Raw genomic sequence first — 49,031 nt, 5'->3', positions numbered from 1 at the left:
AAAATGATTCCGTCAAACTTTAATAAAAATTGCTTGTTAAACCCCTCTTTTTTTAGTGCGGCAATTAAATTATTTGAGCAGTAAACCTCATTTCCTAGTTGTTTTAATTGGGTTTCGAAGGCTTCCTCATAAGAAGGAACCTTGGTTAAAATCAATAACTGCATCATTTTCTCCTTTCTTCATGCTATATTTATGATTGATTCTCTTTAAAAATCATTCGACAAAATAAGCATTTTTATGCTAATTAGATTAACAATTACAAAATATAAAAATATTTTTATAAAATAATTATATTATATAGTTAATTTAAGGTCAAATTATCATTTTAAGTCATTTTTAAATTAATTATTTTTCACCCTTACTTATTATTCTGAGTTATATCTATATAAACCTCATAAGAAAAACAATCTATATCAACGGTAAATGATCGGCAGATTACAAAAAAATAACAGAAAAGCCCTCCTGCTTAACAAGGAAATTGGCGAATAGAAGCTTGCTGGCAAGAAAAAAAGAATTTTAACTGATAGAAATATCCCTGTTTCTCCTAAATCACCCAACATATCTAGCTAGCTAAAGGATTAAAATCATTCGATTACTTTTTTTCACAAAAAAAGACACTCTCCTTCTGAGAATGCCTCGTTCTTACTATGTATTTTTACTTTATACACAGTACACGTACAATATTTTCAACTAGCTGCTCTAAATTTTCTTCGCCCTTTTTTAAGGCGTCCTCCAATGAACTAGGCTTGGATAAGATACTAAAAATCGCGGTCATTCCTTCTTCGTATAGTGTCTCGACATGTTCACCCATGTGACCAGCGCAAGCAAAAACCGGCTTTTGATGTTTTTCCGCCAGCTTCGCAACTCCATAAGGTGCTTTGCCAAATTTCGTTTGATAGTCTATACTGCCCTCGCCTGTAAAAACATAGTCGGCTTTAGTAATCATTTCCTCCAAATGTGTCAACTCGATTACTAACTCAATCCCCGATCGCATCTTTGCCCCAGTAAAGACCAAAAGACCTACTCCTAATCCACCAGCTGCCCCAGCACCAGGATGATTCTTGATATCTATGCCTAACTCCTTTTTTATAACCTGCGCATAATGGACAAGATTTTCCTCCAGTTTCTCGACAAGGCCAGCTGTTGCTCCTTTCTGCGGAGCGAAAACTACAGATGCTCCATTCGGTCCAGTCAACGGATTCGTTACGTCACTAGCAATAATAATTTCAGTATCCGCGATGCGCGGATCGATCGTCGTTACATCAATTTTTGCTAATTTCGACAATGCGCCGCCGCCAACAGGAAGTTCGTTATTTTCCTTATCCAGTAAACGAATACCTAATGCCTGTGCCATACCAGCACCGCCATCATTGGTGGCACTCCCGCCGATGCCAATAATAATTTTTTTAGCACCTTGATCCAAAGCCGCTTTGATCATTTCTCCTGTTCCATAAGTGGATGTAATCAGCGGATTGCGTTTGTCTTCCGGCAACAATTCGAGCCCATTGGCTTTGGCCATCTCAATTACAGCAGTCTGATTATCTGGCAACAGACCAAAATAGGCTGTTACCTTCTCTGTTGCAATTGGTCCAGAAACCGAGACTGCTATCCTTGTTCCTCCACTGCCGTCAACTAATGCATCAACCGTCCCTTCCCCTCCATCCGCCATTGGGACATGATGTATTTCTGCCTTAGGCAATACTTTTCGAATCCCGCGTTCCATTGCCTCGCAAGCTTTTTTTGCACTCATACTTTCTTTAAAGGAATCTGGTGCTAGTACAAAGACTTTTTCCATCAAGTGCTTTCACCTCCAGTGATCTTGATTCGTTTAGTTAAAGTATCACTTAAAACAGGTCTGCTAAGCAAGCCAAATGAGCTGTCTCTGATGAAGTTTTCCTTAATTATTAGGCAGATAAATTGCTTTCATTTTTTTCCCCTGTATACTATGAAGCTAAAATAAAAAAAGCAGGTGATCTTATGTATGTTGTCAAAGTCCTACATGGTTACATTGGTAAAGAAGGTCAGCGCACCCGTGAAAAAGACCCTGAGAAGCTTTGGTTATTCCAAAATAAACAAGAGTCGGACCAGTTCGCAGCGAAAATAGGTGGCCGCAGTAAGCATGTGTCAAAAATAAGAAAAGATTGAACGATCAAAGTGTAGTCAGGACTGACTGCACTTTTTTTAGGAAATCCTTCACCAAAATCGACAATTTAAACTGAAGCTTTGTGATCTAGTATTGAAGTTGAACAAATTACTAAACATTAAGATAACATCGCAGCTAAAGCTTAACTAAGAATAGTTCAAACAAATTCTTAATGATTGCACAGATACATTTATTTTCTATATAAAGCAAGCAGCAATCAAAACTAGTCTGATTGCTGCTTTTAGGACTTTCTTTTATAAACAAAAATCAAAACGCTTAATTCATAGGATTCTTTTCAGTCTCGTTTAAAGTCAAAAATGCTTTTAACTCTCCTCCAAGCTTGCTTAAATGATCATCACTAAAGGTTTGCGACAGGCGGTAGCCCACAAAGTAAGGCGAATCGACAAATCTTGGTACTACCTTTGCGATCAGCTTTCCCTCTCTTTCAAAGAAAAAGAGATTAAAGCTATCGCAGCGTCCTTGAAAATAGCGTTGTAAAACGTAACAAACAAGCTGCTGCAAATAATCTGCGAATAGCTCCGTATTTTCATCCCGTTCGGCAAGCAGATTGATCTCTAAAAAGCCCATTGTTGGATACTTAGATAGAGTAACTGAAATATTTTTATACTCTAGCACGAGAACGCCCTCAAACGTTTCCTTCTGAATCTGGCTCTCTCCATCCAGATTTTCTAATCCCACGATCTGCATATGCGGGTGCTTTAAAGAGCCTCCTGATAATGGTCCATGATTTTTATAAAACAAGACAGATTGATAACGCGAATCGTTTTTCATCTGCTTCCAGCATTTTAACGCAAACTGAATCAGATGGCGATTTTCTTCTTTTGTATAGGTAGAAATATCGCTGTTATGAGCCTTGCTTTCAATAATCAAGGTTTGCGAAGTATCGTTTAAGGTGGGATATTTGTTTTTGATCCAGAGAAACTCTCCCTCTTTAGCCAGAATATTCTCTTTTTCCGCGTAATCACAAAATGGACAGCCTGCTACCTCAGCTTTCATATGTCGCGGTTTTCCTTGTGCTGCCACATGAGAAAAAATTAGCGGCATTTCATTTTTTTCTATCATTAATAAAAACTCCTTCGTCTAAAGTATAATTCTTTGAACGAGTTGAAGCTACTTTTTTATCATAGAAAAGAACCAAATGAATCGCAGAAAAAATTCATATTAGAATAAACATTCCTTGTTTGTCAAAATGATAAGTAAAAAGGAGTCTGCGGCACCAGTTGTATGCCGCAGACTCCTTTTATTTATTTCTTGGTTATTTCGAAATTAGCGTCTTTGTTTCCTATCTTTTTGTCTATAGAATAGGTAGCTAGCAGAAAACAATAAACCTATACCAGCCATCATTATTAGAGGTTCAGGCTCTTCATTTGTTTTAGGATAGGCTGTTTTGCTGTGAATCTTAGATTTAGATTCATTGCCTCTTTTATTAGCATAGCCTTGATTTCTATCCTTATTGTTTGATACCTGAGTACCTGAGCTCTTCTTATTTACCATATTCAACATCAAAAGCTGTGAGTGATTCTCCTTATTGATCGTAAATACGACTGGTGTTCGGTCTAATTCATAGCCATTTAGACTCTTCTTTTCAACAATTTGATACGTACCAAACGCTAGATCCTTTACAAAGATCCGTCCAAATTTATCTGTTTTATAGGTATCCACTACTGTTCCATCTCTTTTTTCTAGAGTAAAGACTACTCCAGCCAAAACTTTCCCAGTATCCTTGTCTCGCTTTTCTAGAGAAACTTGGCCCAAATCACTCTTCTTTTTATAATTCTTTATCGTGAGACTATTCTTATCCGTTTGATCATTGGTTACAAATACATGATGAATAGCTCCGTCAAGCTGATAACCAGCTGGGGCCTTGATTTCAATCACCTCATATTTTCCTAATGGCAAGTTATTGAAATAGGCTTCACCGCTTTCATTTGTTCCAGCTTTTTGTCTGAATTCTCGTTCGTGATCATTACGAATAGCAAACTCAGCTCCGGCCAGAGGCGTCCCATCCTCGTCAACCTTAATAATTTTTGCGCTGCCTAATTGTTCCTCTGTCTTTTTGTTTTCCCATTTCGAAATCACTATGGGGGCTTGTTCATTATAGCCAACGTTGATTTTTTTCACTAAATTTGTGGTGCTGTATCCGTCTGGAGCTTTCAGCTCTCTGACTTCATAAATCCCTTGAGCCAGATCATCAAAACGAATTTCCCCCTGATTATTTGTGATCTTTTCTAAATACTCCTTTTGGCCTAGCGCTCGAATACCGAATGTCGCTCCGCTCAAAGGCAATCCTGTATTTTTGTCAGTCTTTTCAATTTTCAGGCTTCCCTTTTTCGTGATCTCCGTTTTTTGATTCGTCCAATTGCCAATATTTAAGTCTTGACCACCCTCACTGATTTTCACTACCAGTGGCCGCGGCGTCAATTCATAGCCAGCTAAAGTCGTTAGTTCCGCTACGGTATAATAAGCGCCCGGCTTCAAATCAGTAAATGTAACGATCCCCTGCTCATCCGTTTTCTTCTTTATAAATTCTCGCTGACCAAATTCTCTGACACCAAACTCTACACCTGTTAACGGCTCGCCTGTTGATGCATCAATTTTTGTTAACTGGATACTGCCGCTTTTTTCTTTCTTTGGCTCATTGGTTAGTTCAATTGACTCTTTCTTTTCATGATTTCCAACATAGATGATGTGCGGCTGTCCATCAATTTGATAGCCATCAGGGGAAGTCAATTCAACAAGCTCATAATAGCCGGGGGTTAATTTATTGAAATCAGCTCTGCCATCTTCGTCTGTAGTTTCTTTAATAAATTCATGCTGCCGCAAGCCTCTAAGTCCAAAGACTGCTCCCGATAACTCTTCATGGTTTGTTCCATCCGTTTTATGAACTTCAATCCCAGCCGCAGCAACTTCACTTTTTGTATCCTCGGCTTCTAGGGTGACTTCAGGAGTATTTTCATCAATCGTAACCTTATGAACTGTTGGAGATAGTTCGTATCCTGCTGGTGCCTTTGTCTCGACGATCTCATATTCCCCATAATCCAACCCGCTGAACGAAAGATTCCCATCTGCTCCAGTTAATTGAACATCAATGAACTTTGATGCAGCTTTTTTTCTGATACCAAACTCAGCTCCCGCAAGCGGCCCGTTCGTTTCACTGTCTCGCTTATGTAAACTGACTGCGCCTTCTTTCTCCTGCTCGATTTCCGGCAGCCAAGGATTGTAAAAGTTATGAATTTCCATTCCATCTCGTTGATGAAGATTCTTAACAAATACATACCCATTGATACTGCCGGAATGATACACCACTGTAGCATTCGGCGCGATGATACTCCCTATCGTAAAGCTGTGGTAATAATTTTTTCCATTGTCTTTTCCATAGTTGTCTGCTCCGCTGTCGCTTATCCCGGACTTCGTTGTATCAGGATACGTACCATCATCCTCTAGATAATTTGTAATACTTTTAGCATTGGGAAAGTAAAAAGATACCTTGCTGGCTAACTGACTATAGGTTCCTGCGTCCTGCTGACTCGCTCCTGCCAAACTAGTACCGTTCATTACGACTTTTTCTGCCGCAGAGTCCACAATGATTTGTTTGTACTGTTCCCCCTTTAAGTATTCCTCCGGAATGGACAAGGTCTTGAGCTCTAATGGGGTCTTCTCATCGGTCAGCTTCAAAATAAGAACCTGCGGATCTAAAGCTGAGGCGATCAGATTGATTCCAGAGCCTTCGTAAACAGTCTTGCCAAGATGTGTGGTAAGCTCCTCTAACTTAGTTACCATTTGATTTTCCTGCGACTGCAATCGAGCGAAAGTGCTATCAATCACACTGTCGTCTGCTTTATACGCAACAGCAGAAAACCACTCTCCTAAGTTCTTATAAATCCAATCAGTCATATTGGATCGGCCCACTAGCCAACCTTGTGTCTTACCATTCGTTGTTCGGTTTTCAACAACCGGTTTCACCCATTCACTGGTGGCACGATTATCGATCTTTCCTCCAATCAAAACATTCACATATTGGTCCTCTCTGATTGGCTCCCCGATGGTTGTATTGTTTTCCCGAAAAGAAGCACCATAGGTAAATGTTTGCAGGTCATCTGGAAAGAGACTATCCCCTTTAACTGCTATAGCTCCTTCAGTATCAGCCATATTGGCAGAATGCTGTCCTGTTAAATAGGCATTATAGTCCCAAAGATTTCCAAGCTTAGCTGCATCGCTTTCAGAGAGTTGATGTAACGTTGCCCCTCTAACTGCATCGATCTTTTCATTTCCACTAGGTGCTTGCTTTGAGAAACCTTCAGCGCTCGATGAATCACTAGTTCTTTTTTGAGTTTGGCTATCCCTCGTACTCGAAGCTTGTATATCTGCAGAATCTGCTGCTCCAGAAATAGTTGAACTTACGATCGGCTGCGTGCTGCTAGTTGCGGTCGCCTCCAAAATATTCACAGTCATCGATTTACTTTCTAAAATTTGATTCTCAAAAGTTCTATTAGCGGTTATCGTATATTTTCCCGCTTTGTTTGCTTTATATTTATAGACTGCAATATCCTCAGTTGATTTTTCTTTTGTCAAACTTAGACCAGTGTTAGGTGTGATTTCGACTGTAACCTGTTCAGGATTGCTGGCTGAAATCGTCAAATCACCCTGATCGCCGACTCTGGCGGGTTGTGGTTTAAAGGTCAGGTCCATTGTTTCATCCGCCGCCGCTTGATTCTCCGAAAAAGCAGAAAAAATGAAGGGCAGCAATAGCATCCCGACAAAAAATAATTTCCCTAGTCTTTTTATCATTTTGAACATGTCTATTCCTCCTTTGGTGGGAGTATATAGCCAGGCTAATAATCTTTCAAGAGATTGATACTGCTGCAAAAATACGTTCAAAAAGAACACTTTTTTTCCTTTCTATTGCTCTTTTTTTACTTTATTTTTACTGCTATAAAAGCCAAGACAAACTACATTCAGATTTTCAAAAAATAAAAATAACAAAAAGCCAACAGAGTTTCCCGCTGTTGACTTTTTGGATCTATCCATTTAAAAAAAGGAATAAAGTCCTCTGGTATTCTTTTGATACAACAAACACCTGCTTCTTTCTTATCAGCTTATATAATGGCCAATATCCAAGCTTATTTAATAGTCATTATCACCGATTCTCCAGCAATCAGCTCCTTTGCTTCCGTACCAACTTCTAATGAAAAGCTTTTTGTATTCGTCACGATTACCATGACAGTATCCTTAAGTCCTGCCTCTTTTATTATTTGTGGATCAAACTTCAGTAACTCCGTGCCCTTCTTCACCTGGTCTCCCTCACTCACTAAAGTAGAAAAGCCCTGATTTTTCAATGAAACCGTATCGATTCCCACATGAATCAATAGCTCGCAGCCATTCTTTAAACGCAAACCCATGGCATGTCGCATGTTTGGACTTGCACTGATGATCTCTGCATCGACGGGAGCTACAATCGTTCCTCCTGTCGGTATGATCCCACAGCCCTGTCCCATCATGCCACTTGAGAATACTTCATCCTCTACCTCTGTTAAATCAACGAATCTTCCTTCAACCGGTGCAAAAATCTCCCTTTTTTTATTCCAAAACATCTTGTTTCTCCCTTCCCTTTTACTGCTGTAAATGTAAATGCTTTCAGCCTTAAAAGCAATATGATCACCAAGTTATGGACCTGAGTCCATAAAGTGGAACAGCATTTACGCAGGTTTAAGTGGTCAAAAAATAGTTGCTTTACAAGCAAAACAAACGGGACGCAATCAACTTGCATCTCGTTTGTTCACCCGCAGGCTCAGTAAATATAGTTTCGCATATCCTTCGAATAAAAAGAGCGGTCCATGGCAAAAATAAATTAGTCTAATTTTTCACCATTACATGCGATAACCTTTTTATACCAAAAGAATGAATCTTTCTTATATCGATCGTAAGTCCCATTCCCCAAATCATCCGCATCTACATAGATCAGGCCATATCGCTTTTTAAATTCTCCAGTCCCAGCTGATACAATATCAATTGCACTCCAGCAGGCATAGCCTATCAAATCAACGCCATCTTCAATCGCTTGAGCCATAGCCTTGAAGTGTTCTCTCATGTACTCAATTCGATGTGTATCATGAATCGCCCCATCCTCTTCCATAGTCTCATAAGCACCTATTCCATTTTCAACAATCATCAAAGGCTTTTCATAGCGAGCATAATACTCATTGAGCAACCATCTCAACCCTTGCGGATCAATTGTCCATCCCCATTCTGTCGCTTCCAATAATGGATTTTGCATGCCAAAATCAGTTGATCCTTCATGCTTCTCCAACTCATCGGTTGAACAATCTGTGCGATAGTAACTAAAGCTGATGAAATCAACCGTTCCATTTTCTAAGACTCTGTAGTCCTCTTCAGGAATAGAAAGATTGATGTCATTTTCTTTCCAATATCGATTCGCCCAATAGGGATACTTGCCTTTACACATGACATCCATACAGTAATAATTCCAAATTTCCATATCTCGTTGAGCAGCCGCTACATCTCCAGGCTTACATGACAATGGATAAAAGGCAAAGCCGCACATCATGCAACCTACTTCATTATTCGAATCAATTTCATGGGCTAGTTGAACAACCTTCGCACTAGCAACAAATTCATGATGAAGTGCTTGAAAACGCTTGTTGATATCTTTTGCAGTTGCATCGGCATCATGCATAACGATTTGTCTATGTTTCGGTAAGATTCCGGAGGTAATTAATTCTCCGTATGAAATAGTTCCAAAGTTGATTTCATTATGTGTCAACCAGCGAGTAACCAATCCCTTGTATTCCGTCAAAATTGTTTCAGCGTATCTTAAAAATAAGTCGATGACTTCTCGATTCGCCCAGCCGCCATATTTAACACAGATATTCCATGGAATATCATAGTGAGTCATTGTGACAGTAGGTTCAATATTATGTGAACGGCATTTTTCAAATAATCTTCTATAGTAATCCAATCCCGCTTGATTTGGTTTTTCATCATCCCCATTCGGGAAAATGCGTGACCAGTTAATTGATAAGCGATAGGTTTTAAAGCCCATTTCCGCGAATAATTCAATATCTTCTTCAAAACGATCATACTGCATACAGCCTTTATGACTTGGATAAAAATGCTGTTCTGGATCGATCGAATCAGTTACTTTACGGGGATGTTCACGATCGCCATTAGTACAATGATCAAGTACTGAGGCACCCTTTCCATCTTTATCCCAAGCACCTTCACACTGCGTCGCAGCGGTAGCTCCTCCCCATAAGAACCCTTTTGGAAATACATAGTTATTTGTCTTCATATTATTCCTCCACTCTTTCTTTGATTCCTATAATTCTCGTTGCAATAAAGGCACTGACAAAAGCTAGCAGCATGGTTCCAACAGCCATAATCAGATTTGTGTTAGTCCCATCCGGATTAATAAAAGCAACAATGCTTGCTACACCGGGCGAAACAAAAGCATATTCCGCGACATGGGTAAATCCAGCAAATAGACCGCCAATACCGCCACCAATAGCAGCACTTATAAACGGCTTTTGGTAAGGGATCAACACCCCAAAAATAGCCGGCTCTGTGATTCCAAAAACCGCTGTTAATCCCGATGAAAAGGCCATTGCTCTTGTATCCTTCTCCTTCAGCAAAGTCATCGCAGCTATCGCAGCACCTCCAATTGCCAAGTTTCCGGCCAACATTCCCGGCATAATAAAATTCTCAAAGCCATTTTCGGAAAAGGCAAGAAAGATCGCCGCATACAATCCTGTCCCGGTTCCTGTAAACACTAAAAGGGCACATACTGCTCCAATCACTCCTACAGAAAGCCAACCAAGATTGACATTCAGCCAAACCAGCCCTGCACCAATCCACTGCCCTAGCCAGGTTCCGATCGGGGCTAAGCAGATTAACGTTACTGGAACAGTGATAATCATAGTCAACAATGGAACAAAGAAAAATTTTATTTCCTTAGGAATATATTTATCTAAAGGCTTGTAAATCACGGCCATAAATAAAACACCAAAAATGACAGGTAAAATAGTACTGCCGTAATTTGCAGTAGTTATTGGCACTCCGAGAAAATCTAATTTTTCTACTCCGTTAAGATCGGGGGAAACCAATATTGCTCCCAATAAAGAACCCAGCATTGGATTGATAGTAAGTTTTTTCGCCGCATTGTAGCCAATAAATATTGGTAGGAAAGTAAAGGCAGCAGAATAAATCGCATTAAAAACTGTATAAGTCCCAGTGTCCGTCGATAGATTAAAAAAGGTCTTACACATCACCAGAACGGCACTCATCATTCCTCCTGCTACTATAATTGGCAGCGTTGGCAAGACTGTTCCGGCAATAAAATCAGTAGCAATCAAATAGTAATTTTTTTTCTCTTTTTTCTGCTGCTCAGTATTTTTACCAGCTTGCTCTTCCTTGTTATCGCTTCCAAAATCTCCCAACTTACTAAACTCTAAGTACACAGAGCTTACATTGGTACCAATAATCACTTGGTACTCGTTTTCATTTTTAACTAATCCCAAAACACCTTTTATTTTCTTTACGTCAGCTTCATTGACCTTTTCTTCATTTTTGATAGTTAGACGCAGCCTGGTAGCACAATGAGTTGCAACTGAGATGTTCGTTTCGCCGCCAAAGCTTGACAAAATTTCTCTACTTAATTCTTTATCCGACATAAAAATCCCTCCTTATTGTGGCTTCTATCTGCAGATAGTAATTTCGAATTCATTTATAGTCTAACAAATGTGGTCAAAAAAAAAGGGGCAGATTATGTCCCCTTTTTTACTTGCCTTTGATATTCATGATATACGACATCCAAATAATACTCGATAGCTAGGGTGTGATAAACCGTTTTTGAGGAAGGCGAGCCAACCTCTCCCATTGGAAGGATCAAATCAAAATTACTCAACATGTTCGAATCTTCGATAGAGGTCATGATGGCTTTTCTACACTCTAATTGATTGATCAAATCATTCATTTGATAAATGAAGCTGCCTAATACTGAGATAACGATAACTAAATCGTCGGGATCGATCCTCTTGAGTACCTTGCTGTCAGAAAAGTTATAGGAAACGATCCGAACCATCTTACCGGAAAAAATCATCTCCTTTTGAAACTCTAAACACCTTGCTCCATAAATATCCGAAACCAGAAAAACAATCTCTCTAGACCCAATAATAGCTTCGACAACCTCCTCAACTTCTCCGCCAATTCTATTTCTAAGATTGGTTGCCATTTGAGTGATCTGATTGGCTAAATACTCTGGGTAATTGCTCTTTTCTTCAAATTGAAGATAGTAATCGTATTGCTCATGATCTTTTTTAAGATGACGAAAATTATCAAAACCAATAAACTTAGCAAATCTGCGGATAGAGGTTCTAGTCACAAAGCATTCATCCGCCGCATCAAAAATATTGATTTCATCTAATCTGTCAAAGTGTTTTAAAAAATACTTCGCTATAATCACCTTTGAATCATCTTCATCGTAATTATTAATAATCCCTAAAAGAGAATTCAACAGTCCATATTTATTTAAATCATTCATATTTTTCACCCTATCTTCAACTGTCGATATAGTAAAGCTGTCTGCAAGGACACTATCCTAGGATATTCATGTCAACTATTCTGGTGAACTGCATCCATTCAATTGTTCTTCATATGACCATTTCCCCTTGCTGTCCTAATGATAATTATATAGGCAAAGTTGAAAAATAATAAGACATTAGAGTAAATTTGTCTTTTCAGCTATTAACTCGCATGGAACTATCACTACTCTGCTATCCTCCGAATAAATGCCTAAAAATTCACACAATTAAGTGATCTTTCAGAGAACCTAAAAATAAGAGACCAAAACTAGATAAGTTTCTGACTCTTTGCGGTATGCTTTTCTCGATAAGTAAAAAACACAAGGCTCAACTTTAAAAACAGTTGAGCCTTATGTTTCTTTTATCTGGTTAAAGTTCATTGTTCTTGAAAAATCAAGATTTAGCCAAATCCAATCTAATGATATCTCTTCAGCAAAAGGGATAGAGCTATTTTGGTGAATGTCATTCAATCCGTTTGTCTTATATTCGTTAATTGAATTTTCAATGTATTTTTGATACTAGTTATGATCTCTACAAAAAAGGAGACGAATACTTTCGTCTCCTGAATCTTTCATAAAATGTCTTGCTTTTTTTAGCTATGATTCAAACTATATCAGAAGAAGGTACTGATCATTTCTCCTTTAAGAACTCTCTTACTTTGGTAATTCTTCTAACTCTTTTTCCAATCTCTTAATTTCGTCGTTCACTAGATCTATGGATTTTTGAGTTTCAGAGGCTGCCTTTGCTAACTCTGATTGTATTTCAGGCGAGTCGTCTTGTTCAACCAAATTTTTTGTATCATTCGCCAATTTTTCCATGTCGACTATTGTTTCTCGACACCGCTGAATGTCTGCAATAATCTTTTCTCTTTTTTCGGCTATTTCCTCACGAGACATAGAACTAGATGACTGAGTAGTCGTCTCTGTCTTATTTCCGACAGACTTTGTCTGATTAGTACATCCTGTCAAAAATACTCCCCAAACCAATAATCCCAAAAGCACTAATTTTTTCATTTTATTCTCCCTTTTAACTTTATATCAAAGTCCATCATACCAATAACTATCCCCTAATTAAATAATTTTGTGAAACCAATCGACTAATTGCGGAGCAACGTCAATACCCGTATTGGTTCGAATTTTCTATTTTTTCTCGTCATGATTAAGCACTTCTTTCGATCATTTTTTGATTTTTCCTACTTATCATCTAATTATTTATCGTTAGTATTCCGCTGGTAACATAATCTGATGCGTTTAATCGTCAATCATCCATAGCTTCTGAACTTGGAACATCGTTAAGTCAGTTGTGATTCGTCATTCGTGGTGATCGGTAATGAATGGCTCTTTCTGTCGATGAATAATCGTGATTGTCCCTCTCTGGTCATCTCGACTGAATTCAAAAATTTGAAGGTAATCCATTTGAATTTCTGATTGTTCTACTTTTTCATCAATCAATTGCCAGTGGTACTTGTTCATTCACTCCTCTCGTAATGTAACGATCTCCTTTGGTATTGAACATTGTTTATTTCCTCCTCTAAACACAAAAATGACCCAATCCTCCAGTTAGATGATTGGGTCTCATAGGAATAATATATATTTGTAATCCGAGTTAATTCAAAAATAATTATTAATTTTTTTACCTTTCTAATTAATACTGTATTGATAGATTTCTAATAATTCTGATTTGATAATATCAAAGCGTATCTCAAATTTCCCGGGTATACAATTAATTTCTGTATTAAGTTGTTTTCCTTCTTGAATTCGGATAGTTCCGGCCTCAATATCATTAAAATATACCTTAATTAAACCACTCCCAGAAGCTTCAATTTCGATTTTCTCGAATGTATCACTACTTTCAATATATCTGAAATATAGCTGATCATTTTCTGATATATTCGTTATTTTTTCTTCGTTGCAATGTGAAGTTCCTATATACGATGCTCCATGTAATTCACAGGCATTATAGCCCATGATAGGTTCGCCTTTTTTAAAAGGTGCTCCCACTCCTTGAGAAGTCATCTTTACTTCATCAATCGTGCCGTCGTTATTAATTGTTATAGGTTCAATACATAGTCTCCTATATTGCTGAACACCTCTGCTGCATCTATGGTAAAACACGTACCATTGATTGTTAAATTTTTCGATGGAGCCATGATTATTCCAACTTGAAGGATCGCAGTTAGCGTTATCAATAATTATCCCTTTGTATTCAAAAGGTCCCAACGGCGATTTACTTACAGCGTAACCCAAAGATGTTGGCTTGCCTCTTTGCATATTAGAATATATGAGATAGTATTGGTCTCCAATTTTTCGCATTGAAGATCCTTCATGAAAGAAATGCTCTTCCTCTGTAACCAAGTCATCAACAATTTTTTCTCTATCAAATGAGATCATATCATCGTTCAATTTTACTCCGTGGGAAAAAAGCTGTCCCCAATAGTAATATGCTGTTCCATCTTCATCAATAAAAACGGCTGGATCAATCCCACCACATGGTAATTGAACTGGATTTTCAAATGGGCCTGTCGGTTTATCAGAAACAGCAACTCCCTCACTATCATCTGACATGCAAAAGTATAGATAATATCTACCATTTTTGTATATCGCATCTGGAGCAAACAGTAACGGCTTTAGGTCTTCTCCATCCTTATTTTCAAACTTTTCTTTCTCAGAGACGTTATCCATGTTTGATAGCATCTTTCTTATAAACGGTGTTGGCTTTTCCCAGTCAATACCAGGATATTTAGGAAAATCTGGATTGTTGAACCACTTAATATCTTGTCCTCTTAAAGCAACATCGTGTACTTTCCATAAATGCAAATTCTCCGTAGAAACTATATGATATTTATCACTACAGAAAACATCATTTTGATCATCATAACTCCCATAGATATATAGATTCCCATCTGGCATTACATGTGCTTCTCCATCAGGAATATGAATAGATAGAGGTAAAATTGGGTTTCTGGTATTTTCAAATTCTATCATGTTAAGTCCTCTTTCAAATTGATTGTATGAAGTCCTTCCTCTAGTACTTTATCAGTGTTCCACAGATAAGCTTTTGTACTTTTTGGAACATTGATTTTTAAAACATCCAGTGATCGACTTATTCTTATTGTTCCATACTTGCTACGAAAACTGATTTCAAATTTTTCGACATTTTCATGTAATAATGGATCAACCCGAAACTCCTTATATCCTGGCTTGATAAGTTTAAGTCCTCCAATTCTTCTAACTATCCAATCTCCTACGCAGCCAAACGCATAATGATTGAATGAGCTTTTAGTCACTTCACCATCTGGTTGGATGGCTGTCCACGATTCCCAAATAGTTGTTGCACCATTATCAACTTCATAAAGCCAAGATGGACAATTTCTTTGATAAAGAAGTTTCAATGCTATTGGTTCCTGACCATTATCACACAATACATCTAACAAATAGTTAATAGAGAGAAAACCAGTATCCAATCGATAATTATTTTCTTTGATTAACTCAACCAACTGATTGATCATAGTTCTTTTATCGTCTACTAAGTCAAAAGCTACTGTGAGCACATAACACCCTTGATATGAGCATGTCAATTTTCCATCATTATTAACAAATTCAATATTAAAAGCGTTTCTCACTTCTTCATAATAATCTTTGAACACAGATGAATCTTTTCCTAAAATGTCGCTTATCTTTGCAAGTAAGAAACTAGAATTTGCAAGATATGCGGTAGCTACCAAGTCCTTGGTAGCTTTCGCTGTTGCCATTGCTCCAGGAGGATCTTCTCCCATCATATAACTTGGAAACATCCAATCCCCATAATGAAATTTGGTATCCCAAATAAATTTTTTATAGCCCGACTTGTTCCCCGCAGCACTTTTCTTAGAGTATTCATGCCATTTAACCATAGATTTGTAATAGGTCCTTAAAATGTTAATGTCATCGTACTTCAAATACAATTCCCATGGGACCAAAATGATTGCGTCTCCCCAACCAGCTGATGATAAACTTCCTGTAAACTCTATTCCTTTATAGAAATCTTTAGGAGCAGGAGTATAATCTAATATTTCCCCATCCGACCTTTGCTCACATGCGACATTGTCCAACCATCGAAGTAAAAAGTCCTTCATGTCATAAAAGAACGTAGCAGTTGACACAAAAACTTGAGTATCTCCGGTCCACCCCACTCTTTCTCTTTGCGGACAATCAGTAGGAATCGAGATCATATTACCTTTCTGACTCCATTGAATATTTTGCATAAGCTTGTTTAAGTCTTCGTTTGAACTCCAAAATCTTCCTGTTTCTTTTAGTTCTGAATAAATTACTTTTGCTTGAAATTGCTCTTTTTTTATCTCTGATTCTAGTCCAGTCAATCGAATATAACGAAATCCATGGAAGGTAAAATCTGGTGATAAAGATTCATTATGACCTCGACCAATATACTTATCGGTTTGGTCCTTATTTCTACCAATAATATTATTGATAAATTGGCCACTGCTATTTAGTACTTCGCTGTGTTCAACAGTTATTTCTTGACCATAATCAAGAAATAACTCCATTTCAACATATCCTGCAACTACCTGACCAAAATCTACAATCCAAGACCCATTTTCTTGCCAAATTTTTTGAGCTGGTAATGTTTCCCTTTCATTTACCTGTGGACCAGTTTGATACAAAAGATTATGGTTATCATACGATTGTATTCGAACTGACTTCACACCTTTCTTAGGTATTGAATCTAAAGGAATGTCTTGTCTCAAATCCTGCTTTTCGCCAATGAAAATATCGCTATAGACATACTTTCCAGTGAAGGCACAGAAACTTTCATCTGTCCCAACCAATGATTTAGTTTCATCAGCATAAGTTATTTCTAATTCGGCAATAACACCTAGTTCCTCACCAAACTGACCGCTTCCTCCTTGAACACTAACTCTTCCTGCATACCAACCATCTGCTAAAACAATTGTCCATGTATTCTCTTCAGCTAAAAGTTTAGTTACATCATACTGTTGAACCATTAAATACTTATCATATGAAGTATAGTCAGGAGTAAAAATCGAATTCGTTACTTTTTTTCCATTAATAAACGCTTTATACAATCCATGGGCAGTAATCTTCAATTTCGCTGTTTTTACTGATTTTGATGTATTAAATTTTTTAAACAGATACTTGGGTGGAAGCAGCCTTTCTTCTGGACTACTTTGTTCTATATCTGCTTCCCCCGTAAACATTTCTTTCAGAGAAAATTGACGTTCAATGCTTACTTTACTATCTTCAGGGATAATCCACTCTGCTTTTTTAAAAAACGACAACTTTGTATCTCCTTTTTATATTGCTATTTTTTTATTTTCCAAAAGAAAAAATTGGTTGCGAAATATTCACCTCATCGCTATCTTTCAAAGCAATACTTTTTTAATTACATGTCTTTTCCGTTGGAATCAATTACTTTTTTATACCAGTAAAAGCTATCCTTTTTGTACCGGTTTAGACTTCCTTTTCCAAAGTCATCTTGATCAACATAAATGAATCCATATCTTTTCGACATTTCTGAAGTTGAAGCACTAATTAAGTCAATGCAACCCCAACTCGTATATCCCATTATTTCAACCCCATCACAAATTGCTTCATGCATCTGATGAAGATGTTTTTTTGTATAGTCGATTCTGTAATCATCGTGAATTTCTAGATTCTCTTCAAGTTCATCGTGAGCACCAAGACCATTTTCCACAATAAAAAGAGGTTTTTGATAGCGATCATATAGTTTATTTAGTGAAATTCTCAATCCAATAGGGTCAATTTGCCACCCCCAATCAGTATTTTGAAGATACGGATTTTTGATCCCAACAAAAATATTTCCATTTACTTTTTTTTCATCGTCTATTTTCTTACTAGATAACATCGTCATATAGTAACTATAAGAAATAAAATCTACGGTATTATTGGCCAATAGCTCATTATCCTCTGGAGTAATAACAATACTGATGTCGTTTTCTTTGAAATAGCGCTTGATAAATCCTGGATAATACCCTCTACTTTGCACATCTGAAAAGAATAAATTGTATTGATCATCTTTTAGAGCAACCATGACATCTTCTGGATCACAGGTTTCAGGATAATTTTCCAAACGTGCCAACATACAACCAATTTGGGCTTCACTATTGATTTCATGACAGATCTTGACTGCTGTGGCACTTGCAACGAACTGATGGTGCAAAGCTTGATAAACAATATTCTTATCTTTCGCTTCATCCGCGAGAATACCAGCGCCAATATAAGGATTGATTGTTGTTAAGTTGATTTCATTAAACGTGAGCCAATATTTAACAACATTCTTATAGCGGTCAAAAACTACTTCAACGTATTTTGAGAAAAAATCAATTAGTCTTCGATTGCCCCATCCCCCATATTTTAGAACTAGGTTCAAAGGCATTTCATAGTGACAGAGCGTTACTAAAGGTTCAATGTTATATTTTGCCAATTCGGAAAAAACATTATCATAAAACTTTAAGCCTTCTTCATTAGGCTCAAAGTCATCACCATTTGGGAAAATACGAGGCCATGAAATAGAAAGGCGTAATACTTTAAAACCCATTTCAGCAAATAGTTTAATATCTTCTTTGTATCTGTGATAAAAGTCAATCCCTCTTCTCTTAGGAAAGTTTCCATCGTTCAGATCATTTTCTAAAATTTTTTCTATCTCTTTTCTTGAAAGTAAATCCAGAATTTTTCCTTTACTTCTTTTTTCGCGTGGGAAAAATTCAACCATATCCATAGTGGAAAGTCCTTTCCCACCTTTATCAAATCCACCTTCGATTTGATTAGCAGCAGTAGCACCACCCCATAGAAAATCCTTTGGAAAACCTTTTTTGCAATGATTCATATTTACACTCCCAATTCTTCTGCATTACCAGTGATATTCTCTTGCTCCTCTGAAGCAGCTTCTTTATCTGCTTGCTTAAAGAACGGCAAGTACATGAAGTAGGAAATTACAGTAGCAACGACTTGATAAAGTGCTATTTTCCAACCGCCAATCATAAATCCTTGAATTATTATTGGTGTCCCTAACGGTGCACCAATACCCGTTAACCTTGGTAAAATCCCTACCAAAGTAAGCAAATATCCGAGGAAGAATGTTATTGTTGGAGTAACAATAAGAGGAATTACGAAATGAGGATTCAACACTACAGGGACTCCAAACATAATTGGTTCGTTTATTCCACATAAACTGGGAATAATCCCTAACTTTCCTATTGTTTTATATTGTTTTATATTGTTTTGATTTAGCATTAAATAGCATGGCGATTACTAAACCTAGTGTTGCTCCTGACCCTCCGATTAATGCAAAGCCGATACTATCAAAGGTCAAAACATTGGGTAGTGCTGCGCCTGCTTTATAAGCTTCTAAATTTTGTAATCCTAACGGTGTTAAAACTGGAAACATCACTGCAAAAAAAATGCTCATTCCGTGGATGCCAAAAGCCCAAAGAATATGACAAAATAAAATCATAAAAATGAAAGCAACTGGACTCCCTCCCAATTTTGTTAGCGGCGTTTGAATCAATCCAAAAATAAAACCATGAATGCTTCCAAAACTAGTTCGTTCAAATAGAGCGGTAATAATTAGCATTATTGGTGCGATAATAAAACCTGGTACGATCGAAGCGAATGATTTTTCTAAGGTAGAAGGAACACCCGCTGGCATCTTTATATAGAGGCCTTTTTTTAAAACAATGGTATACACTTTTGCAGAAACCAAGCCCGCTATCATTGCTACAAAAAGACCGCTCCCCCCTAACCATTCGAAAGGTAAATATAAGGTATTATCTTTTAATGATCCCAATGGAGTAAGTATTAGAAAGCTCATCAACCCAAACATTCCTGCTGAAAAACCATCAAGCTTATTTTCCGATGAAAACTTATAAGCAATAGCAAAGGCTGCATAAACAGCAATAATATCTGTAGTCAATTTGGTTACTATAGTTAATAGATGAGCCAAGCCAATATTTTCAATCAGCTCTTGGTAAGGTGGGTAAGGTAATCCAACAAATAACGATGCAATTGCTCCGACTATCATAATTGGCATTAACGACATTAGCCCTCCAGAGATGGCCTGCATATACTGATTTCTTTGTATTGCTGATGCAAATTTAGAAATCCAGCTTTCAAATCCTTCTTTGAACTTCATTTTTGTTTCCCTCCACTTTAAATTTTCGAAATGGTTTAGCTAAATCATTCTTAACTCTATTGTAAACGCATTCTCGAATAATTCATTAGTCTTAAAGGACAAAGTATCATTGCTTATTAGGACATACTTCGATATATTATTTTGAAAAGGGGAGAGATATTATATGGAATTAACGGAGATTGAGCAGTATTTTAAAGATGAATATTCTAAATTGGGAACTAACTATGATTTGAACAACCTAAAAAAAGACTTTACTCAGAATGGGAGAATGTTCAAGTACGAAAAATTATACAATCGTCTATTAACAAACTCGATTCATTCAGAAAAATTCTTTGAAAGTAATCAACCTATTGAGATTTTCAGACATTTACGCTATTTGCCAAAGATTAAACATTCTCACGACCATTTTGAGCTTATTTATGTTTTTTCTGGAACAGTAGAAAATGAAGTTAATAAAGATCCCCTAAAAATGAAAGCTGGTGATGTATGTATACTTTCCCCAAGTACTATCCATTCAATCAGTTCATTTACTGACGACGCAATTATTTACAATGTTTTGATTCGAAATGAAATATTTGAAACTCAATTTATTGACTTTGCAGCAAACAAGGATAATAGTCTTTCAAATTTTTTCTCCCTTTCATTATTTAAGAACATTCAATCATACATTTTTTTTGATACAAGAAATGACACAAATTTAAAAAATTTCATGAGTTATATCGTTAAGGAAAGCGAGAGTGACAGGAAATATCGTTATGAAATGATTAATAATTTAGTATCTGCATTCTTTATTTTACTTTTGAGAAGACATGAAGAATGCTCTTTATATTCGCGTCTTTTTACTAATGTAAAAAGTGAAAAAGAATTGGAAATTATTAAGTACATTCAAAATAATTTTGTGGATATTAGTTTATCGAAGGTATCGGAAGAATTTTCATATAGCGAACGTCAGATATCCAGAATTATAAAATCCTTTACTAATTATTCTTTTACAGAATTTCTAGCAAACATCAAGTTATCTAAAGCGAAAAGATTAATTCAAAAAACTAATATGTCAATTGAATCTATCGCTTTTTCAGTAGGTTATATTGATCAGAGTAATTTTTATCGCCAATTCAAGAAAAAATTCGGAACATCCCCCGCCTCTTGTCGAGAACTATATAATAAAAAAACGTCGCAATAATTTAAAGAAGTTGTTAGAAAAAATTTCCAACAACTTCCTTTTTGTGAGCATCTCATTGAATGCGGAACATCACTAGCTCTTCTATATTTCCGAACTACACAATTCTTTCAATTTCCGTTCTCCCAAACAATTTCATTCTCTACCCCTAAATTTCTTTGCGGATCAACGATAACACCCGTATCATTTAGTCCTGCATTTTCTACCGAAAAACCTATGATATCAATACAAATCAGTAATTTGGTCACTTATGATACGGTTCATTTTGATTGATCCGAAATGCTCGATAGATTTGTTCCACTAAAATCAGGCGCATCAATTGATGTGGATAAGTCATTTTGCCGAAGGAGATTTGTGCGTTGCTGCGGTTTAGAACCTGATCGCTAAGACCGAGTGAGCCGCCAATGACGAAAACAAACTGGCTTTTCCCGCTGGTTTGCAGCTTCTCTAATGTAGCGGCGAAGTCTTCGCTGCTGGGATTTTTTCCATTGATTGCAAGAGCAAAGACGTATTCGCCATCCTTGATCTTGGCGAGGATGCGGTCGCCTTCTTTCTCTTTGACTTGGATCATTTCAGCATCGCTTAGTTTTTCGGGTGCCTTCTCGTCGGGTACCTCGACTAATGTGATCTTGCAATATTTTGATAAACGCTTCGTATATTCACTGATTCCTTGGACAAGATACTTTTCTTTTAGTTTTCCTACAGAAATAATTTTGATATTCATGTTTTTCCACCTTTTTTATTTTTAAGAGTTACTTTTCTTCTTTAAATAGTCGTCATCTTATTTTTAACTAAAGGTTTTCCACTGGTTAAAAATGGAAGAAATCGATATGCGGGCTTTTTTCCACGAAGTTATGCACACTAATCACAGGTTTATCCACAGATCAAGGAGGCATTATTCCCTTTTTGCAGGTATTCTTACATACAAACATATGTTTTCCACCGAGTTATCCACTTTATCCACATTTGTGTGGATAAAAAACTTCAAACAATTAACAAACTTTTTCCTTAGTTTTCCACTAGCGATGTGGAAAACCAGCTTTTTTATCATTTATCTACATTTTCCTCCGAAACTTTTTCATAAAAAAGTCAAATCGCTGTAGTAGACTTAGCTTATACAAAAATACTATACTCAATATAACTTAATTTATAGTAGAGGTGGAGGAAAATATGATAAGAAAAGATATTACCCCAACACCCAAAAAGTCACCTGGTTTTTTTAGACGGTTTGGGATTAGTTTATTAGGCGGTGTGCTCGGTGCCGTTTTAACATTTGGAATTTTTTATGTAGCGAATGGTTCGCTGCTTTCCCCAAATAACCAAAATGCGAGTGGTTCGCCAAGTGCCGGCAATACAAAAGTCAGCAATATGAAGGTTGATGTGAATTCTGATATTACCGAAGCGGCCAGCAAAGTACAAGATGCAGTCGTTTCTGTTATCAACTTGCAGAAACAGCAATCACAAAGCGGCTTAGGCGGCTTCTCTGATATTTTCGGCAATGGAAATGACGACCAGCAATCGCAGGATGATAATGGTCAGCTTGAGGAAGCTTCAGAAGGCTCGGGGGTTATTTACAAGCTTGAAGGTAAAACAGCCTATATCGTAACAAATAATCACGTTGTGGAAAAACAAGATGGGCTCGAAGTACTATTAAAAGACGGCTCGAAAGTTAAAGCAACCTTGGTTGGGACAGATCCTTATACTGACTTGGCTGTTTTAAAAGTAGAATCTGATAAAGTGGCTAACATCAAACCGGCTACCTTTGGTGATTCCAGCAGCTTGAAGGTTGGTGAACCAGCGATTGCATTAGGTTCTCCGCTAGGTTCTCAATATGCAAACTCTGTTACTTCTGGAATCATCTCTTCCTTGAACCGCCAAGTAGTCAACCAAAATGATGAAGGCCAAACGGTCAACATCAATGCGATTCAAACAGATGCTGCGATTAACCCAGGTAACTCTGGCGGTCCGCTAGTTAATATGGCTGGACAGGTAGTTGGAATCAACTCAAGTAAGATTGTTCAAACAGAATCAAATGTCAGCGTTGAAGGTATTGGTTTTGCTATTCCAAGTAACGATGTTGTAAATGTTATCAATCAACTAGAAAAAGATGGAAAAGTCATTCGTCCAGCGCTAGGTATCACGATGGCTAATCTTTCTGATCTGTCAACGGAACAAGTTAGTGAGATTGTTAAGGTGCCAAGCTCTGTTACTCAAGGTGTCGTTATCGGCAGTGTTCAATCGTCTACCCCAGCTGATCAAGCGGGCTTGAAAAAATATGATGTAATTACAAAAATTGATGATACAGACGTTTCGTCAGGTGTCGAATTGCAATCTGAATTGTATAAACACAAAGTGGGCGATACTGTAAAAATTACTTACTATCGTCAAGACAAGAAAAATACTGTTTCAGTTAAATTGAGCATTGATGCAAATTCATTGAAATCAAACTCACAACAGAAAAGTAACCAATAGGAACAATGGGAAGAGCTGCTGAAGAATCACTTCAGCAGCTCTTCTACTTACCTGTCTATAAATAAAAAAAGCGCCACTTTAAAAATCCATCTGGATGTTAAAGTGGTGCTTCTTTCTATTTGCCAACTTGAAATTTTTCGCCAACCTTAGCGTCTTCATCTAAAACTAAGATGCCTTTTTTCTCAGGTGCATTAGGCAAGTGCAGCTCTTTCGCTGAACAAATCATCCCAAAGCTTTCTACACCACGCAAGCTACCCGGCCAAATCATCATACCGTCCGGCATCATAGCACCTGGTTTGGCTACAACGACCTTTTGTCCAGCCTCAATATTCGGCGCGCCGCAAACGATTTGCAATGTTTCACCGCCATCAATCTCTGTTTCTGTGATATGCAGGTGGTCTGAATCCGGGTGATCTACACACGTCTTTACATAGCCCACTACAAATTTTGGTGAGAGATCCGCAACTAAGCGTTCTTCAAATCCAGCCAACTTTAATTGCTCATTCAATACTTCAATCTCTGTTTCTGTCAGCTCTACTTGACCATTGCCATGAAGCGCTAGATAGTCAGAAACATTGAAAAAGTTCCAGGCTACTGTTGTACCATCAGTCGTTTGGATACGTGCAACGGCACCTTTTCTTTCAGTTTTGTTTTCTTTGTTTTCATCGTTTTTGACGATTACCATTAATGTATCGCCAACATTTTGTTTATTATACGCAAAAATCACGTTTTTACCTCCAGTCGTCGTCCTCTCGTATCTTAACAAATCTAATGGGACTTTTGCATGAGATTTTTTTCATCTTTTTTCTCAAATAAAAAGCTGGTCAAGCCAGCTTTTATTCGGCACTTGGATGAACGATCAATACATCACACAACGCTTCCTTGATCACATAGCTGGCAACACTGCCAGTCATAAAGCGTTCAACCGCGTTTAATCCAGATTGTCCGACCATCACTAAATCAATGTCGTATTTTTCAGGCAAGGTTTTTGCCATAGCTTCTTTCGCTGAGCCATAAGCGATGATTCCTTCGATCTTTGTATAACCAAAATCTTTTCCAATTGCCTTGCACTGATTGATCAGCTCTTTGGCGTCTGCGGCTAGCTGATCCATGATGTTTTCGTTCAATGGTGAATAACTCATGAACGTATAGATTTGATGATCGATCACATTTGCGACATAAACGGTACCTTGATTTCGTTTAGCGACGGCTAATGCTTTTTTGAATGCTTCCATCGCTTGATCGCTGCCATCGATTCCCACTAAGATATTTTGATATGATTGTGTGAACATAAGGATCTCCTACCCTTCCACTCGTTGTAAAAAGCCAGCGATTTCGTCCTTGGTTTTACGATTTTTATTGACCAATCGGCCTAATTCTTCCCCATCATTTACTACGACAAAACTAGGGATTCCAAAGATATTCCACTCTGCTGCCACATCGATATACTCATCCCGATCCACTTGAATAAATTTAAACTGCGGAAATTCTGCTTCGATCTCCGGCATCTGAGGCTTGATGAAATGGCAATCACCACACCAGTCCGCAGTAAAGAAAAACACATTCTTCCCTTTTTGTGCATAATCGGCTAACTCTTCAATACTTTTTGGAATAATCATTCCGTCACGACCTTTTCATTTACTACCTTGATTATACACTTTTCGTTCTTTTTGAGAAAGAAGGTCACTCAGTCAGAAACAAATCTGATAATCTCGTCAGACTTTCCATTTTTATGAGAAATAATGACATATCCTTTTCAAATTTGATTGTAACAATGGTAGAATAAGGCGTAGACTAAATCGATTCGTTGTCTGTTTTACTTGTAGTTTAGCGGAAAACGGACTACCGTATTAAAAATAAGACTAACAAGGAGGAGGGTACTATGGAGAAGACTAAAAAATTCGCACAAGGCCTTGCCGTCGGCTCATCAATCGGCTTAGCTGCAGGTATCGCTGCGAACCATTATTATCGAAAAAAACAAAAAATGTCCCCAGATAAAGTTTTAGATCAAATCAAAGAAGCTTTTTTGAAGGAAGGTCCCATCGAAGGGTCTTGGATTTCCTTTGATACGGAGCACAAGCAAAAATTTGCGATCACGATGGATGTTCTTTCGGGCGGAATCACTCGAACAGAAGACAATCAGTTGGTGGCCTATGAATTTACAGCAGATGCCAAGACTGGTGCTGTTTTAAGTATTGATCGCATCATCAGTGAATAGAAATAGCGTATGCCAATAAATCGGCATACGCTATTTTAATACCCAAAGGGAAAGTATCAAAACAGGTCTTCTTATTTTGCAGTCCTTGCCAGAGTATCAATAAACCATTGTTCAAACAGCTGTGCTTCGACGTTGACGGCTACTTCTGCATTTGCCGGCAGGCTTAGATAATTGTTAAGGTCGATCAACGAGGCGCCATAAGTGTAGGTAGCGGCTGTCTCGATCTCAACTCTCGTTTCAGCCAGCTCAAATATCTCCGGCTTCAAAATTAAAGCGATCGCCAGCGCATCATACATATTTAAACCAGCTTCAAAGCTGCCGCTGCGATATTTCGTAAACAATTGATAAATCATTTCTCCAATTTCCCCGTAGCTTTTGATTTTGGCCGCAACCTTAGGCATGATCTTTGCTTGATCACCTACTTCTAGTGGTGCTACTCGAATAGGCACGCCGCTATTGAAAACAATCTTGGCCGCTTCAGGATCGGCCGCAAAATTAAACTCAGACAACACTCCGTAATTTCCTCGTCCTAAGCTGCCGCCCATCACAACGATTTGCTCGATCTTCGCTAGATCTTGCGGATAGAGATGAATAAACAGAGCTAGGTCCGTTAATGGCCCAATTCCGACCAGCGTAGTCTTCTCTTCCTGCTCCACCACCTCATGCATAGCCTCGACTGCTGTCTGGGTATTATCTGTAAAAATGGTCGGATCAGGAAACTTGTAGCCGTCCATTCCTGACTCTCCATGAATCTCGCTCGCATTGATCGGTTCTCTTAAAAGCGGCCGCGAGCTTCCCATTACGATTTTAGGCTTCTTTTGGTAGAGAGTTAACAGCTTTTCGGTATTGGCTTTTGTGTTTTCTATACTGACATTTCCAAAAATCGGACAAATCAGCTTTACCTCCAGCTCCTCGCTAAAAAGGGCTAGCGCGATTGCTACTGCATCATCAATTCCTGGATCTGTACTTAAAATAATTGGTCTCTTCTTCATTTAATCCCTCTCCCTATTATCTACTGCTTTCTCAAAAAGCATACAACAGGAATCTCATTTATGCCAATCCTGATCAGCGCTTCTTTTTTACAAGAAACGCCCCCCACAATCACAAATTGTGGGGGGCGTTTCATCGTCTGCTTACTTAACTAAACGATAAATTGCATCTGCATAAATCACTGCAGAATTCAAAATGTCTTCAACTGACATGTATTCGTTGGCTTGGTGCATGGTATCTTCAAAGCCAGGGAATTGTGCACCGTAAGCAACACCGCGTTCTAATAGACGTCCAAATGTTCCGCCGCCGATGACCATTTCTTCCCCTTTGATACCTGTATGTTCTTCAAAAGTATCCAACAATGTAGATACCAATGGATCATCTACTGGTACATAGTGAGGGGTCATATGATGTCCGCCTTGAGTCACTTTCACGGCTGAGCCAAATAATTCTTCTAATTTTGCCTTGATTTCTTCTGCTGTCGTGCCTTTAGGATAACGGAAGTTCAAGGTAATACGGTTGTCGTTGTCTTGACCATCCTTGAAGCTGAAGATTCCAGCATTCATGGTCAATTCGCCCATTTTTTCATTGTTGAAATCAACGCCTAATTTCTTTCCGTAAACATCTTCATGGATGTAGTTTGCGCTGTTTTCAATAAAGGCCTTCGCACCTTTGTCGAAGTCATAATTGTTTAAGAACACTGCCAAGAATGTACCAGCATTCGTACCTAGCTGAGGACTAGCACCATGAGCAGCTTTTCCATCTAGATGCAGTGTAACTGTTGAACCAGATACGTCTGCTTTTCCGCTGACTGGATTGTTTTCTACATAGTCTGCGAAGTCTTTTGCTAATTTTTCAGCAGCGTCTGTGTCTGCAACCTTTACTTCAGCAACAGCATTGCCGGGAACCATGTTTTCACGTAAACCAGCTTCGAAGCTTACTAATACGTAAGAAGTTCCGTTAGTACCGTCAAAATGAGGAATCATAGTTACATTCCCTTTTTCACCGTTGATGATTGGGAAGTAGGCATCTGGTGAGAAACCAAAGTCCGGTTTTTCTTCATGTTCAAAGTAATAATCCATATCTCCCCAGCCGCTTTCTTCGTCAGTACCGAAGACGAAACGGATTTTTTTAGAGATTGGCAGGCCTAATTCTTTAATGATTTTTACCGCATAGTAAGCCGCAACTGATGGGCCTTTGTCATCGCTTGAACCACGGGCATACAATTTGCCGTCGCGAATTTCTGGTTCGTAAGGATCTGAATCCCAACCGTCACCAGCAGGTACCACATCTAAGTGACCGAAGATTCCTAAGGTTTCGTCCCCGTCACCGTAATCAAAATGGCCGGCATAGTTGTCGACATTTTTGGTTGTAAAGCCATCACGTTCTGCGATCTCAAGCATTTTTTCTAATGCTTCGACCGGACCAGGTCCGAATGGTGCTTCCTTGGTTGCTTTGTCGTCTTCACGTTCACTTTTAATGCGCAATAAAGTGAATAGATCCGCTAATAGATCATCTTTACGTGCTTCGACTTCTTTTTTAAAATCGATTGTCATTGAAAGATTCCTCCCTATTCGTTTTAAAGAATGAATTATCCTGTCCTTCTCTTCTTAGTAACCTGCGAAAAGTTGAACTGACATTCTTTAATTAAACCACTATAATGATAGCACTCTATTCCATAGAATAAAAATGAAAACTCTTTAAGAAATACTGGTACAGTCTCTTCATTTTCCCTTATAATGTTACTCATAACGACTTCTATCTTCTTTTTTTATAAAAATGTAGGGAAGGAAAGCAGGTGCCTAGATGGTTCAGTTAAATGAAGAAATATTACATAAAGTGATTACAAAACGACCGGAGATTTCCCATAAAGGAACCTTTGGGCGAGTCGTTTTGATCGGCGGCAATCAGCAATATGGCGGCGCGATTATCATGAGTGCCGAAGCCTGCATTAAAAGCGGCGCGGGGCTTACCACCGTCATCACTGCGAAGGAAAACCACAGTGCTCTCCACGCACGATTACCTGAAGCAATGGTAGTCGATTTTTCTGAGACAAAATTAATCTATCAGGTGCTGGATAAGGCTGATGTGATCTTAATCGGACCCGGTCTTGGCTTAGCAAAGGAAATGGCGTTGCTGCTGAAGGGAATCTTGAATAATCAGCAGGCTGAACAATGGTTGGTGATCGATGGATCGGCCATCACTTTGTTCAGTGATTACAAGCTATCCCTGAAATTCCCTGCTCAAACGACCTTCACTCCTCATTTAGCAGAGTGGGCCCATTTGAGCGGACTGAGTTTTGTCCAGCAGACCAATGAAAACAATCGCGCCAAACAAGCACTTTTAGGCGCTAAGATCGTTTTGAAGAGTCATCGTACCACGATCTATGATGACGCCGTCGCCTATTATCAAAATCCGCTTGGCAATCCAGGTATGGCGACTGGTGGCATGGGAGATACCTTAGCAGGCATGATTACCGGTTTTTTGGCTCAGTTTGAAAAAAACACCGATACAATCGCTGCCGCAGTCTATCTTCATAGTCTGATCGGTGATGCTCTAGCAAAGGATAATTATGTTGTCCTGCCCACCTCTATTAGCGAGTCACTGCCTCGCTACATGAAAAAATTTGCAACGGAAAGGAACTAATCATGGAAAAATATCCCGGCTATCTTCGCAAGCCTTTTTATTATGAAACAGACAAGATGGGAATCATCCACCATTCGAATTACATTCGGTGGTTTGAGGAAGCTCGCGTTGACGCATTGGCCTTTATGAATTGTCCATTTGAAAAAGTTGAAGCAGACGGCATCATGATCCCAGTCTTAGGGGTCAGCTGCGAATACAAAGAAATGGTTCGCTTCGGCGATGAGGTCTTGATTCAGCCGATCGTCACTAAATATACCGGTACACGCTTGGATTTTGAATACCAGGTTTATAATGGGGAGCGCCTAGTCACGACAGGTACCAGTCAGCACTGCTTCATGTCCTATGAGACCAATCGTTTGGTGCAACTGCGTAAGTCACACCCCGCCCTGCACGAATTATTTTTGGATTACTACGAATCAACAAAAGAAGAATGATAAAAAGCACGTCCATGATGTTTGGACGTGCTTTTTAGATACTGATTAGTTATATTTCTTCTTCAAATAGATGTAGAAAGGAATCCCTAAAGCGGTGATGGCGATACCGATCATCGCTAATTGGAATTGATTAATCAATGTCATGACTAGAATGAACACTCCGCCAATGATCGCAACGATTGGGATGATTGGATAAAGCGGTACTTTGTAAGGTCGAACCAAATCTGGCTCTGTTTTTCTTAATTTGATAACCGCGATAAATACTAAAGTGTAGAAGATCCAGATAACAAATACCAGCATATCTGTCAGCATATCGAAGCCGCCGACCATCATCATACCGATAGCGATTACTAATTCTAAAATACCAGCAATGTAAGGGACGTGATTTTTGTTTAGCTTCACTAATTTGTCAGAGAATGGCAATTGTTTTTCAAGTCCCATTGTGTAAGGAAGACGCATCCCTGTCATCGTGTAGCCATTGATCGTTCCATATACTGAGATCAAGATACCGATCGTTACTAATTTTCCGCCCATGCCGCCGAAAATTCTGCCAGCAACCATACTAGCCGCATTTTCGTTACCTGCAAGAGCAGAGATGTCCAATGTACGCAGGAAGGCAAATTGAACCAATAGATAAACAGCCATGATTCCTAAGATTCCGCCAGCGATGGCACGAGGCAAATCACGAGCTGGTTTTTTCAATTCGCCAGCGATGTTTCCGACGTGGATCCAACCATCATAAGCGAACATGGTTGCTAAAAGTCCGGCACCTAATGCTGGAGCGAATCCGCCAACTGCTGGACCTGCTTGCACTGGGAACAAGCTGACAGATACATCTCCTTGTCGCATCAGACCGAAGATAACGATTAATGCTAGAGGAACCAGCTTACAGACTAGAGTAATTGATTGGAACATTCCGCCAGCCTTTGAACCTAGGAAGTTGATCAACATGATCGACGCTGCTGCGACAATTGCGATTGGAATGATTGTTGCATCACTCATGCCGAATAGGTTCTTAAATTGAGTGGCAAAAATAATTGCTAAAGCTGCTACGTTCGCCGGGAAGTAGATCACTACTTGTGCCCAGCCAAGTAAAAAGCTCCAAAATTCTCCATACGCACGTTCAATGTAGCGCAGCATCCCGCCAGTTTCGGGAATCGCTGCAGCTAATTCCGCGCCAGTTAATCCCGCACAGACACTAATTAATCCGCCTAAGAACCAAGACAGCATGTGTAAGCTGGTTGACCCTGTTACTGCAGCTACGCTGGCTGCTTTAAAGAATACCCCTGCACCAATTACAGTACCCATTACTGTTGAAAGGGCCGGGAAGAACGTCATCGTTCGTTTTAGTTCACCTTTTTGTGAACCCACGAGTTCTTGTTGGTCGACTGCCATAATTTTTCCTCCTGAATTCTATTAATGAATTTATTTTTTAGAAAAATAAATTTGCTATTCATACTCACGTACCGTTCTGCTATCTTTTCCTCCTTCATAAATAGGATAACGGCTTACTATCATAATCACGGCGAAAACAGAACGCCTATCCTTGCTGCGAAGTGACTGTTCATTTACTTCATAACTTGATTTTTAAGACAAACAATTGAAGTTATTACATAAGAGAAATAGAACAAAAAATTGCGGTATACCAGGTATTTAATAACTTCTCTCATTTGTTCGGACATTATTTTAACATGGAGAAAGAAAAAGGGAAACGTTATTTTAAACATTTCCTTTTTTCTTATTTCCTCCTCATGTTCTACTAAGAAATCCCTGCTATTTTATGAATTCACTTTATCAAAGGACACTTTAGTTTCGATGCCCTCAGTCTTAAATTTCGCTGATAATTTTTCTAACATTTCATCGGTCATTTTATCTAAATCAAAGCTTGGACTGAAGTCCCACTCTTTACGAGCATCACTGTCGTCGATAGAATTTGGCCAAGTATTAGCGATTCCTTGACGAACTGGATCTACGTCATAGTTCAACTCAAAGTCAGGTATACGACGGCGAATCGATGCGGCGATTTGTTCTGGTTCAAAGGACATCGCTGTGATGTTAAATGAGTTGCGGTGCTCTAAACGATCCGCATCTGCGTTCATTAATTTCACGATTCCTTCGATCGCATCATCCATATACATCATGTCCATGTAAGTGCCTTTGTCGATAAATGAAGTGTAGGATTTGTTTTTTAATGCTTCATAATAAATATCTACTGCGTAATCGGTTGTGCCGCCGCCTGGCTCAACCTTGTATGAGATCAAGCCTGGGAAGCGCACGGAACGAGTATCGACACCATATTTTGAATGGTAGTAATTCTCTAATAATTCGCCTGCTACTTTTGTCACGCCATACATGGTCGTAGGATGCATCACAGTATCCTGAGGAGTATTATCCGGCTCTGCATCTGGTCCATAAGCCGCAATCGATGACGGTGCAAAGAATTTGGTTTCTGGTCCGATTTCACGAGCAACTTCTAATGCGTTCATTAAACCAGTCATGTTCAAATTCCAAGCAAACGCTGGACGTTTTTCAGCTGTAGCAGAAAGCAAAGCTGCTAAATGGATGATCGTATCTACTTCATACCGTTTGGCAACATCTAAAAAGCTTTCGTAATCGGTTACATCTAATTCTTCAAATTGACCATTTTCAACGACCGGGCTGCCTTCTATTGTACGAATATCTGTTGAGATGACATTGTTAACACCTAGATCATTGCGAAGTCTTTCTGTTAATTCTGAACCAATTTGTCCTAATGCGCCTGTAATCAATACTTTTTTCATGGATGTGACTTCCTCTCTATCTCTTAATTTGATTTTTTATTTGATGATTCCTAGCTCTTTACCTACTTTTTCGTACACCTTGATTGCATCATCCAGCATTTCTTTAGTGTGACCTGCGTTTGGCATGTTCCGAACGCGGCCTGTTCCTAATGGCACTGTTGGGTAAACGATTGGTTTCACGTAAACACCGTTTTCCAACAATTTCTTAGAAAATTCTTGGGCTAATTTTTCATCACCGACAATAACGGGAGTGATCGGTGTTTCTGATTTTCCAATATCGTAACCAATCCGTTTTAATTCTGATTTGAAGTAATTAGCATTGTCCCAAAGCGTATCGACATATTCAGGATGCTCTTCAATCAAATCGATTGCTTTGATACATGCGCCTGCTGCTCCTGGTGTTAAGGATGTCGAAAATAGGAACGGACGAGCTTGTGATTTCAACCAAGTGATCAATTGTTTTGTTCCGGCTACGTAGCCGCCCACAACGCCGATTCCTTTAGATAAGGTCCCCATTTGAAAATCGATATGGTCCTGCATGTTAAAATGTTTGACTGTGCCGTGCCCTTGACCCATAACGCCAGTTCCGTGAGCATCATCCACATAAGTGATAACATTGTATTTTTCACAAATTTCAACGATTTCTGGAATCTTCGCTACGTCGCCGTCCATTGAAAAGACCCCGTCAGTAATATACATGACTTTGTTGTATTCGCCGCTTTCAGTTGCTGCTTTTGCTTTAGCTTCTAAGTCTTCCATATCTTGGTGGTTAACGCGGATGATCTTCGCACCAGATAACCGGCAGCCATCAATGATTGACGCATGGTTCAATTCATCTGATAAAATCGCATCGCCTTTTTTCATAACTGCTGAAATAGCACCCATATTGCAGTTAAAGCCTGATTGGAAAGCGATCGCCGCTTCTGTTCCTTTGAATTCAGCGATTTTTTCTTCTAATTTTTGGTGAATGTCTAAAGTTCCGTTGATCGTCCGAACCGCTCCTGCACCTGCACCATAATGCTTCGTTGCTTCCACATCCGCATCGATCAGCTCAGGGCGAGTAGCAAATCCTAGATAGTTGTTAGAGGCAAGGTTGATCATTTTCTGATCATTAACTGTAATGATTGGACCATTGCTTCCTTCTAACACATCGATTGTATTGAACAATCCTTTTTCTTTTAGATCTTCCAAGTTCGTTTCAAGAAATTGGTCAAGAACTTTTGAACTCATAACGATTCTCCTCCATATTGATTATTGCGCAATTAAATATTGTTATTTTTTATCTTTTAAAAAGTAACCAGCTTGTCTATTTGTTTGCGCTTTCCTTCTTTACACCCTTAGTCTAGCGGCGTTTGATAACGTTTACAACTTTAATACTCGACAATTCTTTGAATTATAATAGAAGTTAGAATCTTTCTAATCAATTTTATTTAATAATCAATTATTTAGTTTTTGAATCGAGAATCTCTGACTACTCATTCCATCAAATCCAACGTGTTCTTTTTCACAATAAAACAAATGACAAATAGAAATGATTTCAAAAACCTTTATATGACGATTTTAATTTTCGGTTTTCGGAAAGATACTTTTCTCACAAACAAGGCCGTGTATTTTTATAAAAAACGAATAGTATGACTTTTTTATCCCTAGTCCTGTTTCTAATCATATCCAAATAAAACGTGTAACCATTTTCATATAAAACCGAGATTTTAGATTTTTTGAGCGATTTTGTCAAAAATAAGAGGAAATTTCGTAAAAAAAAAGACGTGAAGTGATCCATAAAAAAATAGGCTCTGAATAAAGTCGATTTTTCCTTTACACAGAATTCCTCAGCGAAATCACTAAAATAAGGTGTTATTTTCAAGGGTATCAGCGAGTTCCCTTCACTAATCATTACTAGATAGGAAGCTTTCCAACAAAATACTTTATTTTTTTTTACAAAATTGAGTTCGTATTTTGAGCCACTTAGCGGTAAGATAATTTTGTGGATTACTAGAAAACGTATACATTGCTGATGAGGAGCGATTAGACATGCAAAAAAATAGACAGACTAAACCATTGACCGAGCGCCAGATTTTTACGATGAAGCGTGACACCCTAGAGCAGAGATTGATCAGCTATTTCGACTATTCTCAAAATAGTTCCGCTATCATTGAGTACGCCATTGCGATCATGGTAAGAAACTCATTGATTCTAAGCGACTATTCGTTCATGGCTCAGTCTTTAATTCGTGAATTGTTTCTGACCGCTGCACCTAGCGATGTAATGCGTAGATACTGCCTTTATTTTGAGAACTACTTTGAAGACGGGAAGGAATGGCAGAAAGTAAAGGAGCGCTTGTTTAAGAATCAAGCGGAATTTCAACAATTTACCGAGGAAGCTCGTTTATATAGGAAGCTTTTGGACACCCCTGGCGCTGGCGAACGTAAGAATCCGGACCTTACGCTTCGTTGGGTATCCATATTTGAAGATGCTGCGGGTAAAAAGCATCGAATGACATTGCGGGATGCAGATGAAACAAAGACAAAAGCAGAGGTGTCGAAGATTTTAGAAATTCTGACTACTTTGAGTATTTTCAAAAAGGCGGATGGTGTGAGACGTTTTGTCAATTTTGTCAAAATTAACCGCCCTGGAACAATAGAGACTCTTGAAGAAGAGGAACTGGAGCAAGAGCTGCAGGAGGAGTCTGTCCAAATTATAGATACTTTTTCACCTAAGCCCATAGAAATCGTTGTTCCAACCGGTATTACCCCCAGTGATTTAAGCGAAACAGAAGTATTGGCTCTAGTTCAAGTGGCTCATCCAGATGTAGTCAGTTTGGAAAATGCCTCAGTTGTATGGATAGATGAAGTGTCGGAAAATCCTGATTCCAGTAGACAGCCGTCCTCTATAAATGAACCTATACAAAGAAATTCTCACGGCCACGAATCAACTGCAAATGCTAATGAACAGCGTACAGCGGAATCTGCCACTCCCCCGCCGACAGTCAAAAAGAAGAAAAAGAAACAGCCTCGGACGAATAAGCAGCTGTATCGTTCGAACCTGATCGCTGATTGGTTAAATAGGAATACAAAAAAATGACGTGTTGAATAGAAACAAGTCTTCTTTGATATGCCAAACTCAGCAGCTGATAAGAAATAGTAAAAACTGCTGAATAGAGAATCTCTTCTCCACTCAGCAGCTGTCTTATTCGTTTACTCTTCTTTTTAAGAGAGTCATTCCAATATAACCGGTTAACCCTAGACCGATCAGAGTCAGAACAAGCGAGCTTGTTCGTTCTTCCCCTGTGGCTGGTAATTTTTTTGCAGTGGCTTGCTGCCGACCAGTGTTTGGCAATGCTCTCGTTGTTACGTATGTCGTTGCCCCTGTATTGCTTTGGCCGCCGCCATCATTTGCACCGCCATCTCCTGATCCCTCAGCGGGTGTAGCCTTTAGGTAGACATAGGTGATCGTCTGCTCTTCTGCCTGATAGGTTCCTTGGGCATTTTTCGGTGTTTCCTTAACCTTCCAACCATCAATGGCTTTGGCAGTTGTTTCGTATTTTTCATCAATAACGCCGATCTTTTGTTCAGCAGGTGCTAGCTCTTTTCCTGCTTCGTCAACGTATTGAACCTTGATTGAGCTTTTATTCGTATAAATATAAGTGACGATTTGCGGAGCTAGGTCATATTTTCCAGCCGCATTGCCAGTGGTTTCTTTCAAGCGATAGCCTTTGAATGCTTTCGCTTCAGTCTGGTACTCTGCGCCAATTTGACCGCTTAGCGTCAGCGGTTTAGCTAATGATTTGCCCTCATCGCTCAAGTAATTGACAATAACCATCCCTGCTTGCTTCTTGTAGATAACAGTAATAACCTGTTCAGCTTTTGTATATCTAGCCCCTGTATCCATAGCCAAACCTTTGATTTCCTTCAATTGAAAACCAGCAATGTCCTTATTCAGCTTTTCAAGCGGTAACGGTGTTCCTATCGGCTGTTCATCCGTATAATTTTCAGCCAGCTCATTTCCTGCTTCGTCGTGATAACGAATGGTCACTTTGCCTTTTATAGCTTCATAGACGTACGTAACCTTCGTAATACCATCAACATATTTTCCTGCTTCACTACCTTTCACTTCTTTGAGTTTATAGCCGTCAATCTCTTTTGGCGTAGTAGTATACTCTTCACCGATCTCAGCAAGGGTCACGTCACTATTTAAAAGTGGATGACCAGCTTCATCTTGATATTCTACAATCAGAACCCCTTTTTCTACTCCGGTTCCCTTCTTCGCATAGATTACCGTCACTTCCTGGTTTTGAAGCGTATACTTTCCACTAATACTTCCGACAATCCCTTTCACTGTATAGTCATCAAAAGGCTTCACTTCAGCTGTATAGATCGCATCCACATCACCTGTCAGCTCAACATCCGGACACAATGGATTTTGCTCCTCGTCCTGATAATGAACGATGACCTTCCCTTGCTCCGCTGGATTTTTCGTATAAACATAGATTACTTGGGTAATCCCAGACACATATTTACCAGCTGACGCCCCTTTTATTTCTTTAAATGTATAACCGTCGATATTCTTTTGCGTGGTAGTATAATCATTGCCGATCTCTCCCATTGACATCTCATTGCCAGCCAATGGTTTCCCTGACTCATCTTGATATTGAACAAGCACGGTTCCTTTTTCTTTGACAGCTTTCGTATAAATCAATGTAATTTCCTTAGGCTCGTCACTAAAGATACCCGTGATAGAATCGCCCTCTTTGACTCCAGAAAAAACGTAATCATCAATTTGCTTGATCTGTGCATGATAAGACGTTCCCAAGTCGCCAGTCAAGGTTTCATCAGGACTGATCTGAACCAGCTGTTTGTTTTCATCGTAGGTCATATAATGCACGATCACAGGCTCAGATTTTTTCCAAATCGCGTAAAGTGTCTCGTTACCTTTCGGAATTGTGAGCGATTGTCCTGCAGCAAGGTTGGCATCAGGGTCTTTCGCATCCTTATCTTTTGACCACCCGGCAAATTGATAGCCGTCACGTGTTGCTTTTAAATCTGCGCCAGCTGGAATCGTTTGATTCAAGTCTTTATAGCCAACTTGATAATATGCTTCTGGTTGTGTTCCTTCATAATAAACAATGCCTTCATATTTCGGCAGTTCTGTTCCCAAGTCAAAAATTCCGCCGTTACTATCATACTTGATCCAATCGATTTCGACAGAACCTATATCAGCTTTTGCTGTCCGCGGCAACCCTCGCTGGTCTTCATTTACCGCTCGTAAGTTTTCTACCTGATCGTCCGCTAATTTTTCTGGCGCGATCGGCACTGTCGGTAGAATGATCGCATCACTTGACGTACCTGCTTTGATTTTATTGTAGTTATCAACTAATCCAACGGGGACTGAGCCAAAAACGTCCGCCATTGTTACTGTAGTAGCCGTTCCATTATCGTAACCAAGATTTGATTCAAGGTTTCCTGTTCCATCAACCTTGCCATCTGCAATATTGCTCTTGGTGGCTGAGCGTGCTTTATTTCCTGCAAATAAATTATTGGCATAGCGTCCCGCAGAATAATTCAAGCCATAGCCGGAGCTGCCAATGGCCCCACCATCATAGACTGCTGTATTTTCAACAAAGCTATTATTAATATAATCAACCGCTGCTCTTCTTCCTTCAGTTATACCGCCATTGGCATAAATCTGGATCGCTCCGCCATTATTTGCTGAAAGATCCTGTCCTAGAGCTTTATTCTGATAGAACGTATTGTTCACAAATGTAGCAGCACTTGAAATGTTGTCATTCGTTTGAATCAAAATTGCTCCGCCATCATCTCCAGCGATGTTGCCGACAAATGAATTCCCGTCAAACAAAATGTCGGTTCCGTTGACTGTGTTGAAAAACGCAATGGCTCCGCCATCTGCTAATTTGGCTTTACCGCCTCCTGAAACATTTTCGACCGATTTGTTTCCTGCAAAATAATTATTCTTGAAGGTGAATTTTGCTGAGGCACTCGGTTGGAAGAAGTAAATCGCACCACCCTCACCACCGACATTTCCAGTTCCTGCCTGAAGTGTTTCATTGGCAATAAATTTAGTATTATAGGTTTTAAAATTCGCTGAATAGCCTTTACAAGCGATTGCGCCGCCTGAATAGCCTGAAGCATTGTTTACATTATTCGAAAATGTACAACTTTTTAATGTAGTATTTCCGCTAGTGTAAAAGGCGCTGCCGTCGTCGTATCCGCGAAAATTATTGACTACTGTATTCTCTAAAATAAACTCGCCCTTGTAGCCAGAGACTGATAATGCTCGAGCATTATTACCCAGTCCTTGCAAATTAAAGTTTTTCAGCGTTAGTGCAGAGCTCGCCGTCCCACTCCCTGCTCCATATGAAAATAATTGCTTCCCCGTAGTCGATTGGAGCGTCACACCCCCACCATCGATTTCAACCTGATAGGGCGACTCTGCTAATGCAATTGTTGCACCGATATCTGTCGGGAATGATCCTCCCAAAAGCACTGTTCTGTTTTCAGGCGCATTTTTAACTGCATCCTGGAGCCCAACGATTGTATCGACGGTTATCTCATCCGCCGAAACTGTTTGACCCGCTGCTCCCAACAAAAAAATACTCATAGCGAAGCCAATTAAAAAAATCCATTTATTCTTCTTCATTTTTAGATCCCCTTTATCTTCATTTATCGTTTCATCAATCAATAAAAAACTTCAGTTATTTTTAAAGGTCTCTCTCCATTTCAAAGTCTTAATTAACTAAAAAATATCAGTTCCATAACTGTTACCAGATTAATTTGAAACTATCTATAATTACAAAAGTCTAATAAAAGACTAATAATCATTATTTAGATTGAACAAACAGATTATTTTTGATTTATTTATAATCATTGTAATTTATTCACAGAATAACTGCAACTGTTTTTTTATAGAAAAAAATTCAATAGAATTAAAAAACGTTTTTTATTTAAAATAACTTCTTCAATACTGAATTAAATAGATTATAAATAACTGTTCAAAAAATATTTTTTTACTTATCAGGAAACTTTTTTTGTAAAAATTAATTACATAAGAAATATTTACAGAAAAAGCCCCCTTCAGAAATGGTTAAACCTTTCTGAAGGGAGCTCCAACTTTATGATTAAATTTTTTGGTGTACAAACAGTAGCTGCTGCTTACTTATGGTAAATCATTTCCTGCTGCGAAGTATACATCGTACCATTCTTGTTTCGTTAATGTCACATCGCCGCCTGCAGCACTTTCCTTAATTCGTGTTGGATTCATTGTACCTAAGATCACTTGCATGTTCGCTGGATGACGCAAAATCCAAGCAGTCGCGATCGCGTTTTTATTGGTTTCATATTTTTTCGCTAATTTATCTAACAACTCATTTAGCTCTGGGAACTTGTCATTGTCAACAAAGACGCCCTCAAAGAAGCCATATTGGAATGGCGACCAGGCCTGGATCGTTACCCCTTTACGACGAGAGAATTCTAACACACCGCCATCATGATCGAACGAACGCGTATCAGTCATATTTGTGTGCATCCCATAATCGATCATCCCTGTATGCATGATCGAAAATTGCAATTGATTGATCAATAATTTTTGATCAACATAGGATTGCAATAATTGAAATTGTTCCGGATTAAAATTCGATACACCAAAGTGGCGAACTTTTCCGCTTGCCTGCAGGAGATCAAAGGCTTCCGCGATTTCTTCCGGCTCCATCAATGGATCAGGACGATGCAATAGATAGCTATCCAAATAGTCGATTCCCATGCGGTCTAAAATCCCATCCACAGAATCTAGTAAATGTTGTTTCGAAAAATCATAACGCTTGTCATCCCCAGTGACGATGCCGCCTTTTGATTGAATAAAGAATTTGTCTCGAGAGATGTTGGCCTCTTTCAAAGCCGCACCGAAAATTAATTCTGATTTTCCATCACCGTACATATCCGCTGAATCGATAAAGTTGATATCACTTTCTAAAGCCGTTTCTAAAACTGCTGCTGCTTTTGATGACGTTAGCGCTGACATTCGCATGATCCCTAAAGCAATCGCCGAAGTTTCCCAATAGCTGCTGCCGATTTTTCGTTGTAACATTGTGTTCATCCTCTCTGATAAAACATTTTTTCTTACCTATAGAAGTATAGACTATTTCCTTCATAAAAAAAATCCCCAGCACTTAGAATCATCTCTGCTGATTGAGCTGGTTGTCGCTTGACCCAGCTGCTCTTTCTTCGTATGCTTGTCATTAAAGGAGGGTTCCTATATGTACTCGATGCTGAAAAAAATCATTACTGAAAAAGATATATATCGTCAGATTTTACTTTTGGAACAGCTTCTTAATCATTCACAGCTAACAGCCAAGGAGCTAGCAGAAAAAATCGGCACGACAGAACGAACCATTTTTTCTGATTTGCAGCTGATTCGCGGTTACCTGCCGGAACATTGGGAATTGGACTCTGATAAAAGCGGCATTCGCTTGATTTCGATCGAAAATTCGCTGACCAACGATATTTGGGAAACGTTTCTGCCGCAATCTGTCAGTCTGCAGCTGATCAAGCAATTGTTTTTTACAAAGGATTTAGCTGTTCAGCGTTTTCTTGATGAGACGGGTGTCTCTTATGAAACACTCAAACGACAACGTACAAAAATCAATCGTCAGCTGCAGCCTTTTAATATCAAAATTCATTTAACTTCATCACGCGCCTATTTAAGTGGCGAAGAAAGTGCCATCCGAATTTTTTATCATCGGCTGCTGCTGCCCTTCACCCATAATAATTACTTCTTTGAAGATTACTCGATCCACGAAGAGCATTATCTTCGTTTCTTGACGAAAGAGCTGACAGAGGTCTTATCTGTGGATACTGAACAGATTTTTGGCATTTGCTGGTTTTTTATCAACAGTATCCGAATCAAAGCGGGCTGTCCGATCGATGATTTCCATTTTGATGCAGCAGATCCTTTGTTTACTCTTTACGCGCCGCTTTTGAAATCCCTATACGAAAAAGAAGGGGTGTATCTGCAAGACGAGGAAATCTTCTTTGCCTTTTTCTGCTTTTTGGAAAGCTGGAATTATAATAATCCTTTAGGGAAGCAGGTTTCAGACGTACTGGCTGAGGGTTATCCGCTGCTGCGGGAAAAAGCACAGCAAACCGTTCAAGCAATCGCTGATGAGCTCCACCTACAGGCATTGCTTCAGTCAAATTTACCAACAAATTTATTGCTGCTGCTATTAAAATATGCCGAGTCGCCTGCACTATCAAAGCAATTTCAGCTAGAATATCAAGAGCTGCTAGTTCAAAGAAATGAATCATACGCTATTTTGACTGAAAAAAGTATAGCGCTTTTTAATAGTCTGCCGCAGTTTTCTGCCATCGGTGATACTACCTATTTCGTTAATCTCTTTTCCCTTTTAAGCCAACAGGCGATTTTTTCGATCCGGCCGCATCGAAAAACGATCTTCTTTATTTTTCAGAGCGAACCGGCCTGGAAAGCCTTCCTTCAACAAGAGCTGGCTGACCTTTTAGGCAAACGCGTCAACTTGGTCTCCCTCGAGGTTTCTCAACTGCAGGAAGAGATTCTTCAAACAGGGGATTTGATCCTTTCCAATATTCCGTTAGATTCGGTGTCTCTTCCAGTCGTTTACTTATCAACTATTCCAACAAAAAATGAGCTCAGTCAATTGACCGAACTCACTTCTCATTCGTACCTTTAGTCGAAGCGGCTAGTCCTTTTGGTAATGACTAGCTGCTTTTTCTTTTCTCTGAACGACTCCTTTGCTAACCCACTTCTCGATTTCAACCACTAAGAACAGCAAGAGTGCATTGCCAATGATTACTATTTGTTGCGTTAAGCTAAGCGCTGTCGTTCCGATCAGCTGCTGGCCTAACGGTAGAAAAACAACTGCAAGTTGAAGCAGGAAGAGGATTGCTAGTGAAATGAATAGAAATTTATTTTCGAAGAAGCGACGATTGATCGCTGGATCGAGCATCTCGCGACAATTGATCATGTATACAGCCTGTCCTAAAACGATGCTCTGTAACAGAATCGTTTGCTGCAGGGCTGCTCCTTCAAATTGCATGGACAAGAAGTACGCCGGAATCATAATCAGCAAGGAAACATATAGAATTCTAAAGAAGCTGTAGCCTGACAGAATCCCCATCTTCGTATCTCTCGGCGGACGAGTCATCGTGTCACCACTCGCCTTTTCAAACCCTAGCGCATAGGATAATGTGATTGTCGTTACCATGTTAACCCATAAAATTTGAATCGGCGTTAAAGGCAGTGGTCGATTCATCAGCAAAGCAAGTATGACGATCAGTCCCTGTGCTAATGCCGTTGGTAAAAAGAAATTAATCGTCTTTTGCAGATTATCAAAAATTCTCCGACCTTCCTTAACAGCTTTCACGATCGTGTAAAAATTATCGTCAGCTAACACCATATCCGCTGCTTGTTTGCTTACCTCGCTGCCTTTTATCCCCATCGCGATACCAATATCGGCCTGTTTTAAAGCAGGCGCATCGTTCACCCCGTCACCGGTCATCCCTACAACTTCTTCTTTCTTCTGCAACGCAGTCACAATCCTAAGCTTATGATCCGGAGTTGTCCGAGCAAAGACGTCCACTTTGCGAACTGCTTCGGCCAATGCGTCATCAGACATTCCATCAATATCAGCACCCTCTAATAGTTTAGCTGTATGCTTCAAACCGATTTGCTCACTGATCGCCTGTGCGGTTGCTTTATGATCACCAGTGATCATCTTAACTGATATCCCAGCCTGTTGCGCCTGTTCAACCGCTCGAATGGCACTCTCTTTGGGCGGATCAATGATCCCAGCTAAACCAGCAAATGTTAGTCCTGATAACGACTCATGGGTTAATTCGGTTGAAGAGACCTTTTTATAACCGAAGCCGAGTACACGCTGCCCCTTGCTGGCTAATTCTAAGCCGCGCTTCTCCCAGTGGGTCTTTGCTTCATTCGTTAAATCTGCTTTTTCCAATAATACCTCCGGAGCCCCTTTAACAAAAATCACTCGTCCCTCACCCTCATCATGCATTGTCGCCATGTATTTATAGCTCGAGCTGAAGGGGATTTTCGCCAGTACTGGTTTTAATTGCTGCTTTTCTTCCGCTATGTACTTCAATAGCGCAAGCTCAGTCGGATTGCCGTGAATCTCTTCGATTTTCTGATCATCTTTTGTCTTTAACTCCTGACAGTTATTCATGATCTCTTTGACTACCGACAATTCTTCCGTCATGACTTCCTGTACTGTCATCTCATTTTTCGTAAGCGTTCCTGTTTTGTCAGAACAGATTACCGTCATTGAGCCCAGCGTTTCTACAGCCGGCATCCCTTTGATGATGGCATTCTCATCCGCCATTTCTTTGACACCCATTGAAAGGATCATCGTTAAGACGGCTGGCAGTCCCTCCGGAATCATTGCGACGATCAATGCGATACTCGCAGAAAACATCAGACTCCAATCCATCCCATATCTGAAGCTTGTAAAGAAGAGTAAAAATACGATCAGAGCCAAAATACCTCTAAAAATCTGTTTGTTCAGCTGATGCATTTTTTTGACTAACGGCGTCGTTTGTCCTTGGATTGATTGCAGGGCATGATTGATTTTACCGATCTCTGTTGCATCACCCGTTTCAACCACTATTCCTCTGGCTGATCCTGTTTGTACGAGTGTGCCGGAAAACGCCATGTTTAACTGATCACCGGCCAACGCCTCTTGTGAGATCCGCTCAACCTGCTTTTCAACAGCTTCTGATTCACCTGTCAAAATCGATTCCTCCACTGTTAAATCATGGACTTCGATCAGACGTAAATCTGCCGGAATGACATCGCCTGCTTTGAGGAGCACGACATCTCCCCGGACCAGTTCCTCTGAAGCCAGCTTGAGCGGCTGACCTTCATTTAGGACCGTTGCCTCTTGTCCCATCATTTGCTTTAAGCCATCTAATGATTCTTCCGCCTTGCGTTCTTGCCAGTACCCAACAAACCCATTGATGATCACCACTAAGAAAATAATTCCACCCTCAGCGATTTCTCCTGTCCCAAATTTCAAGAGAGCAGCAACGATCAAAACAATCATCAATAAATCGGTAAAATGCTTCGCAATTTTCCGCCATAGCTTGACCTGCTCCTTCTCCTCCATTTTGTTCGGTCCATTATTTTTCAAACGAGCTTCCCGTTCTTGTTTCGTTAATCCAGCTATTTGTGATTCGACTTTATGTAAAACATCTTCATTTGATAATTGATACCACTTCATATCCGTTCCTCCATTTCATTCATTTGATACCTTAAGTATACGGATATCTAACCATTCCTAAGGTCGATAATTTCATAGAGGACTGAAATAATTGTGCTTAGCGCATTAAAAAAGCCTCACTCCAAAATCTGAAGTAAGGCTGCTTAATAATTAAATTAGTGTAAAAAGTTTTGCAGATCATCGCCATATTCGTCGATCTTCTTCGTTGTCAAAATTGTTCCCGCTACTAAAACTCCGCCTACAATAAGGGTACTGGCAACCATAAACTTAAATAGTGATTTCATGCGATTCTCCTCCTACGATTTTGGATGAATAAGAAAAGCAGCAGCTAGATCATCCACTTCACTTATTTCTATAGATTAACCATAGCACAAGTGATTGAATGTATCTCCTAATATGCTTACACTGGCATTTTCACCTTTTAGTAAACAAAAACCCCACTCAAACGAGCGGGGTTGATCAGTCATTATTTGCTTAATGAATCTTTCGCTTGGTCAGATGGATTTTCGGCTTAATTAAAAGTGAATATATCTCAAAAAGACTAATCTATCAGTATGTTAATGGGGGCTGATATATCTATCACTCAATCAGAATCAATTAACTCTGCTACATTCTCTGTAACAATTTCAAAAAGTACGTAGCTTTTGTCTGTAACAAAAAATGGGGCACATAGGAAAATAAATTAACTGTAGAATAAATAGAAGTTCACTCCATATACTTAACCAGAAGAAATTCTTGTCCAAACTGTTTCATAAAATTGGAAATTCATCCAAGTTTCTTATCTTTCTAATTCGATAGTATGAAAAAACATGAAGAATACGCCTTACTGAAGCAACACGAAAGACTTCGGCAATTTTCGTATTTATAAAGAATTATTGAATATGAAATATTAGTATAAATTAGTTTCTAATCCAATAAGTTCAACTTATGAATAACTACAAATTTTTGAAGTCGTTTCACCTTCTCTGAACATAAGTTTTTGACACTGTTATAAGTCAAATGTGTCACGAAATGGTAAGAGGATCAGTAATTTTTAAGTTTCTGACCTCTTTTTACTATTCCATATATTTAATCTTTATTTGTCTCTTTTACCAATTATTTTTTCAAACAAGAAATACAATGCGAATGCACCAGTAAAAAATAAGAAACTATTTATCCATTCGTGAGTAAAAAAAAGCAGTTAAGGAGAACTACCGGGAAATAGATCAAATTCAAGTTTATTGAAAATTTTGCCCCAGAACCATAATGATCACGACGTGCATTCTCTCCCATCCAGCCCTTCTTCGATCAAACACTGATATTCACAAGCATTATTTTAAACAATTTCTGCTTTGCTTTTTTTAGTTCAGCAGTGATGGGAATCTCCAAAGTCAATACATCTAAAAAGACCCAAGCCAAAGGTAACACCTATATATATTGTTACAAATACTATTGATACTGCATCCTAAACGTGTACCCAAAAATAACAACCGCAGCCGTTTCGAAATCGACTAAATAAGGTATACCATAAACAGACAAGAACTGTACAACAGGGGCAGGGGAGAGTGATAAATTTATTTTCTACCAAAATATAATCGATACAAAATGTCAGGCTAGAAAATGGCTCTTGTCCGTGATATACTGAATACGTAAAAAGGAGCTACGCTCGACACGTAACTCCCTAAAAAAGTAGCCCGTTTAAGACGGTGGCTTCGATTTATATAAGTTTTATAAACTCGTCATCTCTCGCCAAAGATTATGACGGGTTTATTTTTTGTTGTTTTTGCTAAGTGTCACCATCAAGGCAACCAATGCAATAAGCAACGTCCCGAATTGGAACATCATACTCATTGCTTCAGCAACAGACAAAAATGCTACTCCTTCCTGAGAAGTGAGAAGATACCCATAGGCACCACCTCCTAGTAGCCACCGCCATAAACTTACTACTTTGCAAGTATATCATAAATGTATTCTTCACTCTTAGACAAAATTATCAGGTTGCATTTATATAACGTATTCCTTCTATCTATAATAAATGTAACTAAAACACTCTCAGAGAATCATTATGTTGCGTTCAAAACGCATGAAATAAAAACCGACCAGAAGAAAAACGAGCTTTCCCTAGAGCCGCAAGGGATAGAGCTATTTTAGCGAATGTCACACAATCAGTTTGTGTTACATTCGCTAAATCTCAATTCTCTACTTTTTGAACATAGATTTTGAAACGACTTACTGGACACAAAAAGAATTGATAACCGTAAATAAATAGCAATAAAAGAAAATGTACAGAAAAGGGTCATTTTCTGGACACACAAAACAACTTTTATTAATTATTTCCCTTCCATTAGAAATCAAATTCTGACATCATTTCAGTTTCGAATTTATTCTCCATAATCATTCAGAAGTAATACTCTAATCCTAACAAGCTTTAAAAGGTGAAATTTTTATTATTTATGATATTATATGTCCAAGTTAAATAAGGGTTGTTTTTTATTGGAGGCGTACCATGATTAACTTAGACATGTTTTGGGGCAGTGAAGCGGCGAAAGAAATCCAGCTCCTTCAACTCCTTTATAAGAATCGTCAATTTATGAAAGTCGAGGAACTATCTGTTCTTTTAGGTATGGATCGGCGTTCCATTTATAAATATTTTGATTTGTTGCAGAAGTATCCTTCTGTAGAAAATAAGGCATCAAACGACTTACTGATCTATCGTCGTGGACAAGGGTATAAATTTACAGGTACGAAGAAAGACTTCAAAATAATGTACCAACAAATTATTCAAGCGAACGCCTTTTACAAATTTTTAGAATCATTGTTATGGACAAACAAAGTGACCATTTCTACCTTTGCGTATGAGAATTTTATTTCTGAATCCATTGTTCAAAAGAGATTTTATGATCTGAATCTTCTCTTGCAAAATGTTGGTTTATCCATAAAAAAGAAGGGTGACAGTGTTCAACTATATGGCGACGAGGCTAAAATTCGTTTCTTTTCAGTCGCTTTTTTTTGGAAAACCTACCATGGCTCTTATTGGCCCTTCCCCTCTATTTCACAAGAACAATGTGAAACGATTGCTGCTAATATTTTTTCTAAAAACAGGATTGCCTATAATGATATTGGCTTAAAACTCACTAGCTATGTTCTCGCAGTAAACCTTTTACGTGTGAGAAATGGTTGTTCGATCGATCCAAGCAAAATTAGTGCGATTAACCATTCCTCCTCTTTCGATCACGGTCTCCTTTCCATTATTTCAGGTATGGAGAGCTCATTGAATGCTACAATAGTAGAGGAACTACGTTTAAACTCTCATTTAAGGGGACCAGAAATTAAATTTTTACTTCTTTGGTTCTATTCAAACGCTAATTTTTACTTCTTAAACAATGAAGTTGTGGACTATTTAAACATACACAATGGAGATCACAATCACTTACTACAGTATTTACACTATCTTGACGAAATACTGGCAGAGAAAGACTCTCGGTACGATAAGGAGGCTATTCCAGCTGACAAGAAACAGCTACTTTTAAGCACTTTGTTGGCAGGCCATTTGTCGGTAGAATTGTTCGGTAATACTAGCTTTACAGTCACTGGGTACGAAATAGAAGCCTACATTAAGAAAAAAGTACCTAAACTACTAGAGCGGGCGATTAAAGTGGTCACTCAATCTAAAATTTATACAAACGATCCAGATAGACTGGAAGGCTTAGCCCTTCAATTCACTATAGCGGTTATGCTCATTGAATCCCCCTCAAATTTTGCGCACAAGATTAGAATTAAGGTCGAAACAGACCTTCCTAAAGCTTTAGAATTATTTATAGCTAACCGAATTAATGATGTGTTCAAAAATTTTTACAACTTAGAAATAAGCAATAAGCTTTCTTATCAAGACGCAGACTTCTGCATAAGCACCAATTATCTATCAGAGACAGATAACTCCATTGATACCTTGCTTATAGATGCCCAAGTGACCGCTTTAGATATAATAACTATCCATAATAAAATCACTCAAATAGTAGACATGAAAGAATCCTAACGAGTTTCTTCTATAATAAATGCCATTACTACAGATCAACTTTCAGACTACCTTGCTTTCCGAGATATAAAGTAAGCGTCATATACCAAG

Annotated in this window: 37 protein-coding genes and 1 pseudogene; 9 read left to right on the top strand and 29 right to left on the bottom strand. The window is 38.8% G+C overall.

All coding sequences use genetic code 11. The features are described 5' to 3' along the window. Nucleotides 1-655: 655 nt before the first annotated feature. Nucleotides 656-1,795: a glycerate kinase family protein gene (locus tag JZO85_RS11330; protein ID WP_207108640.1), complete on the bottom strand. Its 1,140-nt coding sequence runs from the start codon at nucleotides 1,793-1,795 to the stop codon at nucleotides 656-658. A gap of 182 nt (nucleotides 1,796-1,977) precedes the next feature. On the opposite strand from JZO85_RS11330, the gene JZO85_RS11325 reads away from it, so the two are divergent. Continuing rightward, the gene (locus JZO85_RS11325; RefSeq protein WP_207108639.1) at nucleotides 1,978-2,145 is read left to right on the top strand and encodes a hypothetical protein; all 168 of its coding nucleotides are present in this window, start codon (nucleotides 1,978-1,980) and stop codon (nucleotides 2,143-2,145) included. Between the two features lie 274 nt (nucleotides 2,146-2,419). Here JZO85_RS11325 and JZO85_RS11320 read toward each other — a convergent pair whose 3' ends face one another. The 14 genes and pseudogenes from JZO85_RS11320 to JZO85_RS11260 form a co-directional block, all read right to left on the bottom strand. Then, entirely contained in the window at nucleotides 2,420-3,226 is an 807-nt protein-coding gene (locus JZO85_RS11320; RefSeq protein WP_207108638.1) for a DUF4931 domain-containing protein, read from the bottom strand. Nucleotides 3,227-3,430: 204 nt separating this feature from the next. Next, nucleotides 3,431-6,961: a SpaA isopeptide-forming pilin-related protein gene (locus JZO85_RS11315; protein WP_207108637.1), complete on the bottom strand. Its 3,531-nt coding sequence runs from the start codon at nucleotides 6,959-6,961 to the stop codon at nucleotides 3,431-3,433. A gap of 323 nt (nucleotides 6,962-7,284) precedes the next feature. Beyond that, entirely contained in the window at nucleotides 7,285-7,755 is a 471-nt protein-coding gene (locus JZO85_RS11310; RefSeq protein WP_207108636.1) for a PTS sugar transporter subunit IIA, read from the bottom strand. A 257-nt stretch (nucleotides 7,756-8,012) separates the two neighbouring features. Then, a complete protein-coding gene (locus tag JZO85_RS11305) occupies nucleotides 8,013-9,473 on the bottom strand; it encodes a glycoside hydrolase family 1 protein (protein WP_207108635.1) in 1,461 nt (486 codons plus the stop codon). A 1-nt stretch (nucleotide 9,474) separates the two neighbouring features. After that, complete coding sequence (locus JZO85_RS11300) at nucleotides 9,475-10,851, bottom strand: PTS transporter subunit EIIC (protein WP_207108634.1); 1,377 nt, start codon at nucleotides 10,849-10,851, stop codon at nucleotides 9,475-9,477. A gap of 92 nt (nucleotides 10,852-10,943) precedes the next feature. After that, nucleotides 10,944-11,720: a MurR/RpiR family transcriptional regulator gene (locus tag JZO85_RS11295; protein WP_207108633.1), complete on the bottom strand. Its 777-nt coding sequence runs from the start codon at nucleotides 11,718-11,720 to the stop codon at nucleotides 10,944-10,946. 693 nt (nucleotides 11,721-12,413) lie between these two features. Beyond that, nucleotides 12,414-12,773, bottom strand: a complete 360-nt coding sequence (locus JZO85_RS11290) for a hypothetical protein (protein WP_207108632.1) — start codon at nucleotides 12,771-12,773, stop codon at nucleotides 12,414-12,416. A gap of 297 nt (nucleotides 12,774-13,070) precedes the next feature. Beyond that, a complete protein-coding gene (locus tag JZO85_RS11285) occupies nucleotides 13,071-13,232 on the bottom strand; it encodes a DUF960 domain-containing protein (protein WP_242550336.1) in 162 nt (53 codons plus the stop codon). A gap of 168 nt (nucleotides 13,233-13,400) precedes the next feature. Beyond that, nucleotides 13,401-14,744 carry a family 43 glycosylhydrolase gene (locus JZO85_RS11280; RefSeq protein WP_207108631.1) on the bottom strand — a complete coding sequence of 448 codons (1,344 nt, stop codon included), beginning with the start codon at nucleotides 14,742-14,744 and terminating at the stop codon, nucleotides 13,401-13,403. Beyond that, nucleotides 14,741-17,056, bottom strand: coding sequence for an alpha-L-rhamnosidase (locus JZO85_RS11275; RefSeq protein WP_207108630.1), 2,316 nt, complete (start codon nucleotides 17,054-17,056; stop codon nucleotides 14,741-14,743). The genes JZO85_RS11280 and JZO85_RS11275 overlap by 4 nt, the downstream gene beginning before the upstream one ends. 104 nt (nucleotides 17,057-17,160) lie before the next feature. Beyond that, nucleotides 17,161-18,624: a 6-phospho-beta-glucosidase gene (gene ascB, locus JZO85_RS11270; RefSeq protein WP_207108629.1), complete on the bottom strand. Its 1,464-nt coding sequence runs from the start codon at nucleotides 18,622-18,624 to the stop codon at nucleotides 17,161-17,163. A gap of 2 nt (nucleotides 18,625-18,626) precedes the next feature. Further along, nucleotides 18,627-18,851: a hypothetical protein gene (locus JZO85_RS23150; protein ID WP_242550335.1), complete on the bottom strand. Its 225-nt coding sequence runs from the start codon at nucleotides 18,849-18,851 to the stop codon at nucleotides 18,627-18,629. A gap of 93 nt (nucleotides 18,852-18,944) precedes the next feature. Further along, nucleotides 18,945-19,031, bottom strand: a pseudogene (locus tag JZO85_RS23500) (hypothetical protein); the annotation flags it as partial. Then, nucleotides 19,000-19,929 (bottom strand): PTS sugar transporter subunit IIC, encoded by a 930-nt coding sequence (locus JZO85_RS11260; protein WP_207108627.1) that lies wholly within the window; start codon nucleotides 19,927-19,929, stop codon nucleotides 19,000-19,002. The pseudogene JZO85_RS23500 and the gene JZO85_RS11260, both read right to left, overlap by 32 nt. 163 nt (nucleotides 19,930-20,092) lie before the next feature. Here JZO85_RS11260 and JZO85_RS11255 point away from each other — a divergent pair, with 163 nt between their 5' ends. After that, complete coding sequence (locus tag JZO85_RS11255) at nucleotides 20,093-21,112, top strand: AraC family transcriptional regulator (RefSeq protein WP_207108626.1); 1,020 nt, start codon at nucleotides 20,093-20,095, stop codon at nucleotides 21,110-21,112. Between the two features lie 241 nt (nucleotides 21,113-21,353). Here the strand turns inward: JZO85_RS11255 and rlmH are convergent, their stop codons facing one another. Then, nucleotides 21,354-21,833, bottom strand: a complete 480-nt coding sequence (gene rlmH / locus JZO85_RS11250; RefSeq protein ID WP_207108625.1) for a 23S rRNA (pseudouridine(1915)-N(3))-methyltransferase RlmH — start codon at nucleotides 21,831-21,833, stop codon at nucleotides 21,354-21,356. A gap of 446 nt (nucleotides 21,834-22,279) precedes the next feature. Here rlmH and JZO85_RS11245 point away from each other — a divergent pair, with 446 nt between their 5' ends. Further along, nucleotides 22,280-23,581, top strand: coding sequence for a S1C family serine protease (locus tag JZO85_RS11245; RefSeq protein ID WP_207108624.1), 1,302 nt, complete (start codon nucleotides 22,280-22,282; stop codon nucleotides 23,579-23,581). Between the two features lie 115 nt (nucleotides 23,582-23,696). Here JZO85_RS11245 and ytpR read toward each other — a convergent pair whose 3' ends face one another. The 3 genes from ytpR to JZO85_RS11230 form a co-directional block, all read right to left on the bottom strand. Continuing rightward, nucleotides 23,697-24,308, bottom strand: a complete 612-nt coding sequence (ytpR, locus tag JZO85_RS11240) for a YtpR family tRNA-binding protein (RefSeq protein WP_207108623.1) — start codon at nucleotides 24,306-24,308, stop codon at nucleotides 23,697-23,699. Between the two features lie 109 nt (nucleotides 24,309-24,417). After that, nucleotides 24,418-24,873, bottom strand: coding sequence for a universal stress protein (locus JZO85_RS11235; protein ID WP_207108622.1), 456 nt, complete (start codon nucleotides 24,871-24,873; stop codon nucleotides 24,418-24,420). 9 nt (nucleotides 24,874-24,882) lie between these two features. Continuing rightward, complete coding sequence (locus JZO85_RS11230; RefSeq protein WP_207108621.1) at nucleotides 24,883-25,200, bottom strand: thioredoxin family protein; 318 nt, start codon at nucleotides 25,198-25,200, stop codon at nucleotides 24,883-24,885. A 263-nt stretch (nucleotides 25,201-25,463) separates the two neighbouring features. Between JZO85_RS11230 and JZO85_RS11225 the strand changes: the two genes are divergently transcribed. Then, the gene (locus JZO85_RS11225) at nucleotides 25,464-25,799 is read left to right on the top strand and encodes a hypothetical protein (RefSeq protein ID WP_207108620.1); all 336 of its coding nucleotides are present in this window, start codon (nucleotides 25,464-25,466) and stop codon (nucleotides 25,797-25,799) included. A gap of 71 nt (nucleotides 25,800-25,870) precedes the next feature. On the opposite strand, the gene JZO85_RS11220 is transcribed toward JZO85_RS11225, so the two are convergent. Both JZO85_RS11220 and pepV read right to left on the bottom strand, forming a co-directional pair. Beyond that, nucleotides 25,871-26,791 carry a nucleoside hydrolase gene (locus tag JZO85_RS11220; RefSeq protein WP_207108619.1) on the bottom strand — a complete coding sequence of 307 codons (921 nt, stop codon included), beginning with the start codon at nucleotides 26,789-26,791 and terminating at the stop codon, nucleotides 25,871-25,873. A 141-nt stretch (nucleotides 26,792-26,932) separates the two neighbouring features. Further along, nucleotides 26,933-28,345 carry a dipeptidase PepV gene (gene pepV, locus JZO85_RS11215; RefSeq protein WP_207108618.1) on the bottom strand — a complete coding sequence of 471 codons (1,413 nt, stop codon included), beginning with the start codon at nucleotides 28,343-28,345 and terminating at the stop codon, nucleotides 26,933-26,935. 250 nt (nucleotides 28,346-28,595) lie between these two features. Between pepV and JZO85_RS11210 the strand changes: the two genes are divergently transcribed. Beyond that, nucleotides 28,596-29,435: an NAD(P)H-hydrate dehydratase gene (locus JZO85_RS11210; RefSeq protein WP_207108617.1), complete on the top strand. Its 840-nt coding sequence runs from the start codon at nucleotides 28,596-28,598 to the stop codon at nucleotides 29,433-29,435. Between the two features lie 2 nt (nucleotides 29,436-29,437). Next, nucleotides 29,438-29,869, top strand: a complete 432-nt coding sequence (locus tag JZO85_RS11205) for an acyl-CoA thioesterase (protein ID WP_207108616.1) — start codon at nucleotides 29,438-29,440, stop codon at nucleotides 29,867-29,869. Nucleotides 29,870-29,914: 45 nt separating this feature from the next. Here JZO85_RS11205 and JZO85_RS11200 read toward each other — a convergent pair whose 3' ends face one another. From JZO85_RS11200 to JZO85_RS11190, 3 genes are all read right to left on the bottom strand, one after another. Continuing rightward, nucleotides 29,915-31,264, bottom strand: coding sequence for an APC family permease (locus JZO85_RS11200; protein WP_207108615.1), 1,350 nt, complete (start codon nucleotides 31,262-31,264; stop codon nucleotides 29,915-29,917). A gap of 383 nt (nucleotides 31,265-31,647) precedes the next feature. After that, nucleotides 31,648-32,649: an NAD-dependent epimerase/dehydratase family protein gene (locus tag JZO85_RS11195; RefSeq protein ID WP_207108614.1), complete on the bottom strand. Its 1,002-nt coding sequence runs from the start codon at nucleotides 32,647-32,649 to the stop codon at nucleotides 31,648-31,650. Nucleotides 32,650-32,685: 36 nt separating this feature from the next. Further along, the gene (locus JZO85_RS11190) at nucleotides 32,686-33,879 is read right to left on the bottom strand and encodes a glycine C-acetyltransferase (RefSeq protein ID WP_207108613.1); all 1,194 of its coding nucleotides are present in this window, start codon (nucleotides 33,877-33,879) and stop codon (nucleotides 32,686-32,688) included. A gap of 801 nt (nucleotides 33,880-34,680) precedes the next feature. Between JZO85_RS11190 and JZO85_RS11185 the strand changes: the two genes are divergently transcribed. Next, nucleotides 34,681-35,730 carry a DUF2922 family protein gene (locus tag JZO85_RS11185; protein WP_207108612.1) on the top strand — a complete coding sequence of 350 codons (1,050 nt, stop codon included), beginning with the start codon at nucleotides 34,681-34,683 and terminating at the stop codon, nucleotides 35,728-35,730. Nucleotides 35,731-35,835: 105 nt separating this feature from the next. Here the strand turns inward: JZO85_RS11185 and JZO85_RS11180 are convergent, their stop codons facing one another. Together JZO85_RS11180 and JZO85_RS11175 are read right to left on the bottom strand one after the other, a co-directional pair. After that, nucleotides 35,836-39,303, bottom strand: coding sequence for a MucBP domain-containing protein (locus JZO85_RS11180; RefSeq protein ID WP_207108611.1), 3,468 nt, complete (start codon nucleotides 39,301-39,303; stop codon nucleotides 35,836-35,838). Nucleotides 39,304-39,819: 516 nt separating this feature from the next. Beyond that, nucleotides 39,820-40,746, bottom strand: a complete 927-nt coding sequence (locus tag JZO85_RS11175; RefSeq protein WP_207108610.1) for an aldo/keto reductase — start codon at nucleotides 40,744-40,746, stop codon at nucleotides 39,820-39,822. Between the two features lie 169 nt (nucleotides 40,747-40,915). Between JZO85_RS11175 and mafR the strand changes: the two genes are divergently transcribed. Beyond that, the gene (gene mafR / locus JZO85_RS11170; RefSeq protein ID WP_207108609.1) at nucleotides 40,916-42,364 is read left to right on the top strand and encodes a global transcriptional activator MafR; all 1,449 of its coding nucleotides are present in this window, start codon (nucleotides 40,916-40,918) and stop codon (nucleotides 42,362-42,364) included. 9 nt (nucleotides 42,365-42,373) lie between these two features. On the opposite strand, the gene JZO85_RS11165 is transcribed toward mafR, so the two are convergent. The 3 genes from JZO85_RS11165 to JZO85_RS11160 all read right to left on the bottom strand — a co-directional run bounded on the left by JZO85_RS11165 (nucleotide 42,374) and on the right by JZO85_RS11160 (nucleotide 46,774). Beyond that, complete coding sequence (locus tag JZO85_RS11165; RefSeq protein WP_207108608.1) at nucleotides 42,374-44,926, bottom strand: HAD-IC family P-type ATPase; 2,553 nt, start codon at nucleotides 44,924-44,926, stop codon at nucleotides 42,374-42,376. Nucleotides 44,927-45,081: 155 nt separating this feature from the next. Continuing rightward, nucleotides 45,082-45,210, bottom strand: coding sequence for a hypothetical protein (locus JZO85_RS23325; protein WP_010747051.1), 129 nt, complete (start codon nucleotides 45,208-45,210; stop codon nucleotides 45,082-45,084). 1,462 nt (nucleotides 45,211-46,672) lie between these two features. Further along, nucleotides 46,673-46,774 (bottom strand): putative holin-like toxin, encoded by a 102-nt coding sequence (locus JZO85_RS11160; protein ID WP_242550334.1) that lies wholly within the window; start codon nucleotides 46,772-46,774, stop codon nucleotides 46,673-46,675. 637 nt (nucleotides 46,775-47,411) lie between these two features. Between JZO85_RS11160 and JZO85_RS11155 the strand changes: the two genes are divergently transcribed. Further along, nucleotides 47,412-48,941 carry an AcpB/EbpR/MafR family transcriptional regulator gene (locus JZO85_RS11155; protein WP_207108607.1) on the top strand — a complete coding sequence of 510 codons (1,530 nt, stop codon included), beginning with the start codon at nucleotides 47,412-47,414 and terminating at the stop codon, nucleotides 48,939-48,941. Nucleotides 48,942-49,031 lie beyond the last annotated feature (90 nt).

The organism is Candidatus Enterococcus murrayae (assembly GCF_017315985.1).
Classification (GTDB): Bacteria; Bacillota; Bacilli; order Lactobacillales; family Enterococcaceae; genus Enterococcus_A; species Enterococcus_A murrayae.
This window is presented reverse-complemented; position numbering and strand designations above follow the sequence as displayed.

Coding starts and splice junctions, on each gene's coding strand:
- JZO85_RS11330 (WP_207108640.1), bottom strand. CDS start 1,795: ATGGAAAAAGTCTTTGTACTAGCACCAGATTCCTTTAAAGAAAGTATG.
- JZO85_RS11325 (WP_207108639.1), top strand. CDS start 1,978: ATGTATGTTGTCAAAGTCCTACATGGTTACATTGGTAAAGAAGGTCAG.
- JZO85_RS11320 (WP_207108638.1), bottom strand. CDS start 3,226: ATGATAGAAAAAAATGAAATGCCGCTAATTTTTTCTCATGTGGCAGCA.
- JZO85_RS11315 (WP_207108637.1), bottom strand. CDS start 6,961: ATGTTCAAAATGATAAAAAGACTAGGGAAATTATTTTTTGTCGGGATG.
- JZO85_RS11310 (WP_207108636.1), bottom strand. CDS start 7,755: ATGTTTTGGAATAAAAAAAGGGAGATTTTTGCACCGGTTGAAGGAAGA.
- JZO85_RS11305 (WP_207108635.1), bottom strand. CDS start 9,473: ATGAAGACAAATAACTATGTATTTCCAAAAGGGTTCTTATGGGGAGGA.
- JZO85_RS11300 (WP_207108634.1), bottom strand. CDS start 10,851: ATGTCGGATAAAGAATTAAGTAGAGAAATTTTGTCAAGCTTTGGCGGC.
- JZO85_RS11295 (WP_207108633.1), bottom strand. CDS start 11,720: ATGAATGATTTAAATAAATATGGACTGTTGAATTCTCTTTTAGGGATT.
- JZO85_RS11290 (WP_207108632.1), bottom strand. CDS start 12,773: ATGAAAAAATTAGTGCTTTTGGGATTATTGGTTTGGGGAGTATTTTTG.
- JZO85_RS11285 (WP_242550336.1), bottom strand. CDS start 13,232: ATGAACAAGTACCACTGGCAATTGATTGATGAAAAAGTAGAACAATCA.
- JZO85_RS11280 (WP_207108631.1), bottom strand. CDS start 14,744: ATGATAGAATTTGAAAATACCAGAAACCCAATTTTACCTCTATCTATT.
- ascB (WP_207108629.1), bottom strand. CDS start 18,624: ATGAATCATTGCAAAAAAGGTTTTCCAAAGGATTTTCTATGGGGTGGT.
- JZO85_RS11260 (WP_207108627.1), bottom strand. CDS start 19,929: ATGAAGTTCAAAGAAGGATTTGAAAGCTGGATTTCTAAATTTGCATCA.
- JZO85_RS11255 (WP_207108626.1), top strand. CDS start 20,093: ATGGAATTAACGGAGATTGAGCAGTATTTTAAAGATGAATATTCTAAA.
- rlmH (WP_207108625.1), bottom strand. CDS start 21,833: ATGAATATCAAAATTATTTCTGTAGGAAAACTAAAAGAAAAGTATCTT.
- JZO85_RS11245 (WP_207108624.1), top strand. CDS start 22,280: ATGATAAGAAAAGATATTACCCCAACACCCAAAAAGTCACCTGGTTTT.
- JZO85_RS11235 (WP_207108622.1), bottom strand. CDS start 24,873: ATGTTCACACAATCATATCAAAATATCTTAGTGGGAATCGATGGCAGC.
- JZO85_RS11230 (WP_207108621.1), bottom strand. CDS start 25,200: ATGATTATTCCAAAAAGTATTGAAGAGTTAGCCGATTATGCACAAAAA.
- JZO85_RS11225 (WP_207108620.1), top strand. CDS start 25,464: ATGGAGAAGACTAAAAAATTCGCACAAGGCCTTGCCGTCGGCTCATCA.
- JZO85_RS11220 (WP_207108619.1), bottom strand. CDS start 26,791: ATGAAGAAGAGACCAATTATTTTAAGTACAGATCCAGGAATTGATGAT.
- pepV (WP_207108618.1), bottom strand. CDS start 28,345: ATGACAATCGATTTTAAAAAAGAAGTCGAAGCACGTAAAGATGATCTA.
- JZO85_RS11210 (WP_207108617.1), top strand. CDS start 28,596: ATGGTTCAGTTAAATGAAGAAATATTACATAAAGTGATTACAAAACGA.
- JZO85_RS11205 (WP_207108616.1), top strand. CDS start 29,438: ATGGAAAAATATCCCGGCTATCTTCGCAAGCCTTTTTATTATGAAACA.
- JZO85_RS11200 (WP_207108615.1), bottom strand. CDS start 31,264: ATGGCAGTCGACCAACAAGAACTCGTGGGTTCACAAAAAGGTGAACTA.
- JZO85_RS11195 (WP_207108614.1), bottom strand. CDS start 32,649: ATGAAAAAAGTATTGATTACAGGCGCATTAGGACAAATTGGTTCAGAA.
- JZO85_RS11190 (WP_207108613.1), bottom strand. CDS start 33,879: ATGAGTTCAAAAGTTCTTGACCAATTTCTTGAAACGAACTTGGAAGAT.
- JZO85_RS11185 (WP_207108612.1), top strand. CDS start 34,681: ATGCAAAAAAATAGACAGACTAAACCATTGACCGAGCGCCAGATTTTT.
- JZO85_RS11180 (WP_207108611.1), bottom strand. CDS start 39,303: ATGAAGAAGAATAAATGGATTTTTTTAATTGGCTTCGCTATGAGTATT.
- JZO85_RS11175 (WP_207108610.1), bottom strand. CDS start 40,746: ATGTTACAACGAAAAATCGGCAGCAGCTATTGGGAAACTTCGGCGATT.
- mafR (WP_207108609.1), top strand. CDS start 40,916: ATGTACTCGATGCTGAAAAAAATCATTACTGAAAAAGATATATATCGT.
- JZO85_RS11165 (WP_207108608.1), bottom strand. CDS start 44,926: ATGAAGTGGTATCAATTATCAAATGAAGATGTTTTACATAAAGTCGAA.
- JZO85_RS23325 (WP_010747051.1), bottom strand. CDS start 45,210: ATGAAATCACTATTTAAGTTTATGGTTGCCAGTACCCTTATTGTAGGC.
- JZO85_RS11155 (WP_207108607.1), top strand. CDS start 47,412: ATGATTAACTTAGACATGTTTTGGGGCAGTGAAGCGGCGAAAGAAATC.